Annotated in this window: 42 protein-coding genes and 4 pseudogenes (2 of these 46 running past the window's edge); 20 read left to right on the top strand and 26 right to left on the bottom strand. The window is 68.7% G+C overall.

Features of this window, described 5'->3' with window-relative positions; translation table 11 throughout:
- The 4 genes and pseudogenes from ACLBYD_RS08765 to ACLBYD_RS08780 all read right to left on the bottom strand — a co-directional run.
- A protein-coding gene (locus ACLBYD_RS08765; RefSeq protein WP_447816124.1) for a DUF58 domain-containing protein crosses the window boundary here: on the bottom strand, window positions 1–251 show its beginning. It extends 709 nt beyond the left edge of the window; only the first 251 of its 960 coding nucleotides appear in the window; it begins with the start codon at window positions 249–251; the stop codon falls past the left edge of the window.
- The gene (locus ACLBYD_RS08770) at window positions 248–1,642 is read right to left on the bottom strand and encodes an AAA family ATPase (RefSeq protein ID WP_447816125.1); all 1,395 of its coding nucleotides are present in this window, start codon (window positions 1,640–1,642) and stop codon (window positions 248–250) included. Before ACLBYD_RS08770 ends, ACLBYD_RS08765 begins: the two co-directional genes overlap by 4 nt.
- A gap of 171 nt (window positions 1,643–1,813) precedes the next feature.
- Window positions 1,814–2,227 (bottom strand): annotated as a pseudogene (locus ACLBYD_RS08775) (NlpC/P60 family protein); the annotation flags it as partial.
- A gap of 1,939 nt (window positions 2,228–4,166) precedes the next feature.
- The gene (locus tag ACLBYD_RS08780) at window positions 4,167–4,715 is read right to left on the bottom strand and encodes an Rv1476 family membrane protein (RefSeq protein WP_447816126.1); all 549 of its coding nucleotides are present in this window, start codon (window positions 4,713–4,715) and stop codon (window positions 4,167–4,169) included.
- A gap of 342 nt (window positions 4,716–5,057) precedes the next feature.
- Here ACLBYD_RS08780 and acnA point away from each other — a divergent pair, with 342 nt between their 5' ends.
- Window positions 5,058–7,862 carry an aconitate hydratase AcnA gene (gene acnA / locus ACLBYD_RS08785; protein ID WP_447816127.1) on the top strand — a complete coding sequence of 935 codons (2,805 nt, stop codon included), beginning with the start codon at window positions 5,058–5,060 and terminating at the stop codon, window positions 7,860–7,862.
- 97 nt (window positions 7,863–7,959) lie between these two features.
- Window positions 7,960–8,526, top strand: coding sequence for a TetR/AcrR family transcriptional regulator (locus ACLBYD_RS08790; RefSeq protein WP_006551512.1), 567 nt, complete (start codon window positions 7,960–7,962; stop codon window positions 8,524–8,526).
- A gap of 17 nt (window positions 8,527–8,543) precedes the next feature.
- Here ACLBYD_RS08790 and ACLBYD_RS08795 read toward each other — a convergent pair whose 3' ends face one another.
- The gene (locus ACLBYD_RS08795; protein ID WP_026061044.1) at window positions 8,544–8,795 is read right to left on the bottom strand and encodes a helix-turn-helix domain-containing protein; all 252 of its coding nucleotides are present in this window, start codon (window positions 8,793–8,795) and stop codon (window positions 8,544–8,546) included.
- Window positions 8,796–8,914: 119 nt separating this feature from the next.
- Window positions 8,915–10,546: an ABC-F family ATP-binding cassette domain-containing protein gene (locus tag ACLBYD_RS08800; RefSeq protein WP_447816128.1), complete on the bottom strand. Its 1,632-nt coding sequence runs from the start codon at window positions 10,544–10,546 to the stop codon at window positions 8,915–8,917.
- Between the two features lie 167 nt (window positions 10,547–10,713).
- Between ACLBYD_RS08800 and ACLBYD_RS08805 the strand changes: the two genes are divergently transcribed.
- Together ACLBYD_RS08805 and ku are read left to right on the top strand one after the other, a co-directional pair.
- Window positions 10,714–11,829, top strand: a complete 1,116-nt coding sequence (locus ACLBYD_RS08805; protein WP_447816129.1) for a lycopene cyclase family protein — start codon at window positions 10,714–10,716, stop codon at window positions 11,827–11,829.
- 97 nt (window positions 11,830–11,926) lie between these two features.
- On the top strand, window positions 11,927–13,024 hold the full coding sequence (gene ku, locus ACLBYD_RS08810) for a non-homologous end joining protein Ku (RefSeq protein WP_447816130.1): 1,098 nt from the start codon (window positions 11,927–11,929) through the stop codon (window positions 13,022–13,024).
- Here ku and ACLBYD_RS08815 read toward each other — a convergent pair.
- The 7 genes from ACLBYD_RS08815 to ACLBYD_RS08845 form a co-directional block, all read right to left on the bottom strand.
- On the bottom strand, window positions 13,014–13,433 hold the full coding sequence (locus ACLBYD_RS08815) for a metal-sulfur cluster assembly factor (RefSeq protein WP_016691730.1): 420 nt from the start codon (window positions 13,431–13,433) through the stop codon (window positions 13,014–13,016). The two genes, ku and ACLBYD_RS08815, sit on opposite strands and share 11 nt — an antisense overlap.
- Window positions 13,433–13,924: a Fe-S cluster assembly sulfur transfer protein SufU gene (sufU, locus tag ACLBYD_RS08820; RefSeq protein WP_026061042.1), complete on the bottom strand. Its 492-nt coding sequence runs from the start codon at window positions 13,922–13,924 to the stop codon at window positions 13,433–13,435. The genes ACLBYD_RS08815 and sufU overlap by 1 nt, the downstream gene beginning before the upstream one ends.
- 4 nt (window positions 13,925–13,928) lie before the next feature.
- Window positions 13,929–15,182, bottom strand: coding sequence for a cysteine desulfurase (locus ACLBYD_RS08825; protein WP_016691728.1), 1,254 nt, complete (start codon window positions 15,180–15,182; stop codon window positions 13,929–13,931).
- Window positions 15,183–15,186: 4 nt separating this feature from the next.
- Complete coding sequence (gene sufC, locus ACLBYD_RS08830) at window positions 15,187–15,975, bottom strand: Fe-S cluster assembly ATPase SufC (RefSeq protein WP_016691727.1); 789 nt, start codon at window positions 15,973–15,975, stop codon at window positions 15,187–15,189.
- Window positions 15,976–16,025: 50 nt separating this feature from the next.
- A complete protein-coding gene (gene sufD / locus ACLBYD_RS08835) occupies window positions 16,026–17,261 on the bottom strand; it encodes a Fe-S cluster assembly protein SufD (RefSeq protein WP_447816131.1) in 1,236 nt (411 codons plus the stop codon).
- Entirely contained in the window at window positions 17,262–18,707 is a 1,446-nt protein-coding gene (sufB, locus tag ACLBYD_RS08840; RefSeq protein ID WP_006551501.1) for a Fe-S cluster assembly protein SufB, read from the bottom strand.
- A 115-nt stretch (window positions 18,708–18,822) separates the two neighbouring features.
- The gene (locus ACLBYD_RS08845; RefSeq protein ID WP_447816132.1) at window positions 18,823–19,605 is read right to left on the bottom strand and encodes a helix-turn-helix transcriptional regulator; all 783 of its coding nucleotides are present in this window, start codon (window positions 19,603–19,605) and stop codon (window positions 18,823–18,825) included.
- 109 nt (window positions 19,606–19,714) lie between these two features.
- Here ACLBYD_RS08845 and mptB point away from each other — a divergent pair, with 109 nt between their 5' ends.
- The 4 genes from mptB (at window position 19,715) to ACLBYD_RS08865 (ending at window position 24,226) form a co-directional block, all read left to right on the top strand.
- Entirely contained in the window at window positions 19,715–21,442 is a 1,728-nt protein-coding gene (mptB, locus tag ACLBYD_RS08850; RefSeq protein ID WP_447816134.1) for a polyprenol phosphomannose-dependent alpha 1,6 mannosyltransferase MptB, read from the top strand.
- Window positions 21,443–21,453: 11 nt separating this feature from the next.
- Complete coding sequence (locus tag ACLBYD_RS08855) at window positions 21,454–22,398, top strand: ABC transporter ATP-binding protein (RefSeq protein WP_447816135.1); 945 nt, start codon at window positions 21,454–21,456, stop codon at window positions 22,396–22,398.
- Entirely contained in the window at window positions 22,395–23,192 is a 798-nt protein-coding gene (locus tag ACLBYD_RS08860; protein WP_006551497.1) for an ABC transporter permease, read from the top strand. The genes ACLBYD_RS08855 and ACLBYD_RS08860 overlap by 4 nt, the downstream gene beginning before the upstream one ends.
- A gap of 68 nt (window positions 23,193–23,260) precedes the next feature.
- The gene (locus ACLBYD_RS08865; protein ID WP_447816136.1) at window positions 23,261–24,226 is read left to right on the top strand and encodes a COX15/CtaA family protein; all 966 of its coding nucleotides are present in this window, start codon (window positions 23,261–23,263) and stop codon (window positions 24,224–24,226) included.
- Between the two features lie 71 nt (window positions 24,227–24,297).
- Here ACLBYD_RS08865 and ACLBYD_RS08870 read toward each other — a convergent pair whose 3' ends face one another.
- Complete coding sequence (locus ACLBYD_RS08870) at window positions 24,298–24,639, bottom strand: hypothetical protein (RefSeq protein ID WP_006551494.1); 342 nt, start codon at window positions 24,637–24,639, stop codon at window positions 24,298–24,300.
- 23 nt (window positions 24,640–24,662) lie between these two features.
- On the opposite strand from ACLBYD_RS08870, the pseudogene ACLBYD_RS08875 reads away from it, so the two are divergent.
- Window positions 24,663–25,633, top strand: a pseudogene (locus ACLBYD_RS08875) (quinone oxidoreductase family protein).
- A 61-nt stretch (window positions 25,634–25,694) separates the two neighbouring features.
- On the opposite strand, the gene ACLBYD_RS08880 reads toward ACLBYD_RS08875, so the two are convergent.
- The gene (locus tag ACLBYD_RS08880; RefSeq protein WP_060653256.1) at window positions 25,695–26,672 is read right to left on the bottom strand and encodes a heme o synthase; all 978 of its coding nucleotides are present in this window, start codon (window positions 26,670–26,672) and stop codon (window positions 25,695–25,697) included.
- 212 nt (window positions 26,673–26,884) lie between these two features.
- On the opposite strand from ACLBYD_RS08880, the gene tkt reads away from it, so the two are divergent.
- The 6 genes from tkt to ACLBYD_RS08910 are packed head-to-tail and all read left to right on the top strand — an operon-like array spanning window position 26,885 to window position 33,915.
- Complete coding sequence (gene tkt / locus ACLBYD_RS08885; protein WP_447816137.1) at window positions 26,885–28,987, top strand: transketolase; 2,103 nt, start codon at window positions 26,885–26,887, stop codon at window positions 28,985–28,987.
- Between the two features lie 4 nt (window positions 28,988–28,991).
- Complete coding sequence (gene tal / locus ACLBYD_RS08890; RefSeq protein ID WP_447816138.1) at window positions 28,992–30,137, top strand: transaldolase; 1,146 nt, start codon at window positions 28,992–28,994, stop codon at window positions 30,135–30,137.
- A 2-nt stretch (window positions 30,138–30,139) separates the two neighbouring features.
- Window positions 30,140–31,681 (top strand): glucose-6-phosphate dehydrogenase, encoded by a 1,542-nt coding sequence (gene zwf / locus ACLBYD_RS08895; RefSeq protein WP_447816139.1) that lies wholly within the window; start codon window positions 30,140–30,142, stop codon window positions 31,679–31,681.
- Window positions 31,666–32,586, top strand: a complete 921-nt coding sequence (opcA, locus tag ACLBYD_RS08900) for a glucose-6-phosphate dehydrogenase assembly protein OpcA (protein WP_016691715.1) — start codon at window positions 31,666–31,668, stop codon at window positions 32,584–32,586. Before zwf ends, opcA begins: the two co-directional genes overlap by 16 nt.
- Window positions 32,579–33,340: a 6-phosphogluconolactonase gene (pgl, locus tag ACLBYD_RS08905; RefSeq protein WP_447816140.1), complete on the top strand. Its 762-nt coding sequence runs from the start codon at window positions 32,579–32,581 to the stop codon at window positions 33,338–33,340. The genes opcA and pgl overlap by 8 nt, the downstream gene beginning before the upstream one ends.
- Complete coding sequence (locus tag ACLBYD_RS08910) at window positions 33,337–33,915, top strand: hypothetical protein (protein ID WP_447816141.1); 579 nt, start codon at window positions 33,337–33,339, stop codon at window positions 33,913–33,915. Before pgl ends, ACLBYD_RS08910 begins: the two co-directional genes overlap by 4 nt.
- Window positions 33,916–34,262: 347 nt before the next feature.
- Here the strand turns inward: ACLBYD_RS08910 and ACLBYD_RS08915 are convergent, their stop codons facing one another.
- Window positions 34,263–36,032 carry a GMC family oxidoreductase N-terminal domain-containing protein gene (locus ACLBYD_RS08915; protein WP_447816142.1) on the bottom strand — a complete coding sequence of 590 codons (1,770 nt, stop codon included), beginning with the start codon at window positions 36,030–36,032 and terminating at the stop codon, window positions 34,263–34,265.
- Window positions 36,029–36,712, bottom strand: coding sequence for a hypothetical protein (locus tag ACLBYD_RS08920; protein WP_447816143.1), 684 nt, complete (start codon window positions 36,710–36,712; stop codon window positions 36,029–36,031). The genes ACLBYD_RS08915 and ACLBYD_RS08920 overlap by 4 nt, the downstream gene beginning before the upstream one ends.
- Window positions 36,713–36,907: 195 nt before the next feature.
- Here ACLBYD_RS08920 and ACLBYD_RS08925 point away from each other — a divergent pair, with 195 nt between their 5' ends.
- The 5 genes and pseudogenes from ACLBYD_RS08925 to ACLBYD_RS08945 all read left to right on the top strand — a co-directional run.
- Window positions 36,908–38,497: a hypothetical protein gene (locus tag ACLBYD_RS08925; protein WP_447816144.1), complete on the top strand. Its 1,590-nt coding sequence runs from the start codon at window positions 36,908–36,910 to the stop codon at window positions 38,495–38,497.
- Between the two features lie 468 nt (window positions 38,498–38,965).
- Window positions 38,966–39,304 carry a pentapeptide repeat-containing protein gene (locus ACLBYD_RS08930; RefSeq protein WP_447816145.1) on the top strand — a complete coding sequence of 113 codons (339 nt, stop codon included), beginning with the start codon at window positions 38,966–38,968 and terminating at the stop codon, window positions 39,302–39,304.
- 297 nt (window positions 39,305–39,601) lie between these two features.
- The gene (locus ACLBYD_RS08935) at window positions 39,602–41,041 is read left to right on the top strand and encodes an MFS transporter (RefSeq protein ID WP_447816146.1); all 1,440 of its coding nucleotides are present in this window, start codon (window positions 39,602–39,604) and stop codon (window positions 41,039–41,041) included.
- Between the two features lie 69 nt (window positions 41,042–41,110).
- Window positions 41,111–41,599 (top strand): SRPBCC domain-containing protein, encoded by a 489-nt coding sequence (locus ACLBYD_RS08940; protein WP_447816147.1) that lies wholly within the window; start codon window positions 41,111–41,113, stop codon window positions 41,597–41,599.
- 130 nt (window positions 41,600–41,729) lie between these two features.
- Window positions 41,730–42,545 (top strand): annotated as a pseudogene (locus tag ACLBYD_RS08945) (DUF2235 domain-containing protein); the annotation flags it as partial.
- Window positions 42,546–42,907: 362 nt separating this feature from the next.
- Here the strand turns inward: ACLBYD_RS08945 and ACLBYD_RS08950 are convergent.
- The 9 genes and pseudogenes from ACLBYD_RS08950 to ACLBYD_RS08990 form a co-directional block, all read right to left on the bottom strand.
- A complete protein-coding gene (locus ACLBYD_RS08950; RefSeq protein WP_447816148.1) occupies window positions 42,908–44,158 on the bottom strand; it encodes an RNA polymerase sigma factor in 1,251 nt (416 codons plus the stop codon).
- A 3-nt stretch (window positions 44,159–44,161) separates the two neighbouring features.
- A complete protein-coding gene (locus ACLBYD_RS08955; RefSeq protein WP_447816149.1) occupies window positions 44,162–44,500 on the bottom strand; it encodes a YciI family protein in 339 nt (112 codons plus the stop codon).
- 88 nt (window positions 44,501–44,588) lie between these two features.
- Complete coding sequence (gene ppc / locus ACLBYD_RS08960; RefSeq protein ID WP_447816150.1) at window positions 44,589–47,351, bottom strand: phosphoenolpyruvate carboxylase; 2,763 nt, start codon at window positions 47,349–47,351, stop codon at window positions 44,589–44,591.
- Between the two features lie 64 nt (window positions 47,352–47,415).
- Window positions 47,416–47,649: a preprotein translocase subunit SecG gene (gene secG / locus ACLBYD_RS08965; protein WP_006551479.1), complete on the bottom strand. Its 234-nt coding sequence runs from the start codon at window positions 47,647–47,649 to the stop codon at window positions 47,416–47,418.
- A gap of 162 nt (window positions 47,650–47,811) precedes the next feature.
- Window positions 47,812–48,600 carry a triose-phosphate isomerase gene (gene tpiA, locus ACLBYD_RS08970; protein ID WP_447816151.1) on the bottom strand — a complete coding sequence of 263 codons (789 nt, stop codon included), beginning with the start codon at window positions 48,598–48,600 and terminating at the stop codon, window positions 47,812–47,814.
- A 5-nt stretch (window positions 48,601–48,605) separates the two neighbouring features.
- A complete protein-coding gene (locus ACLBYD_RS08975) occupies window positions 48,606–49,817 on the bottom strand; it encodes a phosphoglycerate kinase (protein ID WP_120282440.1) in 1,212 nt (403 codons plus the stop codon).
- Between the two features lie 26 nt (window positions 49,818–49,843).
- Complete coding sequence (gene gap / locus ACLBYD_RS08980; RefSeq protein ID WP_006551476.1) at window positions 49,844–50,860, bottom strand: type I glyceraldehyde-3-phosphate dehydrogenase; 1,017 nt, start codon at window positions 50,858–50,860, stop codon at window positions 49,844–49,846.
- A gap of 134 nt (window positions 50,861–50,994) precedes the next feature.
- A complete protein-coding gene (gene whiA / locus ACLBYD_RS08985; RefSeq protein ID WP_006551475.1) occupies window positions 50,995–51,978 on the bottom strand; it encodes a DNA-binding protein WhiA in 984 nt (327 codons plus the stop codon).
- Window positions 51,969–52,817: pseudogene (locus ACLBYD_RS08990) on the bottom strand (gluconeogenesis factor YvcK family protein) (it continues 227 nt past the right edge of the window). The gene whiA and the pseudogene ACLBYD_RS08990 overlap by 10 nt, the downstream one beginning before the upstream one ends.

Here is a 52,817-nt window from a genome sequence, read left to right on the forward strand (position 1 = left end):
TGCGGGTGCGTCGTGCGCGCAGTGACCGACCAGTCCATCTGCCGCACGTCGTCGCCCGGCTGGTACTCGCGGGCGTCCCCCGGTTCGGAACCTGGGCCCGGGATCAGACCGAGGTGGTCGCCGTGCAGGACGCCGTCGAGACGGCGCCGCACGGTGAGCTCGAGGGTGCGGAGCGCGGCGGTGAGCGCGGGATCGCGCAGTTCACCGGACCGGAACCGCGGTGGCGACCCGTCGTGAGGACGTGTGCTCACCGCGCGCCCGCACCTCCCTGCGGATCGGGTGCACCGACGGGCGCCTGCTGACCGGCAGCGGCCCGCGGATCGGCGGGCGCCGGGCCGGGGGTCGCGGTCGGCACGGGTGCGTTCGCCTGGGGGGCGACCTGCGGAAGACCCACGGTCTGCAGGATTCGGGTGATGATCTGGTCCGGGGAGACGTCGTCCGCGAGCGCGTCGTAGGACAGCACCAGGCGGTGGCGGAGCACATCGGGGATGACGTCGACGATGTCCTGCGGCACCACATAGTCGCGACCGCGCACGAGCGCCAGGGCACGCGCCGAGGAGATGATGCCGAGCGTCGCGCGGGGCGAGGCGCCGTAGGCGATCCAGCCCTGCACGTCGTGTAATCCGAGTTCGGCGGGCCGACGCGTCGCGAAGATGACCCGCACCACGTAGTCGACGAGCGCGTGGTGCACGAACACACGTCCGGCGATCTTCTGCAGGCGCAGGAGCTGCTCGTTGTCGAGCACCTGCTTCGGCTCCGGAGCGGCGACACCCATCCGGTAGACGATCTCGCGTTCCTCCTCCACCGTCGGGTAGTCGACGAGGACCTTGAAGAGGAAGCGGTCGCGCTGTGCTTCCGGCAGCGGGTAGACGCCCTCGTTCTCGATGGGGTTCTGCGTCGCCATCACGAGGAACGGCTCGGGCATCGGGAAGGTCTTGCCACCGATCGTGACGTGGCGTTCGGCCATCACCTCGAGCAGCGCCGACTGCACCTTCGCCGGGGCGCGGTTGATCTCGTCGGCGAGCACGAAGTTCGCAACGACCGGTCCGAGTTCGGTGTCGAACTCCTCGCGTCCCTGCCGGTAGATGCGGGTACCGACGAGGTCGGTCGGCACGAGGTCGGGAGTGAACTGCACGCGGGAGAACGACCCACCGACGACCTTCGCGAAGGTCTCGACGGCCAGCGTCTTCGCGACACCGGGAACGCCTTCGAGCAGCACGTGCCCGCGCGCGAGCACACCGACCAGCATCCGCTCGACCAGCAGGTCCTGGCCGACGATCACGCGCTTGACCTCGTAGATGGCCCGTTCGAGGAGACGGACGTCGTCGGCGGGGTCGTACGCCTTCGCAGGAGCGTCGCCGGGTTTCCGCATGTTCGCGCCGGCTGCCTGCTGGGTGTTCGTACCGGCCGCCTGCTGAGTGTTCGCGCCGGACCCCTGCGGAGCCGGCTGAGCGTTCGTACCGGACCCCTGCGGAGCCGGCTGAGCGTTCGCGCCGGACACCTGCGGAGCCGGACCGTTCGCACCGGCCGCCTTCGGCGCCGGCGCGGCACCCGCCGCAGCCTGGTTGTTCTTGCGTCCGTCGTTACCGCCCTGGTCGCCCGGCGTCGCCGAACCGGACGTCCCACCCTCGCGTGAGGTCACCAACAATCCACCGCTTTCGCCTACGTCGCTCCGCTGGAAACACCTGCTGCACCACTATTGCAGGTGCCGGCTCGGTGTGTCGTCGCCCCTGCACCGACCGGGAGACGGCACCCGGAAACGACCGGATGGCACCCGTCCTCGGTGATACGAGGGCCGCGGCAAACCTCGCCCTCACGACACCATGCGCACCACGTACGGTGTCATGCCGCCCCAGCGTACCGGCGAGATCTTCACGAACGATCCCGACTGCGGCGCCTCGAGCATCTGCCCGTCGCCGAGATACAGCGCGACGTGCTGGCTGGCGTTGGGCCCGTAGAAGATCATGTCGCCCCGTCTCATCTGCGACGACGGAACCTGGGTACCGGCCGTGTACTGGTAGCCGGTGTAGTGCGGGAGCGAGATGCCGATGCCCGCGAACGCGTAGATCATCAGTCCGGAGCAGTCGAAGCCGACCTTGGCGTAGTCGCCGTGGACATCGGCGACGCCGCCGTCGCGGATACCGCGGGTCGGGCCGTTCTCGTTGCCACCACCCCACGCGTACGGGACGCCGATCTGGGACATCGCGCGGTCGATGACGATCTCCACCGCAGCGTGACCGGTGACGGACGGACGCGACGGGGTACTGGGCGTCGAATTCGGTGTGGAGGGGCGGGAACCCGATCCCCCGGTCCCCGATCCGGGGGTCTCCACGACGGGGTCGCCCGGATCCGGGTTCTCCCAGTCGATCCCACCGTCGCTGCCGCTGTCCTCGTCTTCGTCCTCGTCGGGGATCGTGCCGCTGTCGGTGCCATCCGGGACGGATCCATCGTCGGTACCGTCTGGGACGGTTCCACCGTCGGTGTCGTCCGGGACGGTTCCACCGTCGGTATCGTCCGGGACAGTTCCACCGTCGGTATCGTCCGGGACAGTTCCGCTGTCCGTGTCCTCGAGGACGTCGTCCAGGACGCTTCCACGGTCGCCGTAGTCCGGGACCGTGGCGTCGTCGGTGTAGTCCGGTGCAGCCGTGTCGGTGCCACTCGTATCGGTGCCACTCGTAGCGGTGTCACTGCCCTCCGGCGCTCCGGATTCGGTGGTGACCTCACCCGGTGAGGCGACGTCGCTCTCGCCGGTCGACGGAGACTCCTCGATCAGCGTGTGGGGGCGACGGCCGTTGGCCAGTTCCGCCGCACGTTCCCGGGCTGCGGCGTCGGCGGCGACACGCTCGGCTGCCTCGGCTGCCGCNGGCCGCCGCGGCAGCTGCTTCCTCGGCTGCGCGGCGACGCTCCCAGTCCTGGTACTGCGCGCGTTGCCCTTCCAGGCCCGCAACGTTCACGCGGGCCCGGTCGAGTTCGCTCTGCGCGTTCGCACGTTCCTGCTCGATGCGCGACTTCTCCGCGGCCTGCCGACCGAGTTCCGCTCGCGCGACGGCGATCGCGGCCTCGGCCTCGGCCCTGCGCTGCTCGGCGGNCCGCCGCCGCGTCGGCCTCGAGCTTGGCCGCGCGTGCCCGCGAGTGGGAGTTGGCCTCCTGGGCCCGGGCGCGCTGGAGCGCATCGAGCACCGCGGTGCGCCCGGCGGACAGCAACCGCATGACCTGGGCGCGGTCGAGCAGAGCGTCGGGACCGTCGACGTCGAGGAAGGCCGCGAGGGAGACCGAGTTGGCGCCACGGGTGTAGCTGTCGCGGACGAACGCGTCGAAGTTCTTCTGGGCAGCGGCGATCCGGTCGGCGGCGTCGTCGAGTGCGCGGCGGGAATCCACGACCACCCGTTCGGCGAGATCCGCCGCGTCGCGCGCGCTCTGGAGATCGACGAGGGCGCGGTTGACGTCCTCGCGGCGGATGGCGACCTGCGCGTCGAGCTCGGCGAGCTGCTGATCCGCGTCGGCGATCCGAACGATCAGCTGCCCGACCCGGTCGATGTTGGCCGCGACGGCCGCACCTGCGCGGTCGATCTCGGCGTCCGAGGGGTTCGGTGGCGGGGGCGGCGCGGCGGACGCCGTCGTGGTCACGGTGAGGAGCACGGCTGTGACCAACCCCAAACCGGCAAGGAGCGTGCCGGTGCGCGTCCGCGGGGTGCGACCGGGCGTCGGACCGTCGGGTCGACGGCCTGCAGTGAGCGTCGTGGCGGTGCCGTCCGGCCCCGACCGTCGCGGAATCCCTCCGTGGATACCGAACCGTCTCACTTGCATCTCCCTCGGTCGCGCCTGGTGGCCGAGACATCCGGCCGGACGACCCGAGGAAGGCAGGCAGCATCCGCTCGCCGTGGGCGCCCCACGGCTCACACGCTGCAGTCGTACACCGGCTGCGGACAGCGTCCCCACGAGCCGGGTTGTGACACACCTTCCCCAAGAGCGTCATGAGAACCGTACGACACCTCAGGGGTATGTCGCATGACAGTCACGAAGATCGGCCGGAAGAACCCCGAAAGAACACGGTGCGGACACCGAGGAACGCCGTGACGACGCGGAACGATCTTCCCTGCCGGATTCCGTCACGGTCGGGGCGAGGACAACCCGGAGACGATCTCCGCGGTGACGGGAAAGAGACCTCAGACGTTCTCGGACGATGACGATCCGTTACCTCCGGCAACGGTCGCGTCACCGTCCGCGCGGCGGCGTTTGGCGAGCCAGGTCGCGCCGGCCGCAAGGGCGACCACCGCGACGATCAGCAGCGTCATCAACGTCCAGGGCGGTGACGGCTCGAGCACCGAGTCGACGAAGTTGCGTGTGGAGACCACCGGATCGCCGGTGTAGGTGCGATCCTGGGCGGCCTCGAGAGTGACGCGGTCGAGATCCTCGCTGAACGTCCCGACCCATCCCGGGCTGAGGACCAGCACCGTTCCGCCGTCTTCGGCGCCGACCTCCGTCGCGAGGTCGCGCAGCTGCGAATCCATACGGGGGTCCCGGTCGAGCACGACCACGCTGAGGTCGATCCCGTTCTCCTGCGCGCGCTGCACCTCGGCGACGAGGTCGTCGACGTACTGCGAGGGCGCCGCCACCTGGTCGTCGGCGAGATCGGCGAGCACTTTTTCGACCGAGACCCCGGTAGGAAGATCCGTGAGCGCAGGGCCCGGTATACGAAGCAGTGGCGCAGACATCTCTCTCCGGTGGTGCTGGGGCAGAAGCCGGGCGATACGGCGATCCGGCCGCGCGGAGACGACACGAAGCGCCACACCCGTGCGGCAAGGGAGAACACTACGCGATCGCGCGACGGCGGCTCCAAGCACTCGTCGCGAGCAGGGCCGATGCCGGCGGGACGCCTCGTCGACACGACGGACCCGACTTCGGTTCAATACAGGACAAGCGTACTGTTAGAATCGAGGGCGAGACGCCACGACTACTGCATCCGGGCCACGGGCCGCGGACGGACGTCGTGTGCCTCGCTTCAGCCGTCGACACAGCCCCGTCGGCGGCCAGCCGAAACGACGAGTGGAGCTGACGTGAGCACCAGTAGTGATTCGTTCGGCGCCAAGGGTTCGCTGCAGGTCGGAGACAACTCCTACGAGATCTTCCGCCTGTCGGCCGTCCCCGGCACCGAGAAACTTCCATACTCTTTGAAGGTCCTGGCCGAGAACCTGCTGCGCACCGAGGACGGTGCCAACATCACGGCCGATCACATCCGCGCCATCGCCAACTGGGATCCCTCCGCCGACCCGAGCATCGAGATCCAGTTCACGCCCGCGCGCGTGATCATGCAGGACTTCACAGGTGTCCCCTGTGTCGTCGACCTCGCCACCATGCGTGAGGCCGTCACCACCCTGGGCGGCGACCCGAACAAGGTCAACCCCCTCTCCCCCGCCGACATGGTCATCGACCACTCGGTGATCCTCGACTACTTCGGTCGCGCCGACGCCCTCGAGCGCAACGTCGACCTCGAGTACGAGCGCAACGGCGAGCGCTACCAGTTCCTGCGCTGGGGCCAGGGCGCCTTCGACGACTTCCGCGTCGTCCCCCCGGGCATGGGTATCGTCCACCAGGTCAATATCGAGTACCTCGCCCCGACCGTCATGGTCCGCAACGGGCAGGCCTACCCCGACACCTGCGTCGGCACCGACTCGCACACGACGATGGTCAACGGCCTCGGCGTGCTCGGCTGGGGCGTCGGCGGCATCGAGGCCGAGGCCGCGATGCTCGGCCAGCCGGTCTCCATGCTCATCCCGCGCGTGGTCGGCTTCAAGCTCACCGGTGAGATCCAGCCCGGCGTGACCGCGACCGACGTCGTGCTCACCGTCACCGACATGCTGCGCAAGCACGGCGTCGTCGGCAAGTTCGTCGAGTTCTACGGCGCCGGCGTGGCCGAGGTCCCCCTCGCCAACCGCGCGACCCTCGGCAACATGAGCCCCGAGTTCGGTTCGACCGCGGCGATCTTCCCGATCGACGGCGAGACCATCAACTACCTGCGCCTGACCGGCCGCAGCGACGAGCAGCTCGCTCTCGTCGAGGCGTACGCCAAGGAGCAGGGCCTGTGGCACGATCCGAGCCGCGAGCCCGAGTTCTCCGAGTACCTCGAGCTGGACCTGTCGACGGTCGTCCCGTCGATCGCCGGCCCGAAACGTCCGCAGGACCGCATCCTGCTGTCCGAGTCGAAGGTCGCCTTCCGCAAGGACATCCACAACTACGTGGAGGAGAACCTCCCGGCCGAGCACACCAAGCTCGACGAGGCCGTCGAGGAGACCTTCCCGGCGTCCGACCCGGCCGTGCTGTCCTTCGCGGACGACGGTGCCGTCGACGTCCACTCGGCTGCCAACGGCGCCCACGGACGTCCGTCGAAGCCGGTCAAGGTCGTCTCCGAGGAGCGCGGCGAGTTCGTCCTCGACCACGGCGCCGTGGTGGTCGCAGGTATCACCTCCTGCACCAACACCTCCAACCCGTCGGTCATGCTCGGCGCCGCGCTGCTCGCCCGCAACGCGGTCGAGAAGGGTCTGGCCACCAAGCCGTGGGTCAAGACCAACATGGCTCCCGGTTCGCAGGTCGTCAACGACTACTACGAGAAGGCCGGCCTGTGGCCGTACCTCGAGAAGCTCGGCTTCTACCTCGGTGGCTTCGGTTGCACCACCTGCATCGGTAACACCGGCCCGCTGCCCGAGGAGATCTCGAAGGCCGTCAACGACAACGACCTCTCGGTCACCGCGGTGCTCTCCGGCAACCGCAACTTCGAGGGTCGTATCTCCCCCGACGTGAAGATGAACTACCTGGCCTCGCCGCCGCTGGTCATCGCGTACGCGCTCGCGGGCACGATGGACTTCGACTTCGAGACCGACGCGCTGGGCAAGGACAAGGACGGCAACGACGTCTTCCTGAAGGACATCTGGCCTTCCGCCCAGGAGATCGACGACACCATCAAGTCGGCGATCAACCAGGACATGTTCCGCAAGTCCTACGCCGACGTCTTCAAGGGCGACGAGCGCTGGCAGAACCTCGAGACCCCCGAGGGCGACACCTTCGCGTGGGACGAGGATTCGACGTACGTCCGCAAGGCTCCGTACTTCGAGGGCATGACGATGGAGCCGGACGCGGTCAGCGACATCAAGGGCGCTCGCGTCCTCGCGCTGCTCGGCGACTCGGTCACCACCGACCACATCAGCCCGGCCGGTCCGATCAAGCCGGGTACCCCGGCCGCGCAGTACCTCGACGCCCACGGTGTCGAGCGCAAGGACTACAACTCGCTCGGCTCGCGTCGTGGCAACCACGAGGTCATGGTCCGCGGCACCTTCGCGAACATCCGTCTGCAGAACCAGCTGCTCGACGGTGTCTCCGGTGGCTACACCCGCGACTTCACCCAGGACGGTGCTCCGCAGGCGTTCATCTACGACGCCTCGCAGAACTACCAGAAGGCCGGCATCCCGCTGGTCGTCCTCGGTGGCAAGGAGTACGGTTCCGGCTCCTCGCGTGACTGGGCCGCCAAGGGCACCCGCCTGCTCGGCGTCAAGGCCGTCATCACCGAGTCCTTCGAGCGCATCCACCGCTCGAACCTCATCGGCATGGGCGTCATCCCGCTGCAGTTCCCGGCGGGCGAGTCGGCCGCGTCGCTGGGCCTGACCGGCACCGAGGTCTTCGACATCGAGGGCATCGAGAAGCTCAACGAGGGCGTCACGCCGAAGACCGTCCAGGTCACGGCGACCAAGGACAACGGCGAGAAGGTCACCTTCGACGCTGTCGTCCGCATCGACACCCCCGGTGAAGCGGACTACTACCGCAACGGCGGCATCCTGCAGTACGTGCTGCGGAACATGATCCGCGGCTGAGAGCAGTGCTCGTGACCCGATCGGTCACATCTGTGTGAAGCGGCGGGCCCGGGACGAGACNGCCCGCCGTCTCCCTCGAGCCGAAAGGAAGTGGCGCGTGCCCAAGGTCAGTGAGGACCATCTCGCCGCGCGGCGCAGGCAGATCCTCGACGGTGCCCGTCGCTGCTTCGCCGAATATGGTTACGACGGCGCGACCGTGCGACTGCTCGAAGATGCCACGGGTCTGTCCCGTGGCGCGATCTTCCATCATTTCAAGGACAAGGACGGACTGTTCCTCGCCCTCGCCCAGGAGGATGCGAGACGGATGGCCGACGTCGCGGCCAACGAGGGTCTCGTGCAGGTCATGCGCGACATGCTGTCCTCCCCCGATCAGTTCGACTGGCTCGGCACGCGGCTCGAGATCACGCGCCGTCTCCGCACCGACCCCGAGTTCGCGAGGGCGTGGACGCAGCATTCCGCCGAACTCACCGAGGCCACCGTCGGACGCCTCGAACGGCAGCGGGAAGCGGGCCGGTTGCGCGACGACGTGCCGACCGAAGTCGTCCTGGGTTATCTCGACCTCGTGCTCGACGGGCTCGTCGCCCGCCTCGCTTCAGGGCACACCGAACAGGACCTCGTCGCGGTTCTCGATCTCGTCGAGGAATCCGTGCGCCGGCGCGACTGACGCGCCGGATCCGTTCCTCACGCCTTCTCGTCGCTCGCTGCCGCCCGACGACGGTTCGGGCCGCCGCGGCCCCGCAGCCGCACCTGCGACTCCACGAGAACGTTGTGCACGAAACCGTAGGATCGACCGGTTTCCTGCGCGAGCCTCCGAATGCTCGCGCCCTCCTCGTAGCGGCGCTTCAGATCCTCCTGCAAGCGGTCCCGCGATTCCCCTGTAACTCGGGCTCCCTTCGCGTAGGTCGTCTCTCCACCACCGGAATTTCGCGCCATCGGATCCTCCCTGCGCCCTCGCCAAAGGTCCCTTTCCCAGGCTAGAGGACTGTCAGGTTGCGCGGACGCAGATCGGACCAGCGGGAGCGGATCGGGGGACGGATCCGACCGGGGCCCGATCAGGCGAGCTGGATGAGCTCGAGGTATTCCTGGGACCAGTGGTCCTCGGTTCCGTCGGGAAGCAGGATCACACGTTCCGGGTCGAGGGCCTCGGCGGCACCCGGATCGTGGGTGACCAGTACGACGGCACCCTCGTAGCTCCGCAATGCATCGAGCACCTGCTCGCGCGAGACGGGATCGAGGTTGTTGGTCGGCTCGTCGAGGAGCAGCACGTTCGCCGCGGACGAGACGAGCCCCGCCAGGGCGAGTCGCGTCTTCTCACCGCCGGAGAGCGTTCCGGCCGGCTGCTCGAGCTGCGGGCCGGTGAACATGAACGCGCCGAGCAGTCCCCGCAGGTCCTGTTCGCCGGCGTCCGGAGCGGCGTGCCGGATGTTCTCCCACACCGTCGCCGAGTCGTCGATGGTGTCGTGCTCCTGCGCGAAGTAGCCGATCTTCAGACCGTGGCCGGGTACAAGTTCGCCGAGATCCGGCTGCTCCACACCGCCGAGCAGCCGCAGCAGAGTCGTCTTGCCGGCACCGTTGAGGCCGAGGACGACGACGCGGCTGCCCCGGTCGATCGCGAGGTCGACGCCGGTGAAGATCTCCAGGGAGCCGTAGACCTTGGTCAGCTCCTTGGCCATCAGCGGGGTCTTGCCGCACGCGGCCGGCGTGGGGAACCGGATCTTGGCCACCTTGTCGGCGACGCGCACGTCGTCGAGGTCGGCGAGCAACTTCTCGGCTCGCTTGGCCATGTTCTGGGCCGCGGTGGCCTTGGTGGCCTTCGCCCCGAGCTTCGCGGCCTGCTTCTGCAGAGCGGACGCCTTCTTCTCGGCGTTCGCACGCTCGCGCCGGCGCCGCGCCTCGTCGGTGGCGCGTGCGTCGAGGTACTTCTTCCAGCCCATGTTGTAGACGTCGGCCTCGCCGCGCACCGCATCGAGGAACCACACCTTGTTCACCACGTCGGCGAGCAGGTCGACGTCGTGGCTGATGACGATGAGCCCACCGTCGTGGTTCTGCAGGAAGCCGCGCAGCCAGGTGATCGAGTCGGCGTCGAGGTGGTTGGTCGGCTCGTCGAGCAGCAGCGTGGTGTCGGACTTCCCGCCGGAGCCGTCCGAGGCGGCGAACAGGATGCGGGCGAGTTCGACACGGCGGCGCTGACCACCCGACAGCGTGTGCAGGGGCTGGCCGAGGACCCGGTCGGGCAGACCGAGGCTGTGGCAGATGCTCGCTGCCTCGGATTCGGCGACGTATCCGCCGAGGGTCGCGAAACGCTCTTCGAGCGAACCGTACTTGCGCACGGCACGATCGCGGATCTTCTCGTCGACGGCCTCCGCCATGAGCGCCTGCTGCTTCTCCATGCTGCGGAGGATCTCGTCGAGACCTCGCGCCGAGAGCACCCGGTCCTTGGCGAGGACGTCGAGATTGCCCTCCTTGGGATCCTGCGGCAGGTAACCGATGTCTCCGGAACGGATCACGGTGCCGGCGTAGGGTTCGCCTTCACCCGCGAGGATCCGCAGGGTCGTGGTCTTGCCGGCACCGTTACGTCCCACGAGGCCGATCCGGTCCCCGGCCTGCACCCGCAGCCCCGAGCCGGGGGCGGTGAGCAGCGTCCGCACGCCGGCGCGGACTTCGAGGTCGGTAGCGGTGATCACGCACGGGCTCCTAGAACGAAAGACGATGGATGAGTGCCATGGTGGCAAACAGCCGGGCACACGAACCACTCATTTTACCGTGACGGATGCTCTCCCCCACGGTGAGATGCACTACGCCTCCCCCGTGCGCAGCCGGCTTCTCCCACGCGCGACCTAGGCTGGCGCCCGTGACCCGACTTCCCCCCACCGACCTCGTCGTGGCCGGGCTCGGCCCCGCCGGACGTGCATTGGCGTTCCGTGCCGCCGCGGCCGGACTGTCGGTGACGGCCGTCGACGTGCGCCCGCAGCGTCGGTGGACCGCGACCTACGCGGCGTGGGCCGACGAACTGCCCGGCTGGCTGCCCGACGAGGTGGTGGCAGCGCACATCGACAGGCCCGCAGTGTGGACGACCGGGCCCCGCATCGTCGATCGCGCCTACCGGGTGCTGGACACGGCGTGCCTGCAGGACTTCCTCGCCCTCGACGCCGTCACGGTGGTCACGGATCGGGTACGCGACGTCGATGCGGACGGCGTGGTCCTCGGCGACGGACGCCGGGTGACTGCCCGCTACGTCGTCGATGCCCGCGGGGTTCCCACCGAACCGGAACGTGCCCAGCAGACGGCATTCGGGCTGATCGTCGACGATGCGACCGCAGCTCCGGCACTCGACGGCCACGACGCCTGGTTCATGGACTGGCGCCGCGACAACGGCACGGGCCCCGACGACGTGCCGTCCTTCCTGTATGCGGTGCCGGTCGGCGACGGACGCACGATCCTCGAGGAGACCTGCCTCGTCGGCCGCCCGGCACTCGGTCTCGGCGAACTCGAACGGCGCCTGCACATCCGCCTCGCGGCGCGAGGCGTGCACACGACCGGCGACGAGCAGGTCGAACGGGTGCGCTTCGCCGTCGAGAGCGCACCGACGGCACCCGGGGTGATCGGCTTCGGCGCTCGCGGTGGTCTCATGCATCCGGCCACGGGATACGCGGTGGCCACCGCCCTGTCCACCGCGGATGCGGTGATCGACGCGATGCGCCTCGGCGAGGACCCACAGCGCGTCCTGTGGCCGGTCCGTGCCCGCTCGGTGGCGACCCTGCGGCAGATGGGACTGCGGGTCCTGCTGCGACTCGACGCACGCGGAGCGATCGAGTTCTTCGACGCGTTCTTCGCCCTTCCGGTCGAGCAGCAACGCGCCTACCTGTCCGGTCGCGACGATGCGACCGGCATGGCGGCCACGATGTGGCGGCTGTTCCGGGTGCTGCCGATGGGTGCGCGCGCGACGATTCTGCGTTCGCTCCGCTGATCCGCCGGGTGCGGCGTGTGGCGAACGTCTCGGCGAACCGCCCGGTGAGTTTCGCAGCTTTCCAGCGTGGTCCCGAGGTGTCGATCATGATGGACACATGCGGTCGATCTGGAAAGGCTCACTCGCGTTCGGCCTCGTCAACGTGCCGGTGAAGGTGTACTCGGCGACCGAGTCGCACGACATCTCCTTCCACCAGGTGCACGCGAAGGACGGTGGGCGGATCAAGTATCAGCGTGTGTGTACCGAGTGCGGGGAGGTCGTCCCCTACCAGGAGATCGACAAGGCGTACGACTCCGAGGACGGCGAGCGGGTCGTGCTCACCGACGAGGACTTCGAGAAACTCCCGGCCGCCGAGAAGCACGAGATCCCGGTGCTGCAGTTCGTGCCCACCGAGCAGATCGATCCGATCCTGTTCGAGAAGTCCTACTATCTCGAACCCGATTCGTCGTCCCCGAAGGCCTACGGTCTGCTCGCCGCGACTCTCGAACAGAGCGACCGGACGGCGCTGGTGCACTTCACACTTCGTCAGCGCACCCGGCTGGCCGCCTTGCGCACCCGCGACGGACTGCTCATCCTGCAGACCCTGCTGTGGCCCGACGAGGTTCGCGCAGCCGAGTTCGAGTCGCTCGACGACATCGAGAAGCCGAAACAACGCGAACTCGCGATGGCCGAGACCCTGGTCGAGTCGATGTCCGACGATTTCGATCCCACCGAATTCACCGACGAGTACCAGGTGGAACTGCGCACGCTGATCGACGAGGCCCTCGCCCGCGGCGGCGAGAAGGTCTTCCAGGTCGCCGAACACGACACCGGCGAAGAGGACGCCGAGGTGCTGGACCTCGTGGCGGCCCTGCAGCGCAGCGTCGATGCGGCGGGCAAGAAGGTCCCGTCCGGTTCGTCCTCCGACGGGAAGAAGTCCTCGAAGGACGACGAGGACGAAGGCGAGGACGAGGGCACGAAGAAGAAGGCCCCCGCGAAGAAGACCGCGTCCAAGAGCTCGGCGTCGAAGAGCTCGGCGGCCAAGAAGACTCCTGCGAAGAAGAGCACGGCGAAGAAGACCGCGTCCAAGAGCTCGGCAGCCAAGAGGAGTCCCGCGAAGAAGACGGCCGCCAAGAAGACCTCCGGCGAACGCAAAGGCGCCTGNGAAGATCAGGCGCCGAGGCTCGGAGCCGGAGACAGCCGGATCAGACGGTGAAGCCGAGTGCGCGCAGCTGCTCGCGTCCGTCGTCGGTGATCTTGTCGGGACCCCACGGCGGCATCCACACCCAGTTGATGCGCAGCTCGTCGCAGAGGCCGCTGCGCACGAGTGCGCCCTTGGCCTGCTCCTCGATGACATCGGTGAGGGGGCACGCCGCCGAGGTGAGCGTCATATCCACGGTCACGGTCTCGTCGACCTCGGAGATCCCGTAGACGAGACCGAGATCGACGACGTTGATGCCGAGCTCGGGGTCGACGACGTCGCGCAGTGCCTCCTCGAGTTCGTCGAGGCGGCCCGGATCCAGCGGCGGGGCCGTGGCCGCGACCAGCGTCGAAGTCTCGTCCGCGCCGGCGTCGGCCGTCGGATTCTCGTCGGTGTTCACGGTGCCCGGTGCGGGTTCGGTCATCAGTTCTGTCCTCCGCTCGAAAGGGTGTGCGCGCCGCCCGCCAGGTCGGCGGGGGCTGCGTCCACGGTCTGCGCGACCGCGTCCTTGAAGGCCATCCAGCCCAGCAACGCGCACTTCACGCGCGCCGGGTACTTCGCGACGCCGGCGAACGCGATGCCGTCGCCGATCAGGTCCTCATCGCCTTCGACGGTGCCGCGACTGCCGACCATCTCGACGAACCCCTCGACGATCTTCAGTGCATCGCCGAGCGGAACGCCGATCACCTGGTCGGTGAGCACGGACGTCGATGCCTGGCTGATCGAGCAGCCCTGCCCGTCGTAGGAGACGTCGGCGACGGTGTCGCCGTCGATGTGCACGCGCAGGGTCACCTCGTCGCCGCAGGTCGGGTTGACGTGGTGCACTTCGGCGCCGAACGGTTCACGCAGTCCGCGATTGTGCGGGTGCTTGTAGTGGTCCAGGATCACTTCCTGGTACATCTGCTCCATCCGCATCGGATCACGCCTCCCCGAAGAACTTCTGGGCGCGCCGGATCGCCGCGCCGAGTGCCTGCACCTCGTCCGGCGTGTTGTACACGGCGAACGATGCGCGGGCGGTCGCGGCCACCCCGAAGCGGCGGTGCAGCGGCCAGGCGCAGTGGTGTCCGACCCGGATCTCGACGCCCTCGTCGTCGAGGATCTGACCGAGATCGTGGGCATGGATTCCGTCCACGACGAACGACACCGCCCCGCCCCGCTGTTCGGCGGTCGTGGGTCCGATGATGCGCACGCCGTCGATGCCGCCCAGCTCGGCGAGCGCAGCAGCGGTCAGCTCGTGTTCGTGCGCGGCGACGGCGTCCATCCCGATGTCCTGCAGGTAGCGCACGGCGGCACCGAGGCCGACGGCCTGCGAGACCATGGGCGAACCGGCCTCGAATCGCTGCGGCGGTGCGGCGAAGGTCGTGGCCTCCATCGTCACCGTCTCGATCATCGAGCCACCGGTGATGAACGGCGGCACGTCGGCGAGCAGGTCGCGGCGACCGTAGAGAACGCCGACGCCGGACGGACCGAACATCTTGTGTCCGGAGAACGCCGCGAAATCCACACCGAGGGCGCGGAAGTCGACGGCCATGTGCGGCACCGACTGGCACGCGTCGAGCACGACGATCGCGCCGACCTCCTTCGCGCGCCGCACGATCTCCTCGACGGGAGCGACCGCACCGGTCACGTTCGACTGGTGCGTGAACGCCACGACCTTCACGGCGTCGGTCAGCGTCAGCGAATCGAGATCGATGCGACCGTCGTCGGTGACCCCGTACCAGCGCAGGGTGGCACCCGTGCGCCGCGCGAGTTCCTGCCACGGAACGAGATTCGCGTGGTGCTCGAGCTCGGTGACGACGATCTCGTCACCGGGGCCGAGCCGGTGCGGGAACCGGTCGTCGGCGAAGGCGTACGCGACGAGGTTGAGCGACTCGGTGGCGTTCTTGGTGAACACCACCTCGTCGACGTCGACCCCGACGAAGGACGCGATGACGGCGCGGGCGTCCTCGTACGAGTCGGTCGCCTCCTCCGACAACGCATGCGCACCGCGGTGCACGGCCGCGTTCCGCGTCGCGAGGAACTCACGCTCGGCGTCGAGCACCTGTACCGGGCGCTGGGAGGTGGCCCCCGAGTCGAGGTAGACCAGGGGTTTGCCGTCGCGCACCGTGCGCGCGAGGATCGGGAAATCGGCCCTGATCCGGGCGATGTCCAAGGTCCGCACCGGCACCGTCATCCGATCACGCTCCTTGCGTTGCTGCCTGGGTGAAACGAACGTAGCCGTTGGTCTCGAGCTCGTCGGCGAGCTCCGGGCCACCGGACTCGACGACGCGGCCACCCACGAAGACGTGCACGAACTGCGGCTTGATGTAGCGCAGGATGCGGGTGTAGTGGGTGATGAGCAGGACGCCGCCGTTCTCGTTCTCCTGGTAGCGGTTCACGCCCTCGGAGACGACGCGCAGCGCGTCCACGTCGAGGCCGGAGTCGGTCTCGTCGAGGATGGCGATCTTCGGCTTGAGCAGACCCAGCTGCAGGATCTCGTGGCGTTTCTTCTCACCGCCGGAGAAGCCCTCGTTGACGCTGCGCTCGCCGAAGGCCGGATCGATGTCCAGCTCGGACATCGCCTGCTTGACCTCCTTGACCCAGTGGCGCAGCTTGGGGGCCTCGCCGCGCACGGCGGTCGCGGCGGTGCGGAGGAAGTTCGACATCGACACGCCGGGCACCTCGACCGGGTACTGCATGGCGAGGAACAGGCCGGCGCGGGCACGCTCGTCGACGCTCATCTCGAGCACGTCCTCACCGTTGAGGGTGATGCTGCCCGAGGTGATCTCGTACTTGGGGTGGCCGGCGATCGCGTACGACAGGGTGGACTTGCCGGAGCCGTTGGGGCCCATGATGGCGTGCGTCTCACCCGAGCGGACCGTGAGGTTCACGCCCTTGAGGATGTCGATCGGCTCGGCGTTCTCGTCGGTCTGTGCGACGCGGACGTGCAGGTCCTTGATCTCGAGGACGTTCGAAGGTGTGGACATCGAAATGCGTTTCCTTAGTGAAGTATCGGGAGTACGGGAGGCAGGGCCGGTCAGGCGCCGACGGCGGCGAGTTCCGCCTCGATGGCGGCCTCGAGCCGGTCGCGGACCTCGGTGACCGTGATGCGCTCGAGCAGCTCGTGGAAGAAACCGCGGACGACGAGGCGACGCGCTTCCTCCTCGGGGATGCCACGAGCACGCAGGTAGAACAGCTGCTCGTCGTCGAAGCGGCCGGTCGCCGACGCGTGTCCGGCACCGACGATCTCACCGGTCTCGATCTCGAGGTTCGGCACGGAGTCGGCGCGCGCACCGTCGGTGAGCACCAGGTTGCGGTTGAGCTCGAAGGTGTCGGTGCCCTCGGCCTCGGCGCGGATGAGCACGTCGCCGATCCACACGGTGTGCGCGTCGGGCTTGCCGGAGGCCGGATCGCCCTGCAGCGCACCCTTGTACACGACGTTCGACTTGCAGTTCGGCTGCGAGTGGTCGACGAGCAGGCGCTGCTCGAAGTGCTGACCGGCGTCGGCGAAGTACAGGCCGAGCAGTTCGGCGTCGCCGCCGGGGCCGTCGTACTTGGTGGTCGCCGAGACGCGCACGAGATCGCCGCCGAGCGCCACGGTGAAGTGGCGCAGCACGGCGTCACGGCCGAGACGGGCGTGGTGCGCGGCGACGTGCACGGCGTCGTCGGCCCAGTCCTGCACCGCGACGACCTTCAGCTGTGCGCTGTCGCCGAGCACGAACTCGATGTTCTCGGCGTAGGTGCCGCTGCCGCGCTGGTCGATGACGAGCGTGAGGTTGGCGAACGCCTCGAGCCGGATCTGCACGTGCCCGTAGGCGACGGCGCCCTCGCCCGGTCCCGTGATCGTCACGGTGACGGGTTCGGCGACCTCGACCTCGCGGCCGACGGTGAGGACGGTCGCGGTCTCGAACGACGAGTACGCCTGTGCTGCGATCCGGTCGAACGGCACACCGGCCTGTCCGAGTCGCGCGTCGTCGCGCGCCACGGTCTCGACCTGCACGCCGTCGACCGGGGTGACCTCGACGGTCGCGGTGCCGGTCGCGGGAGCGGTGCCGTCGTGCAGACCGCGCAGGCGGCGCAGCGGGGTGAACCGCCACACCTCGTCGCGACCCGACGGAATCTCGAAGGCGTTCACATCGAAGGACGTGAAGACCTCACCCTTGTTGATTGCCGGCTTGCCGGCGGTGTTGACCGCCGGGGCACGATTCTCGGCGCGCACGGCATCCTGCACGCCCGTCGCGGTAGCCGGCGTGTTCTTCGCTTCCGCAGTCATTTAGCCGACTGCCCCTTCCATCTGCAGTTCGATCAGGCGGTTGAGTTCGAGGGCGTACTCCATCGGCAGTTCCTTGGCGATGGGCTCGACGAACCCGCGCACCACCATCGCCATGGCCTCGTCCTCGTCGAGTCCGCGGCTCATGAGGTAGAACAGCTGGTCGTCGCTCACCTTCGAGACGGTCGCCTCGTGACCCATCGTGACGTCGTCCTCACGGATGTCGACGTACGGGTAGGTGTCGGAACGGCTGATCTGGTCGACGAGCAGCGCGTCGCACTTGACCGTCGACTTCGAGCCGTGGGCGCCCTTGTTGACCTGCACGAGGCCGCGGTAGGAGGCACGTCCACCGCCGCGCGCCACCGACTTCGACACGATGGTCGAGGAGGTGTGCGGAGCCAGGTGCAGCATCTTCGCGCCGGTGTCCTGGTGCTGGCCCTCGCCGGCGAAGGCGACGGAGAGCACCTCACCGCGAGCGTGCTCGCCCATCATCCACACGGCCGGGTACTTCATCGTCACCTTGGAACCGATATTGCCGTCGATCCATTCCATCGAGCCGCCGGCCTCGACCTTGGTGCGCTTGGTCACCAGGTTGTAGACGTTGTTCGACCAGTTCTGGATGGTCGTGTAGCGGCAGTGGCCGCCCTTCTTGACGATGATCTCGACGACCGCGGAGTGCAGCGAGTCGGACTTGTAGATCGGCGCGGTGCAGCCCTCGACGTAGTGCACCGAGGCGCCCTCGTCGACGATGATCAGGGTCCGCTCGAACTGGCCCATGTTCTCCGTGTTGATGCGGAAGTAGGCCTGCAGCGGGATGTCGACGTGCACACCCGGCGGGACGTAGATGAACGAGCCACCCGACCACACCGCGGTGTTCAGGGCGGAGAACTTGTTGTCGCCGGCGGGGATGACCGTGCCGAAGTACTCCTTGAAGAGTTCGGGGTGCTCACGCAGACCCGAGTCGGTGTCGAGGAAGATCACGCCCTGGCTCTCGAGGTCCTCGCGGATCTGGTGGTAGACCACCTCGGACTCGTACTGGGCGGCGACACCGGCGATGAGGCGCTGCTTCTCCGCCTCCGGGATGCCCAGCTTGTCGTAGGTGTTCTTGATGTCCTCGGGGAGCTCGTCCCAGCTCGCGGCCTGCTTCTCCGTCGAGCGCACGAAGTACTTGATGTTGTCGAAGTCGATCCCGTCGAGGTTCGAGCCCCACACCGGCATCGGCTTCTTGTCGAAGGTGCGCAGCGCCTTGAGGCGGATGTCGAGCATCCACTCGGGCTCGTTCTTCTTGGCGGAGATGTCCCGCACGACCTCTTCGGACAGGCCGCGCTGCGCCGTGGCGCCGGCGGTGTCGGGGTCCGCCCAGCCGTATTCGTAGTGGCCGAGAGAATCGATCGTCTCTTCCTGCGTCAGCGGCGCGGTGCCGGACGTCTGATCCGATGCGACGGTCATGCGAGCTCCTTCCGGAGTCTGGTGGGCGTCGGCGCGGGCTGTGCGTCGACGGTCGACGGGTGGGTGGATGTCTTCCTGGTGTGCCCTGGTTCGCGGAGCACTCGCGGTGGGATCGTCACGTGGGCGGCTCCGGACGGGGCACATCCGCTCTGGGGAGAACGGGCACGTGTGTCGTGCAGAAGGCGTCGCCGTTCGCGATCGTCGCGAGGCGTTGCACGTGGGTTCCGAGGATCCGCACGAAGGCCTCCTGCTCCGCCTCGCACAGTTCGGGGAACTGCTCTGCGACGTGCGAGACCGGGCAGTGGTGCTGGCAGATCTGCACGCCGGTGCCGACGCGGCGGGTCGACGCGGCGAAACCGGAGGCGGTGAACGCCCCGGCGATCTCCTCGGCGACGCTCTCGACGTCGTCGACGTTCTCGTCGGCGGGCGCGATGGTGCCGAGGATCGAGTCCACGCGGCGGCGTGCGAAGTCCTCCACGGCAGCGTCGCCGCCGAGTTCGCGGAGGTGCCGCATGGCGGCGGTGGCGAGATCGTCGTAGGAGTGCCCGAGGCGAGCGCGTCCGACGGCGGTGAGCTGGAAGCGGCGGGCGGGACGGCCACGACCGCGTCCTTGGCGGCGCGGCGGCGCGGCGGCCTGCGCCTCGCCGGACTCGATGAGGGCGTCGAGATGGCGTCGCACGCCCGCGGCGCTGAGCCCCAGACGCTCGCCGATCTCCGGCGCGGTGATGGGACCTTCTTCGAGCAGCAGCTGCACGACGGCGGCGCGGGTCTGACCCTCCGGGATCTCGCGGCCCGTCGAAGCAGGATTCTTGCGGGTGTCCTCGACGCGCGACGCCGACGAGGCAGGTGCGTGACCTGCGCGTTCTGCGGTGTCGGTGGCGTCGGACGGGTATTTCACAACACCAGTGTGACGGAATTCGGAAGCACGGTCCACCAAGGGTGCCCTTTGTTACACCTCATGACGGAGCCGTCGGAGAGCACCCTCGCCGTCCCGTTACGCTTCTGACGTGCCGTCGACTCCTCCCCTGTCCGCCCCGCACACGACGTCTCCGTCGCCGGGCCGATCCGGGGTCCGCGAACGGCTGCACGTGTGGATCCGACGCGCCCTGGGCCTCGACGCCCCGGGACCACACGCCGATGTCTCGGTCGTCCTGCACGGCGACGAGACCGAAGGTCGCGGACTCGACGCGATCGAGAACGTCTACCTCCACCGCATCCGGCTGCTCGGCGCCACCGGTGCCGTCCTCATGGCGGTCGGGGCACTCGGCGCCGGCGCCCAGCCGGTCCTGCAGAACCCCGTGCAGGGCGTCCGCGCCCTCGGACTGGCGGCACGCATGCCGAGCGCCGCCCTCACGACGACCATGATCGGCACGGCGCTGGTGATCCTCGCCTGGTTGCTGCTCGGCCGGTTCGCGATCGGCCGGGGCGCACCGGACGGTCCCGTGCGCCGACTGTCCCGGTCGCAGCTCGACCGCACCTTGCTGCTGTGGATCCTTCCGCTGGTCGTCGCGCCGCCGATGTTCAGCAAGGACGTCTACTCGTATCTCGCGCAGAGCGAGATCGCGGCGCGCGGGCTCGATCCCTACGCGATCGGTCCGGCCGGCGCGCTGGGGGTCGACCACGTCCTGACCCGGACGGTGCCGAACATCTGGCGCGACACCTCGGCCCCCTACGGCCCGGCCTTCCTGTGGATCGGCGAGAAGATCACGTACCTCACGGGCGAGAACATCGTGGCCGGCATCTTCGTCCACCGGCTGCTCGCGCTCGTGGGTGTGGCCCTGATCGTGTGGGCGCTGCCGCGGCTCGCCCGCCGGTGCGGCGTCGCGTCGGTGAGCGCGTTGTGGCTCGGTGCTGCGAACCCGCTGTTGCTCTTCCACCTGGTCGCGGGCATCCACAACGAGGCCCTGATGCTCGGGCTCATGCTCGCCGGTGTCGAGCTCGCGCTGCGGGCCGTCCACCCGGACGACGAGGCGGCCTCGCGCCTACGTCTCACGGGGTGGCTCGCGGCCGGCACCGCGCTGATCGCCCTGTCGTCGATGATCAAGGTGCCCTCGCTGCTCGCGCTCGGATTCGTCGGCATGGCCCTTGCCCGCAAGTGGGGTGGCGGCTTCCGCGCCGTGCTCGCCGCCGCCGCGATCCTCGGGATCGGGACCTGCGTCGTCATCGGCGCTGTGAGCTGGGGCAGCGGCCTGGGCTTCGGCTGGACGAAGACCCTGGGCACCGCCACGGAGGTCCGCAGCTGGATGTCCATCCCGACCCTGCTCGGCATGGGTACCGGCCTCGGCGGCGTGCTGCTCGGTCTCGGCGACCACACGACGGCCGTGCTGTCCATCACTCGCCCCATCGCCGCGCTGGTGGCCGCTTTCGTCACGGTGCGCATGCTGCTCGCGGTGCTCATGGGACGGATCCATCCGGTCGGTGCGCTGGGGGTCTCGCTGGGCGCGATCGTGCTGCTCTTCCCGGTCGTGCAACCGTGGTACCTGCTGTGGGCGGTGATCCCGCTCGCGGCCTGGGCGACCCGCCCGGTCTTCCGGATCCCCACCATCGCGTTCTCGTCGGTGGTCGGCATGATCCTCATGCCCAACGGCAGCGAATACCAACCGTTCATCATCGTCCAGGCGTCGATCGCGACCATCGTCGTGGTCGGGCTGATCATCGTCGCCACACGCTCCCGGCTGCCGTGGCGGCTGCAGGAGCGCACACCACCGCGTCCGGCGGAAACCGCGGACGCCTAGGCTGGAACCCTGTGACCCCGAGTTCTCCCGCCGGTGCGGTACCGGCCGTGCGCCTGGACGGCGTCGTCAAGACCTACGGGGGCGTCACCGCCGTGAACGGTCTCGATCTGACCGTCGAACGCGCCCAGGTGCTCGCCCTCCTCGGCCCGAACGGCGCCGGTAAGACCACCACCGTGGAAATGTGCGAGGGGTTCGTCACTCCCGACGCGGGCACGGTCCGCGTCCTGGGGCTCGATCCCGTCGCCGATTCCGACGCCCTCCGCCCCCGGATCGGCGTGATGCTGCAGGGTGGCGGCGCCTATCCCGGTTCGCGGGCCGGCGAGATGCTCGACCTGGTGGCGGCGTACTCGGCGGATCCTCTCGACCCCGACTGGCTGCTCCAGCGCCTCGGGCTCACCGACGCCCGCCGCACCCCCTACCGCCGGTTGTCGGGCGGACAACAGCAACGCCTCGCGCTCGCGTGCGCGCTGGTGGGGCGCCCCGAACTGGTGTTCCTCGACGAACCGACGGCGGGTCTCGACGCGCAGGCCCGGCTGCTCGTCTGGGAACTGATCGACGCGCTGCGCCGCGACGGCGTGAGCGTGCTGCTCACCACCCACCTCATGGACGAGGCGGAAGAGCTCGCCGACGAGATCGTCATCATCGATCACGGGCGGGTGGTCGCCGCAGGGACACCCGACGAGGTCACCCGCGACGGCGCCGAGGGCCAGCTGTGGCTGACCGCGCCTCCGGGCCTCGACCTGAGTGCCCTGCAGTCCGCCCTGGCCGGCACCCACCGGATCCGGGAGGACAATCCCGGGCGGTATCTCGTCGAGGGCACGATCGAACCGTCCGTCGTCGCGGCCGCGGCGACCTGGTGCGCGAACCTGGGCGCACTGGCAACCGAGATCCGGGTGGATCAGCGCAGCCTCGAGGACGTCTTCCTCGAGTTGACCGGTCGGGAGTTGAGAGGGTGAGCGTGACCCACGATCGTCTGGCGAACAACCGGTTCGCGGAAGGGACCTTCACCCCGCGACCGCAGCCGAACTCGCCGTCGAAGATGCTCGCGGCGCAGACCGCCATGGAACTCAAGTTGCTGCTGCGCAACGGCGAGCAGCTCCTGCTGACCATGTTCATTCCGATCACGCTGCTGATCGGCCTGTCGCTGCTGCCGATCGGCGATCTCGGTGACTCGCGGGTCGACAGCGTGCTGCCCGCGGTGATGATGGTGGCCGTGATGTCGACGGCGTTCACCGGTCAGGCGATCGCCGTGGGCTTCGACCGCCGCTACGGCGCCCTCAAGCGGATCGGCGCGACCGCGCTGCCCAAGTGGGGAATCATCGCGGGCAAGAGCGCGGCGGTGGGCATCGTCGTCGTGCTGCAGGCCGTGTTGCTCGGTGCCATCGGGCTGGCCCTGGGCTGGCGCCCCTCCCCCGTCGACCTGCTCATCGGGGCGGTCGTCATCGCCTTGGGCACGGTGATGTTCGCGACACTGGGGCTGCTGCTCGGCGGAACCCTGCGCGCCGAGATCGTGCTCGCCCTCGCGAACATCGTGTGGTTCGTGCTGTTGGGCATCGGCAGCGTCGTGGTGCTCGGCGACGTGATCCCCGAAGCGGTGGTCCACCTGCTGCGGATCGTGCCGTCGGGGGCGTTGACGCTCGCGCTCGAGAACGCCACCTCGGGTGTGTTCGACTGGTTGTCGATCGTCTCGCTGCTCGTGTGGACGGTGATCGGCGGCACGGCCGCGGCGCGCTGGTTCCGCTTCACCTGAGTCGTGGGCAGCCCGATCGGGCACGACCCAACTACAGCGTGTAGTGGTTCACGCCGTACCATCGAACCGTGTTGTATCGCGGCTACCTGAGCCTTGTCGACCGTCTCCCCCTGCCGTCGCTGCGGACGCAGAAGATCATCGCGTTCCTCACGATTCTCACCCAGGGCGGCATCGCCGTGACCGGCTCGGTCGTCCGCGTCACCGCCTCCGGACTGGGTTGCCCGACCTGGCCGCAGTGCTTCCCCGGGTCGCTGGTCCCGGTGGGTGTGTCGAGCGGGGTGAACACCCTGCACCAGGTGGTCGAGTTCGGCAACCGGCTACTGACCTTCGTGGTCGTGGCCGTCGCAGCCGCGATCGTGCTGGCCGTCACCCGCGCACGGCGCCGCAAGGAGGTCATCGCCTGGGCATGGGTGATGCCCGCGGGCACCGTGCTGCAGGCCGTCATCGGCGGCATCACCGTCCTGGCCGGTCTCGCCTGGTGGACGGTCGCGATCCACCTGCTCGCGTCGATGCTCATGGTGTGGCTGGCGACAGTGCTCTACGCGAAGGTGAGCGAACCGGACGACGGCACGGTGGTGCAGGTATTGCCCCAGCCGCTGCGCCGACTCACCGCCCTGTCGGGTGTCGCGCTCGCCGTGGTCCTCGTGCTCGGCACGATGGTCACCGGCGCCGGACCGCACGCCGGAGACAAGAGCGTCGACAGACCCGTCCCGCGCCTCGCGCTCGACATCACCAATCTCGTCCACCTGCACGCCGAAGCGCTCGTCGGCTATCTCGCGCTGCTGATCGGCCTCACCTTCGCCGTCTACGCGGTCCATGCACCCCGAGCCGTCACCCTACGTCTGAAGGTCGTCCTCGCACTGGTGGTCGCGCAGGCCGGCATCGGCCTCGTCCAGTTCTGGACGGACGTGCCTGCCGTGCTGGTCGTCTTCCACGTCGCCGGCGCCGGACTGTGCACGGCGGCGACCGCCGCGGTCTGGGCGGCCGGACGGACGCGCACGACCGCACCGGATCGCGAGCCCGTTCCGGCCTGACCGTTCGACGACGCGGCCCCTCCCCGGATTTCCGGGAAGGGGCCGCGTGTCGTCGTACGGGGAACGGGCGGTCAGCGCTCGTTGCGGGCCTTCGGGAACTTCGTCTGACGTGCCACCCAGCCGGCCATCTTCGCCCAGTGACCCTTCTGCGGGTTGGCGATGCTGGTGACCTCGCGGTCCCACTCGGAGACGGTGACGTCGGGGATCTCCTCGACGATGGCGCGCGCCGTCGGGAGGTCCTTCGCGACGCGGTCGCCGAGGGTGCCGTCGGCGGCGACCACGGTGATCCGGACGCCGGACAGACCGATCGGCTGCAGCACGGCCTTCCCGGAACCTCCGTGCTCGGCGACGAAGCTGCGGATGGACGAGACGATGTCGGCCGGTGCGGCCACGACCTGTGTTTCGACGCTCATGTCTGCAGAATACTGTGAGCGCTATGCACGCAATCGAAGTGGCACAGCACGGAGGCCCCGACGTCCTCGTCCCTGTCGAACGACCCGACCCCTCGCCCGGACCGGGTGAGCTGCTGGTCCGCACCGACGCGATCGGCGTCAACTTCATCGACACCTACTTCCGCACCGGCCTCTACGGCACGGAGCTGCCGTACATCCCGGGCTCGGAGGGCACGGGCACGGTCGTCGCCCTCGGCGAGGGTGTGCGGGACACGGCGGTCGGCGACCGAGTGTCGTGGTGCGAGGCACCCGGCTCGTACGCCGAACTGGTCCGCGTCCGCGAGCAGGTCGCCGTGCCGGTCCCGGACTCGGTGCCGGCCGAGCAGGCCGCCTCGGTCCTCCTGCAGGGCATGACCGCGCACTACCTGCTGAACTCCGTCCACCCGGCACAGCCCGGCGAGACGGTGCTCGTCCACGCCGGTGCCGGTGGTGTGGGGTTGATCCTGACGCAACTCGCCGTCGCGAAGGGCGTGCGGGTGATCACCACGGTGTCCTCCGACGAGAAGGAGGCCCTGTCGCGCGAGGCCGGTGCCACGGAGGTGCTGCGCTACGGAGACGACCTCGCCGAGAAGGTGCGCGAGCTCACCGACGGTGAGGGGGTGGCCGCGGCCTACGACGGTGTCGGTGCCGCGACCTTCGAGGNGAGGCGTCGCTGGCGTCCGTCCGCGTGCGCGGCACGGTCGCGCTGTTCGGTGCCGCGAGCGGACCCGTCCCGCCCTTCGACCTGCAGCGGCTGAACCCGGCGGGTTCGCTGTTCGTCACACGGCCGACCCTCGTGCACTACACCCGCGACCGCGAGGAGCTTCTGTGGCGTGCGGGCGACGTGCTCGCGGCGCTGGCCGACGGGTCGCTGAAGCTCCGCGTCGGAGCGAGCTATCCCCTCGCCGAGGCCGCCCGCGCCCACGCCGATCTCGAAGGACGCCGGACCACCGGATCGATCGTCCTGATCCCGTGATCTCCCCACCCGACACGACGAACGCCCCGGTCGATCGGCCGGGGCGTTCGTCGAGCGTGGGTCAGAAGTACGAGCCGATCGTGGGTAGTGCGAGCACGGAGTCGATCGCCAGGCCCAGGCACACCACCGCGAGGTAGTTGTTGGACTGCAGGAACAACTTGAGCGGCTTGACCGACGCCCCACCGCGCACGCTGTTGAACAGCTGGTGCGCGACGATCAGGAACCAGGCCCCCGCGAGCAGCGCGACGGCCGCGTAGATCACACCGGCGGCCGGGACGATCACCAGCGTCGCGATCACGGTCGCCCAGGTGTAGAGCACGATCTGCTTCGTGACGTGCTGCTCGGTGGCGATGACCGGCAGCATCGGCACGCCGGCGGCCTTGTAGTCCTCCTTGTAGCGCATCGCGAGCGCCCAGGTGTGCGGCGGCGTCCAGAAGAAGATGACCAGGAACAACACGATGGGTTCCCAGCTCAGCGAACCCGTCACAGCGGCCCAGCCGACCATCACGGGCATACATCCGGCGGCCCCGCCCCAGACCACGTTCTGCCAGGTCCGGCGTTTGAGCACCATCGTGTACACGAGCACGTAGAACGCGATCGTCGCCACGACCAGCAGTCCGGCCAACAGGTTGGCCCGCCACCACAACCATGCGAACGACGCGATCCCGAGCACCATGCCGAAGACGAAGGCGTTGCGTGTCGGCACCGTCTGCCGGGCGAGCGGACGCAACGCGGTGCGTTTCATCACCTTGTCGATGTCGGCGTCGACGACGCAGTTGAGCGAGTTGGCGCTCGCCGCACCCATCCAGCCGCCGAACAGGGTGCTCAGGATGAGCACGATGTCGACGTTGCCGCGGTCGGCGAACAGCATCGCGGGAATGGTCGCGACCAGCAGGAGTTCGATCACCCGCGGCTTGGTCAACGCGATGTAGGCGAGGACGGTGCCGGAGATCCGGCCCCACGCGGTGTCGGGGCGCGGGGCGCTCGGCGCTTCGGGGGCGCCGAAGCCGTGTCCTCCCGGCCGTCGCCCTGCCCGCACACTGTCTCCTTGTCCCACGCGGATCCGCACCTTCGTTTCGCCCGTTCACGGTCGCCCGGTTCCGGACGCTCCTCTACTACGAACGATGGTAGACCGGACCGTTGCCCGGACCGAATCGACCCGTTCGGAGCAGCGCACTAGTCTGAAGTAGCGCGCGGGCCGACTTCCACCCGCCGGGACCCCGTACACCCATGTCAGGAGACTTCAAGCTCGTGTCGATCACAGACGAGATCCGCACCCTCACCCAGCCTGCGCATCCTGCCGACTGGACCGACCTGGACACCAAGGCCGTCGACACCGCGCGCGTGCTCGCCGCCGACGCCGTGCAGAAGGTCGGAAACGGGCATCCCGGTACCGCGATGAGCCTCGCTCCCCTCGCGTACACCCTCTTCCAGCGTGTGATGCGCCACGATCCGACCGACCCCGAGTGGGTCGGCCGTGACCGCTTCGTGCTCTCGTGCGGACATTCGAGCCTGACGCTGTACACCCAGCTGTACCTGTCCGGCTACGGACTCGAGCTCGCCGACCTCGAAGCGCTGCGCACGTGGGGTTCGCTCACCCCGGGCCACCCCGAGTACGGCCACACCGCCGGCGTCGAGATGACCACCGGCCCGCTGGGTCAGGGTCTGGCCTCCGCCGTGGGCATGGCGATGGCCGCCCGCCGCGAGCGCGGTCTGTTCGATCCCGAGGCGCCCGCCGGCTCGAGCCCGTTCGACCACTACGTCTACGTGATCGCGTCCGACGGCGACATCGAGGAGGGCGTGACCTCCGAGGCGTCCTCGCTCGCCGGTGTCCAGCAGCTCGGCAACCTGATCGTCTTCTACGACGACAACAAGATCTCCATCGAGCACGACACCACGATCGCTCTCGGTGAGGACGTCTCCAAGCGCTACGAGGCATACGGCTGGCACGTGCAGACCGTCGAGGGCGGCGAGAACGTCACCGCGCTGCTCGAGGCCGTCGAGGCCGCGAAGGCGGTCACCGACCGTCCGTCCTTCGTCTCCGTCCGCACGATCATCGGCTACCCGGCGCCGACGAAGATGAACAGCGGCGACGCGCACGGTGCCGCGCTCGGCGCCGACGAGGTCGCCGAGATCAAGAAGATCCTCGGCTTCGACCCCGAGAAGAACTTCGACGTCGACCCGGCCGTGATCGAGCACGCCCGGCAGGTCGTGACGCGCGGCACCGAGGCACGCGCCGCATGGCAGGCCGACTTCGACGCGTGGGCCGCCCGCGAGCCGCAGCGCAAGGAACTGTTCGACCGCCTGCACGCCGGTGAGTTCCCGGAGGGCTGGGTCGACGCACTGCCGACCTACGAGCCCACCGAGAGCGGTCCCGCGACCCGCTCGGCGTCCGGCAAGGCCCTCGCCGCGCTCGGACCGGTGCTGCCCGAGCTGTGGGGCGGTTCCGCCGACCTCGCCGGCAGCAACAACACGACGATTCCCGGTTCCGACTCCTTCGGTCCCGAGTCGATCTCCACGAAGGACTGGAACGCGCAGCCCTACGGACGCACCCTGCACTTCGGTGTCCGCGAGCACGCGATGGGATCGATCCTCAACGGCATCGCCCTGCACGGCCCGACCCGCCCCTACGGCGGCACCTTCCTCGTCTTCTCCGACTACATGCGGCCCGCGGTGCGTCTCGCGGCCCTCATGCAGACCCCGGCGATCTACGTGTGGACGCACGACTCGATCGGTCTCGGTGAGGACGGCCCGACGCACCAGCCGATCGAGCACCTCGCGGCGCTGCGCGCGATCCCGAATCTCGCCGTGATCCGCCCGGCCGACGCCAACGAGACGTCGTTCGCGTGGAAGGCCGCGCTGGAGAACCGCACCGGCCCGACCGCTCTGGCGCTGACCCGTCAGAACGTGCCGGTGCTCGAGGGCACGCGGGAGAAGGCCGCCGAGGGTGTCGCCCGCGGTGCCTACATCCTGGCCGAGGCCTCGTCGGGCACCCCGGAGGTCGTGATCCTCGCGACCGGTTCCGAGGTCCAGCTCGCCGTCGCCGCCCGCGAGACCCTCGAGGCCGACGGTGTGCCCACCCGCGTCGTCTCGGTGCCGGTGCTCGACCGGTTCCTCGAGCAGGACCAGGCCTACCGCGACGAGGTGCTGCCCCCGTCGGTGCGCGCCCGCGTGTCCGTCGAGGCCGGTCTCGCGATGCCGTGGTACCGCCTCATCGGCGACGCCGGTGAGCCGGTCTCGCTCGAGCACTACGGCGCCTCCGCCGACTACAAGACCCTGTACCGCGAGTTCGGCATCACTGCCGAGGCCGTCGTCGACGCCGCGCGTCGCTCGCTGACCCGAGTGAAGGGATGATCCGATGACCCAGCAGACCTCCACGCAGAACGCTGCGCTGGCCGAACTGTCCGCCCAGGGTGTCTCGGTGTGGCTGGACGACCTGTCCCGCGACCTCATCGACTCCGGCAAGCTCGCCGAGCTCGTCGCGACCCGCAGTGTCGTGGGTGTGACGACCAACCCGTCGATCTTCCAGGCCGCCCTGTCGAAGGGCCACGCCTACGACGCGCAGATCCGCGATCTCGCTGCCGCCGGTGCCGACGCCACCGAGGCGATCCGCACCGTCACCACCGACGACGTGCGCGCGGCCTGCGACGTCCTCGCGCCGGTGTTCGAGGCCACGGACGGCCTCGACGGACGGGTGTCGATCGAGGTCGACCCGCGTCTGGCGCACAAGACGGACGAGACCGTCCAGCAGGCCCTCGAGCTGTGGCGCATCGTCGACCGCCCGAACCTGTTCATCAAGATCCCGGCGACGGTGGCGGGTCTGCCGGCCATCGCCCGGGTGATCGGTGAAGGTGTCAGCGTCAACGTCACGCTGATCTTCTCGGTCGAGCGCTACGAGCGGGTCATCGAGGCCTACCTCGACGGCCTGACCGCGGCGAAGGCCTCCGGTCACGACCTGTCGAAGATCCGCTCGGTCGCGTCGTTCTTCGTCTCGCGTGTCGACACCGAGATCGACCCGCGCCTCGAGGAGATCGGCACCGATCAGGCGCTGGCGCTGCGCGGCAAGGCCGGTCTCGCCAACGCGCGGCTCGCGTACGGCGCCTACCAGCGCGCGTTCGAGGGCGGGACGCGGTTCGAGCAGCTCACCGAGGCGGGTGCCGTTCCCCAGCGTGCGCTGTGGGCGTCGACGGGTGTGAAGAACCCCGACTACCCCGACACCCTCTACGTCACCGAGCTGGTCGCGCCGAACACCGTGAACACGATGCCGGAGAAGACCCTCGAGGCCGTCGCCGACCACGGTGAGGTCACGGGCGACACCGTCACCCGCAGCATCGCCGCCTCCCAGCAGGTCTTCGACGCGCTGGCATCGGTCGGTGTGGATCTCCCCGACGTCTTCCGCAAGCTCGAGGACGAGGGAGTGGAGAAGTTCGTCGTGTCGTGGAAGGACCTGCTCGCGGCGACGGCGGAACAGCTCGCGGCTCACGCGCCGGGCGCGGAGGGCTGAACGTGCCCGAATCCGGTGCGGCGGAGTGGGTGAATCCGCTCCGGGACAACAGAGATCGCAGACTGCCCCGTATCGCCGGCCCGTGCGCGCTGGTGATCTTCGGCGTGACCGGCGATCTGGCCCGGCGCAAGTTGATGCCCGCCGTCTACGATCTCGCCAACCGCGGCCTCCTGCCGCCCGGATTCGCGCTCGTCGGTTTCGCCCGGAGGGACTGGGCCGACGAGGATTTCGGTCAGGTGGTCCACGACGCGGTGCGTGAGCATTCGCGTACTCCCTTCCGCGAGGAGGTCTGGCAGCGCCTCGCGGAGGGGATCCGCTTCGTGCAGGGCACCTTCGACGACGATGCGGCGTTCGCGGAACTCGCGACGACCCTCGAGAAGCTCGACCGCAAGCGCGGTACGGGCGGCAACCACGCGTTCTACCTGTCGGTCCCCCCGGACGCCTTCCCCGTGGTGTGCGGGCAGCTGTCGCGTTCGGGTCTGGCCGCGCAACGCAACGGCTCGTGGAGCCGCGTCGTGATCGAGAAGCCCTTCGGGCACGACCTCGAGAGCGCACGCGAACTCAATTCGGTTGTCGGTGAGGTGTTCTCCGAGGAATCCGTCTTCCGCATCGACCACTATCTCGGCAAGGAGACGGTCCAGAACATCCTCGCGTTGCGTTTCGCGAACCAGATGTTCGAGCCGGTGTGGAACGCGCACTACGTCGACCACGTGCAGATCACGATGGCCGAGGACATCGGCCTCGGTGGTCGCGCCGGCTACTACGACGGCATCGGCGCGGCGCGCGACGTCATCCAGAACCACCTCCTGCAGCTGCTCGCCTTCACCGCGATGGAGGAGCCGGTGAGCTTCGCGGCGTCTGAGCTGCACGCGGAGAAGATCAAGGTGCTGTCGGCGACCCGGCCGGCGGAGCCGCTCGACGAGACCACCGCACGCGGTCAGTACGCAGCCGGGTGGCAGGGCGGCGAGCAGGTCGTCGGTCTGCTCGAGGAGAAGGGCTTCGCTGCGGATTCGATCACCGAGACGTACGCGGCCATCACCCTCGAGGTCGACACCCGCCGCTGGGCCGGTGTGCCCTTCTATCTGCGCACCGGCAAGCGCCTCGGACGCCGCGTCACCGAGATCGCAGTGGTCTTCAAGCGCGCCCCGCACCTGCCGTTCGACAAGACCATGACCGAGGAACTCGGCCAGAACGCGCTGGTGATCCGCGTGCAGCCCGACGAGGGCATCACGATGCGCTTCGGGTCGAAGGTGCCCGGCTCCGAGATGGAGGTCCGGGACGTGAACATGGACTTCAGCTACGGCCAGGCGTTCACGGTCTCCTCCCCCGAGGCCTACGAGCGGCTGATCCTCGACGTTCTCCTCGGTGTCCCGTCGCTGTTCCCGGTGGACGAGGAAGTCGAATTGTCCTGGAAGATCCTCGATCCGGTGCTCGAGCACTGGGCGGCGAACGGGCGACCGGAGCCCTACGAGTCCGGTACCTGGGGTCCGCATTCGGCCGACGAGATGCTGCGGCGTACCGGCCGGGAATGGAGGCGTCCGTGAGGCTCCAGTTGCGCAACACCTCCGCGAATGCCATCAGCCGCAAGCTGGTGGAGCTGCGACGGTCGAGTGGAATGGTCACGCAGGGACGTGTTCTCACGTTCATCGTGTGCGCCGGCGACGCGCGGGGCCTCGACGCCGCGATCACGGCCGCCACCGAGGCGTCGAAGGAACATCCCTGCCGCGTCATCGTCGTCGGTCGCGGACGACAGGACGGTCCGTCGCGGCTCGACGCGGAGATCCGGGTCGCCGGTGAAGCGGGCGCCTCCGAAGCCTTGATCCTCGCCCTGCACGGCGAACTCGGTGAACATCAGGAATCGGTCGTGGTGCCGTTCCTCCTTCCGGACACCCCCGTCGTCGCGTGGTGGCCCAACCAGGCCCCCGCGGTCCCGGCCGAGGACCCGGTGGGTCGCCTCGCCGTCCGCCGCATCACCGACGTGACCAACTCCGACGACCCGCGTGCCGATCTCGCGACCCGCCTGTCCGGTTACCGGCCGGGCGACACGGATCTGGCCTGGGCCCGCATCACCTACTGGCGGGCGCTGCTGGTCTCGGCACTCGATCAGCCGCCCTACGAGCCGGTGCTCTCGGCGCGCGTGTCGGGTCTGCGGACCGAGCCGGCCGTGGATCTGATCGCGGGCTGGCTCGCGAGCCGTCTCGACTGCCCCGTCGAGCGAGCTATCGGCGAGCTGAGGGTGGAACTGCGCACGGCGTCGCAGACGATCGCTCTGGAACGCCCGCAGGAAGGTCGCGTGGCGACCCTCGAACGCACCCACAAGCCCGATTCGCTGATCAGCCTGGCGCGCCGGAACTCGGCCGAATGTCTCGCCGAGGAACTGCGTCGCCTCGATCCCGACGAAGTCTACGAAGCCGCGTTGTCGGCCCTGCCGAAGGTGGATTATGTCTGACACGGTCCGCACTCCGTCCGAGATCCGGCGTTTCGCCGACGCCGACGAGGTCGCCCGCGCCGCGGCGTCCGCCTTCGTCGATGCCGTCGTCGCCGCGCAGCGCGAGCGGGTGCAGGCCCACGTCGTGCTCACCGGCGGCGGTACCGGTATCGCGATGCTCGAGAACGTGCGGCGCGACCAGGGCGCCATCGACTGGTCGGCGGTGAACATCTACTTCGGCGACGAGCGTTTCCTGCCGCCCGGCGATCCGGATCGCAACGAGGTGCAGGCCCGTGAGGCTCTGCTCGACCACGTGCCGATCGACCCGGCCCGCATCCATACCATGCCGGCGCTCGGCGAGGACGGGTGCAGCACACCGCAGGACTCGGCCCAGCGTTACGCCGAACTCCTCGCGGCGCACTCCCCCGACGGCACCGCACCGGTCTTCGACGTGCACCTGCTCGGCATGGGCGGTGAGGGACACATCAATTCGCTGTTCCCCCACACCGGCGCGGTGCGCGAGTCCGAGCGTTTCGTGGTGGGTGTCGACGACTCCCCGAAGCCGCCGCCGGCCCGGGTGACGCTGACGCTGCCCGCCGTGCAGCGGGCGCGGCAGGTCTGGTTGCTGGTCACCGGTGATGCCAAGGCAGAGGCCGTCGCGGCGGCAGTGGGTGGCGCCGCCCCGGAGGACTTCCCCTCCGCCGGCGCCCGCGGCACCGAACGCACCGTGTGGTTCGTCGATCCGGCTGCCGCAGCGCAACTCCCGGCCTCATGACCGAGCAGAGCCGCGGGACCCGCCCGACCAACACCGGTGCCGTCGAACGCGCCACCGGCCGCAGTTGGGACAGCTGGGTCGCGCGGCTCACCGAACTCGGCGCCGCCGAACTGCGCCACGCCGAGATCGTTCCCCACATCCAGCGCGATCTCGAGGACCTCGGCGTCGAGAACGCGGGCTGGTGGGCCCAGTCGATCACCGTCGGTTACGAACAGCACATCGGCCGCCGCGTGCCGGGCCAGCAGGCCGACGGCACGTTCTCGGCGGGTGTGGGCCGCACCGTCACCGGCACTCTCGACGAGGCGCTCGCCGGCTGGCAGGCCGCCGTGCGCGACCGCGGTGACTTCGCCGGTCGCGTCGTGACCGGCGAACCGTCGGTCTCGTCGACACCCAAATGGCGATACTGGCGGTGCGCCCTCGACGACGGCACCCGCGTCGAGGTCACCATCGGCGAGTCGGGTCCCGGGAAGTGCCGTATCGCCGTGGCGAACAACCGTCTCGTCGATCCCGACGACGTCGCCACCCTCAAGGAGTTCTGGCGTACGGTCCTCGCCGACGTGACGGTGGCATCCTGACGCCGTGATCGGCGATCCGGCCGTCACGCGCCGGCGCCGTCGAAGTCGGGATCGTCGGCCTCGTCCGTCTCCGCCCGTGGATTCCCGGAGGATTCGTCGACGCCATGGTCGTCGAGACCGGTTCGCACGCACCGCATCCGATTCATCGAACGCGGACCTGCCGTCGAGCGCAGCGCGCGCAGTGGTGATCGACCCGGGACACATCGCACCGTTCGTGGGTCCATGCCGGTGAGCTCCTCCCGTCGTGGACCGTTGTCGTCACGGCCCTCTGTCTCGTTCGACGCGCCGGGACGCCCGACGGTTCCACTCGGGACGAAATCGGCCGTTCCGATCCGGGGAGCGAACGGTCAGATATCCCGTTCGATCACCGCCGCGGTGACGCGGTCGTCGATCGAGGACACCGGGTTCTCCCGTGCCACCCAGGGATCGCCACCGAAGTACTTCGCGAAGATCTTCTCCGCCGTGCGGGTGGCGATCGCCTGTGTCGTCAACGTCGGGTTCGGGCCACCGAGGCTGTTGGCGAGCGCCGAGTTGTCGGCGACGAACAGCCTTTTCACCCACCGGGCCTCCGCGTCGGCGTCGAGCACCGAATCCCGGTCGCTCACCCCCATCCTCATGCTCGACTGCGAGTGCAGGATCAGCGGCGGCCAGTCGCAGCGATGCACCCTCTTCGCGCCCGCCGCCCTCATCAACTCGACGGCCTTGCGGGTCGCGTAGTCACGATTGCGGCGGGTACGAGCCGATCGCCGACGATGCTGCACGGTCACGCGCGGCGCCAGACCTGCTTCGTCCGGATACAGGATCGGCGAGAGCGTCACGCGGTTGTCCGGTTCGACGTCGTCGTCCGAGATGACGAGCGCCGCGAGGACGCGGTCGGTGTCGGCCATCGTGTCGAGCAGGTCGCGTCCGACGAGCCGACCCACACTGTCGGCCCCTGCGGAATCGACGACGCCTCCGGCACGTCCGTACCCGTGGATGCCGGAGTCGCTGAAGTTCAGCGCATACGCGATCAACGCCGGGGGCAGGCCGACCTGCTCGATCCCGCCGTAGCCGGGCAGATCGACGCGCGCGTTGGATCCCGGTCCGCGCGTCTGCCCGGTGTACTCGTCGAAGACGCCGAAGACCGCGTCCATGTGGTGGTCGGTGAGGCCACGGCCGACCCATCCGTTCGGATTGGGCAGCGTCGAGTTCAGCCACAATCTCGGGCTCTCGATGCACCCGCCCGCCAGCACCACCACCGGGGCGGTCGCCTCGTGCTCCTCCCCCGCTGTCGTGAACCGCACGCCGCGTGCCACGGTCTCCCCGTTCACCTCTTCGACGAGGATCTCGGAGACCACCGCATCGGCGATCAGGGTGACGGCACGCCCCTGGGATGACCACGCGTCGGCGGTGAGCATCATCGGGACATACGAGTTGTCGGTGGACCGTTTGGCCTTGAGATTGCGCGGCGCCCCCAGCGGCAGATAACAGCCCTGATAGCAGTGCCCGCACATCGTGCAGCCCCGCGCTTCGGGATGGTGCAGACGCGCGCGGTCTCGGGTGCGGCCGGCGGTGCCACCGGGTTGGAGGATCGCGTTCTGCTGGGCGCGGTGGGCGGGCCCGGTGGTGTCGAGCGAGGTCTGGTGCGGCAGCCCCATCGCCGCTGCACCTCGCAGGAACACCTGCTCCTTGGCGCCCATCGGTGCGGTCTGTACGGGCAGCGTGGCCTCCACCCACTCGTAGTAGGGACGCAGCTCGTCGTATCCGAAGGGGAACAGGTGCGCCGTGTCGTACATGTCGCGGTCGGCGCCGTCGTATCCGGAGAACGCGCCGGGTGCCGCCCGCGGCGAGTTGCCGAAGAAGTGGAGCGTGGTGCCACCGACGCCGGACACCTGCCACACGAACGAGTTCTGGGGCAGATCACGGAGCCAGGGCGTGCCCGAGCGGTCTCCGGGGCCGTGGCGGAACAGCCCGGTGATCGGATTGTTGATGTCGTCCTCGAAGTGGGTCCACTCGTTCTCCGGGTCGGCGAAACGGGGTCCCGCCTCGAGAACGAGCACGTCCAGGCCGCGCGCTGCGAGTTCCTTTGCCACGACGGGCCCGCCGCCTCCGGCCCCGATGACGATGACGTCGGTCATTTATCCCCTACCTCGTCGATTCCGCCGTAGTAACCCAGGAACTCGTCCCACCCGTCGCTCGGCCCGGCATAGCGGCTCAGCTCCCAGCCGACCGGGCGTCCCGTGACCTCGCGCCGGGCGCGGTCGTACGCGGAGACCTCCGAGAACGCCGCGAAGGCTGCCAGGGTGGGAATCGCGTTGACCACGAATTTCAGTACCAGACCCTCGAAACGCGGGTCGGTGTCGAGCCATTCGAAGACCTGCGCCTTCGCGGCATGGCTCAGGTTCGCGAAGGGCGCCGCGAACGGCCCACTCACCGAACGCGGGTCGGCGGTGACACCGAAGGTGTTGAGCAGCACCGCGATCGCCGCAGCACCGGGCAGGTTGCCCGCCTCGGGTCCGAGCAGCGGCATCGGCGATGCCTGGTCCAGGGTTCGCTCGAGGGATTCCGCCGTGCCGACGGTGACGCCGCCGGGCCGGTCGGTCCACACGCCCTGCTGGTGCGAGTACGGGTCGTTGCCGGGTACGACGAACGCGAGCACCCCGTTGATCGTGTCGCGCACGGGAGGCGTCTCGCTCAGCGGACTCGCGTTCACCTCCCGCGCGAACACTTCGGCGATGCCGACCAACGCTGCCATCGTCGCGGCCATCCCGGCGAGAAAACGCCGTCTGTTCCAGTACCCATGCTGCGGGTCGTCCACGTCGCCCCCTCGTCGTTTCCGTGGTGCAGCGTACGAGATGTCACGGAACGGTTGCGGTATTTCGTCCGAATCGCCCCTCGGTCGCACGGACCGGCGGAGCGAGAAGGGAAATCGGGTAGCCCGCTACCCGTGCCGTCCACACCCGAGGCGCGCAGGATTCGAACACGGGCCGATCGATGCAACGGAGTGAGAACCATGTTGCAGAAGAGGGAAGACAGCCGGTTCGCGAAGATCTGGAAGCGGCGCCGCAACCAGGGAGACAGCCCAGCCGCGCCTCCCGGGTTCACGCTGCGCAACGCGACGCCTACACGACTGCACATCACCCACATGGACGGCCGAACACTCGTGTTCGCGCCACTCGAACGTCGTGTGCCGACCGAACCCGAAGAACAGTGGCCATGGGAGGGTCTGATACATCGCGGACTCGTGGTCCCTGTTCGGCCCCCGGTCGAGAAACGTCTCGACGGCGCGAAACCGCGTTCCCGCCGTCAACTGCACACGGTCACGCTGTGGTGCATGCTCGCGATCAGCGTCGTAGTCCCCGTCCTGGCGTTCCGGACCGGGCTGGTGCGAATCGCCGAGGCGCCGATCGTCGCCATCGTGTTCGTCGCAGTGGCGACGATGTTGCCGGGCCTGCTGTTCTTCCTGTTCGATCGCCAGCGCTCGAGCACGCTCCGTGACCGCTTCGAATGGCAGATCTTCCGGCTGGACCCGAATGTCCACACCCTGGCCGACGTGCAGGCGAAGTACGGCAGTCAGATGGACGAGGTCTTCTACGCCGCGGACGAACGAACCACGACGGTGAACGCCACCCAACGGCTGTGGCCCATCCTCGTTTCCACCGTCACCATCGCGTTGGGCTGGACCATGGCCTTGCATTCCCCCACGGCACCCGACACGAGCTTCTTCACTGCGCTCGCCGACCCACTTGCGTTCGCATTCCTGGGCGCATACTTCTTCTCCCTGAACACCTGTCTGCGCCGCTATTCCCGAAACGACCTGCGGCCCAAGGCATACAGCGCGATCACCGTGCGAGTGATCACCGTTGCCATCCTGGCCTGCCTGCTACAGGCCGTCGTCGGATCACCGGAGTCGCCGGTCTACGACGCCACCGTGCTTCCGTTGGCGTTCCTGATCGGCGTACTTCCCGAAACGGCGATGGTCCTGTTCCGCGAGACCCTGCGACACCGGCTTCTCCCCAAGGATCGTCGTGCCCTCGAAGAGCAGCTACCGCTGACCGACATCGAGGGGCTCGACCTCTACGACCAGGCCCGCCTGATCGACGAGGGCGTACCCAACGTCGAGGCCCTCGCGCACCACGATCTCGTGGACCTGTTGCTCGAAACGCGAATTCCGGTCGGGCGTCTCGTCGACTGGGTAGACCAGGCGATCCTGCGCCTCCACATCCTCGAACCGACGAAGACGGACGGTCCCGGCGACCTCGAGGGCACGGAAGTGTTGTCCGACCTGCGCACCCTGGGAATTCGCAGCGCGACCGACCTACTGGCAGCCAAACGACGATGCGCTCACCGCAAGGCTCTGGCCGACGCGATCGCCCGCCGTGGCGATTCTCCGGACACCGCCGAGAGCCGTCTGGAACTACTGACCGGCACGTTGTGCGACGACGAGTGGATCAGCTACATACAAGCCTGGCGTGATCGAACCTTGACGCCTGATCGGCACATAGAACTCGATGACCAGGGCGAGCCGGTGTCGGATGAGACGACGGCTCCCCACGACGACCTCAGCGGTTGCGGCGGTGACGACCACGCCTGCGGGCGGTGAATGATCGACATCGATGTGGGACTGACCCGACGCGACCCGATACAGGAAGACGCATGGATCCTGCACGCATGACGCCACGTCGTCCCCCCGAACCGCGCCGCCGGAGACACGCGGAGCGGTTGCGACCCACGACACAGCATCCGTCACCTTCGTCGACACCACAGTCGCTGCGGTCGGCGCCCTCTGGTTCTCCGGCCAGTCGTTACGCGCCAACGAGAACCAGTACGAACTCTCCGAGCAGGGACTCCTCACCGAGCGTTTCAGCAGAGCCATCGAACAGCTCGGTTCGTCGGCGCTCGACGTCCGTTTGGGCGCGGTCTATTCCCTCGAACGCCTGTCCCGCGACTCCGTTCCCGATCATCCGACGATCTTCGAGGTCTTGGGTGCTTTCGTCCGAACCCATTCCCCGTCACGCCGGGGTGCGCCGAATCGCCGGATCCCCTCACCGAGCCCCGCCCCTCGGTCGATGTGCAAGCGGCTCTCACGGCCATCGGACGACGGAACGCCGATCACGACGGGCCCGACGCGATCGATCTCTCGACGTCCTGCCTTGCCGGCGCCTCTCTGACCGATACAGACCTCTACGGTGCCGATCTGACCGAGACCGTGCTGACCTACGCCGATCTCCGGGGAACCGACCTCACGGCTGCTCTCCTGACCGACGTCGACCTCTACGGTGCCGACCTCACAGGCGCAACGTTGATCGGCACCGAGCTTCACGAGGCCGACCTGACCGGCATCGTGTACGACGCCAGCACCACGTGGAGCGATGGAACTGCACCGCCCGCGCCTGCGGTCCCCCGTTGAGTCGGGTATTACGTCTGTACGTACTCGGTCCGATCCGGTCCGGAGAAGATCGAGTAGCGCACTACTCGTGCTGATGCCTGCCGATGGCGCACACTGGGAATATCGATTCGGTGGACATGGAAGCGTCCACCCGTCCGAGGAGAAGTAATGCGAATGCAGAACATGGAGCGACGAGTATCGCATCGGTGATCCCGCCTTCCGGCGGTCCGATCCCGGCGTGCCCTCGCTTCGTGTTGCATTCCGTTCCGGCCCTGCCCTCGACTCCGTCGAGCGCCGACTTCTTCCAAGGACCCCGTCATGTCCTCGCACCATGCTGCAGTTCCGCAGCTCTCGTCACCGACGTCCGTCGATCCACCACCCACGCATCACGACATTCTCGCGGTGCTGCTTCCCCTGCTCGCCGCGCTGTTCGCGGCCTTGCTCTCGGGCACCGTCGCGATCCCGGCACTGCCCGCCGTCACGGCAGAACTCGGTGGCGGGTCCGTAGGCATGACCTGGATCATCACGGTCGCTCTCCTGGCCAACGCGACCACCACCCCGGTCTGGGGATCGATATCCGACCGCTACGACACACGCCTTCTCGTCCAGGCTGCTCTGCTGACGCTGACGGCAGGGTCGGTGGTCTCGGCCTGCGCTCCGGCCCTGTCCGTTCTCCTCGCCGGCCGCGTGGTGCAAGGGATCGGCCTCGGCGGCGTCGTGGCCGTCACCGTCGCGGTGCTCGGCGCTCTCATCCCGCCGCGGGAACAGGGCCGCTATGCCGGATACGGCGCCGTGGTCATGGCGGTGTCGATGGCCGGCGGTCCGCTCCTCGGCGGAGCCCTCGTCGATACGCCCCTCGGCTGGCGGGCCTGCTTCCTCGTTCCCGCGGCACCGGCCGCCGTGGCACTGGTCGCACTGCGACGCAGGTTGAAGCCGCGACCGCGCAGCTCGTCGGACGCGCCGATCGACTGGGTCGGCGGGGTACTGCTCACGGCCGGGGTGACGCTGGTGCTCGTGTGGGTCAGCGCCGGAGATGGGAGCCGGTCGTCGTGGCCGCAGGTCGGATACCTCGTCGTCGGCAGTGTCCTGCTCGTCGCTGGGCTCGCCGTCGAACGCCGCACTCCCGCACCTGTGGTGCCGGTGGATCTGCTCGGGCAGCGCACCGTGGCGTGCGCTCTGATCACGTCCGTGTCGTCCGGGTTCGCGTTCTATGCAGCGCTGTCCTTCCTCAGCGAGTACTTCCAGGCGGTGCGCCACCACACGGCCACTGCCACAGGGATCCTGCTGACCCCCTTGGTGTTCGGACTCGCATCGTCCTCCTTCGCCTCGGGTCGTCTCATCACCCGCTCCGGCAGGTGGAAGGCACTGCTCGTGGCCGGGTCCGTGCTCCAGGTCGCCGGATGCGCGATGCTCGCGTTCGCCGACGGCAACACCGCTCTGTGGTGGATCGAGCTTGCAGTCCTGCTGCTCGGTCTGGGAATCGGGGTCCTGTTGCAGAACCTCGTGACGCTGGTCCAGAACGCCGTCGCCCCGGAGCGTTTCGGAGCGGCCGGTGCGGCGGTCTTCTTCTTCCGCCTCATCGGAGCAGCCGTGGGTCTACCCCTCCTCGCCGCGACGGTCCCGCCTCACGGCGAGGGCACCGGCCGAGTCTTCCACCTGCTGTCGGCGCTGTCCGTCGTCGGACTCGTCGCGGTCGCGCTGCTGCCCAACCAACGGCTGCGCACCTCCTTCGCCACAGCGGAGGAACCATCGCGGTGAAACGGACCGCGCAGGCAGCCGGATGCAGGACAATTCCGGTAAGGCGAGCGCCCATCGAGAGGAGCCGTGATGAGCACGCCGAGGACGATCACAGGCGAAGTGAGCCCGGAGCGTGATTGCCCGAGCGACTCGTCGCTGGTGCGGTTGATCTACCACCGCAACTTCCTGCTCCCGATCGGTGAGGTCTGGGCGGCACTCACCGATTCGGAGAAGCTAGGTCGTTGGTACGGCACGTACACCGGCGACCCCGCCACAGGCCGTGTGCTCCTGGCCATGACGGACGACCACGACTCGGCCACCACCTATGTCGACATCCTCCGGTGTTCTCCCCCGGAGGGATTCGCCGTCGACGTGGACGGGTGGCAGCTCGAGGTGGTGCTGCGCCAGGTCGGGAAGGTCACCACCCTCGAGTTCACACACCGGCACGTCCCGCGCTCGGAGGCCGGAGAGATCGGGCCGGGGTGGCAGTACTACCTCGACCGCCTCGACGCAGCACTGGCCGGCACCCGCCCGCCGTTGTGGGACGACTACCTCGACCTGGTCGACGAATACCGCTGACCGGCGCCTTTCGCTGCAGTGATCCGCCCGACGAGCACCACCGGATTCGAGTAGCGCACTACCCGTGAGGCCTCCCGAGCCGCCTCCTAGCGTCGAATCCACCAGCCGGTCGCATTCAGGGAGTACTACGATGCCGCAGCCCGGAACGAACACACCACCGACAGAGATCGCGCAGAAGGTCGTCAGAAGGAAGGGGTCGAAGAACATCGTCCTGTGCTTCGACGGCACGGGAAACGAAATTCGGGCGAAGGGGAACACCAACGTCGTCCGCCTGTTCCGTGCGCTCGAGAACACGACAGGCGAACAGGTCACCTACTACGACCCCGGCGTCGGTACCTTCTCCTCCGCCGGCGCCTCGACGCGTGTGGGACAGAGGATCTCCCGCACGCTCGGCCTCGCGTTCGGCGTCGGTATCAAGACGAACCTCGCAGAGGCCTACACGTTCCTGATGAAGCAGTGGGAACCCGGCGATCGGATCTATCTCTTCGGGTTCAGCCGGGGTGCCCACACAGCACGTGCCTTCGCGGCGATGTTGCATCTCGTCGGACTTCCACGAGCGTCGTCCGAGAATCTCGTGCAGTACGCGATCGCCGCGTACGCCCGTCGCAGGTCCTGGGGCTCCGACGACTTCGCGTGCGCCGAACAGTTCGCGACGACCGTGTGCCGCGCGTCGAACGGGACGTTCTCCGTCCCCGTGCACTACCTCGGGATCTGGGACAGCGTCAGCGCACCCGGGATCTTCGAGAAGGACCACCACTTCGAGAAGACGGCGGAGTTGCCGAACGTGGAAGCCGGCCGGCACGCGATCTCCATCGACGAGTACCGCAGGCCGTACAAGGTGGACGAGGTCGCCAACGACCGGATCGAGGAGGTCTGGTTCACGGGCGTCCACTCCGACGTCGGCGGTGGATTCGAGGACTGCCGGCTCGCGGACATCTCGCTCCGCTGGGTCCTCGAGGGCGCCCTCGACCACGGCGTGCTCCTGCGCCGGACGGTGAGCCTGCGGCAGCTTCCGAAACCGGAGCAGACGAGCGCGACGGCGACGCCGACCCGGATGAGCCGCATCTGGTGGCTCATCGGGCGAGGAACTCGTGAGATCCTCGGCGGCGCACGATCGCCCGAAGGACTGAAGATCCACGAGAGCGTCAAGCTCCGGGAGGACGGTCTGGCGACCCGGCTACGGAATCCGCACTGGGTCGATCCGGAGTGGTACACGCCGAAGCGCTACGACCTCGAGGTATCCGGCTGTACGAACCGCCGGACCGCGCCGCTCCGCCCCGATCGGAGGTCTCGGCGCACCGGGGTCGGTCACAACTCCCGTGAACGCGACAGCTCCGCCGACCTCGCCCTGAGGTGGCGCCGCTCGGGTTCGGTACCGGCGAGCTCGAGCGCCCGCCGATACGCTTCGGCCGCTTCGCCTTTCCGGCCGACCCGAGCCAGCAACTCGGCTCGTGCCACCACGTACGGTCCGTAGTCGCGCATACTCGGCTCGTCGGCGAGTCCGTCGAGGAGTTCGAGTCCGGCCGCGGGCCCGTCGCGCATCGCGACCGCCACGGCGCGGTTCAGTGTGACGATCGGTGACGGGCTCAGGGCGGTCAGTACGTCGTAGAGGGCGACGATCTGCGGCCAGTCGGTGCTGTCGACGTCGCTCGCCTCGTCGTGCAACGCGGCTATCGCGGCCTGCACCCCGTACGGGCCGGGTGGTCGTCCGGTGAGTGCGGCGACCACCAGTGCGCTGCCCTCCTCGATCATCGCGCGGTCCCATCGGGTGCGGTCCTGCACGTCGAGCAGCATGACGGCGCCGGTCGGGTCGGTGCGTGCGTCCCGGCGGGCATGGACGAGCAGCATCAGCGCGAGCAACCCGCTCACCTCCCGTTCCGCCGGCATCAGACGGTGCAGGATGCGCGTGAGGCGGACCGCCTCCTCTGCGAGGGCGAGGCGTTGCAGATGTTCACCGCTGCTCGCGGCATAGCCCTCGGTGAAGATCGAGTACAGCGCCGCGAGCACCACCGGCAGGCGCTCCGGCAGTTCGTCCGGTCCGGGCACCCGGAACGGGATGCGGGCACCGCGGATCTTCTTCTTGGCCCGCACGATCCGCTGGGCCATCGTCGGCGACGGGACGAGGAAGGCCCGCGCGACCTCGTTCGTCGTGAGACCACCGAGGCAGCGCAGGATCAGCGCGACGCGGTCGTCCGCCGCGAGGGCGGGGTGGGCGCACGTGAAGAACAGTTCGAGGCGGTCGTCCGGCAGTTCTCCGGCCTCGGGCGGTTCGTACGACGCGCGACGTTCGGTCTCGACGGCCAGTTCCGCCAGTCGCGTCGCATACACGCGGTCGCGGCGCACCCGATCCAGCGCTCGGCGCCTGGCCGTGGTGAGCAGCCAAGCACCCGGACGCTCGGGCACACCGTCGACCGGCCAGTGCACGAGCGCCGCCTCGAGTGCCTCCGATGCGACCTCCTCGGCGAGGTCGAGGTCGCCGAAGCGATGGACGAGCGCGGCGAGGAGCCGGCCGTGTTCCTCGCGGAACACCGACTCGACGGCCGCGGCCGGCTCCCCCATCGCTCAGTCCCCGAAGTCGGCGATCGGCCGCACGACGACCGTGCCGCCGTCCCGCGACCCTGGACAGCGTGCCGCCCAGTCGAGTGCCTCGTCGAGGCTGCCGACGTCGATGACGTCGTATCCGCCGAGCACCTCGCGGCTCTCGCCGAACGGTCCGTCGGTCACCGTGCGTCGTCCGTCCACGTCGACCTGCACGGTCGTCGCGGTGACGAGATCCTGGAGGGCGTGCCCGGACACGAGGACACCCGCGTCGCGCATTGCCTTCTCGTAGTCCTGCCAGTCCTCGACGGTGCAGGTGGGCTCGTCGGTCGTGGATGCGTAGATCAGCAGCATGTACTTCATGGCGGTCGCTCCCGTCTGTGTGGTGTTCGTCCTACACCATCACGACGAACGGACACCTGCCGTATCGACGACCCGACGAGGAATTTTTCTAGCCGCTGTTGCGCAACGCCGTGGCGAGACCGTTCATCGTGATCTGGATACCGCGCCGGACACGGTCGGTGTCCTCACCGGCACGGAACCGGCGCAGCAACTCGACCTGCAGGTGGTTGAGCGGTTCGAGATACGGGAACCGGTTGTGCAGCGACCGCTCGAGCGCCGGATTGTCCGCGACGAGCGAGTCGTAGCCCGTGATCTGCCGGTAGGCGTCGACTGTGCGGGCGTGCTCGTCGACGATGCTGCCGAACACCCGCTCGCGCAGTTCGGTGTCCTCGACGAGTTCGGAGTACCGGGCGGCCAGGCCGAGATCGGACTTGGCGAGCACCTGCGCCATGTTCGACAGCACCGAACGGAAGAACGGCCAGCGACGGTAGAGATCCTGCAGGGTCGCCAACCGGTCCGGATCACCGGCCACCCAGTCCTGCACGGCCGTTCCCGTGCCGTACCAGCCGGGGAGCATCACGCGGCTCTGGGTCCACGAGAGCACCCACGGGATGGCCCGCAGGTCGCTGATCGCCTTCGTCTGCTTGCGGGAGGCGGGACGGCTGCCGATGTTGAGGGCACCGATCTCCGAGACCGGCGTCGCGGTGGTGAAGTACTCGACGAATCCCGGTGTCTCGTGCACGAGTCGGCTGTACGCGGCGCGAGCGAGGTCGGCAAGTTCGTCGAGGATCCGGTAGACCTCCGGTGCGTCCTTCCCGAGGCCTTCGACATCGAGCAGGCTCGACTCGAGGGTCGCCGAGACGAGCGCCTCGAGGTTGCGGCGGGCGAGTACCGGTTCGCGGTACTTCGCGGCGATGACCTCGCCCTGCTCGGTCAGACGCAACGAGCCCTGGACCGCGCCGGGAGGCTGGGCGAGGATGGCGTCGTAGCTCGGTCCGCCACCGCGACCGACGGTGCCGCCGCGACCGTGGAACAGGCGCAGCCGGATCCCGGCGGTGCGCGCCGCCTCGACGAGATCGAGTTCCGCGCGGTAGAGCGCCCAGTTGGCGGTGAGATAACCGCCGTCCTTGTTGGAATCGGAGTAGCCGAGCATGATCTCCTGCAGTCCGTCGTGTCCGTCGACGAGGCTGCGGAACTCGGGCACGGCGAGGGCGGCGGTCAGCGTGGCGGCACCGCCGCGCAGGTCGTCGATCGTCTCGAACAGCGGGATGACCTGCACCGTGCTGCGCGGATAGCCGCGGTCGAGGTCGAGCAGCCCGACCTCCTTGAGCAGGACCTCGACCTCGAGCAGGTCGGACACCGAGGTGCACATGCTGATGATGTAGTGCTCGATGGCGGCCGGTCCGATGCGACGGACCACGTCGGCGGCGGCACGCAGGATGCCGAGTTCCTTGGCCGTCTCGTCCGACAGGTGGGCGTCGGGGGTGGTGAGCGGGCGGCGGATCCGCAACTCCGCGGTGAGCAGCGCGACCTTGTCGTCCTCCGGCAGGTCGCGGTAGCGGTCGGTCACTCCCGCCCAGGAGAGCAGTTCGGCGACGACGTTCTCGTGGACCTCGGAATTCTGACGCAGGTCGAGTGGCGCGAGGTGGAAGCCGAAGACCTCGACGGCGCTGCGCAGGTGCGCGAGTCGATCGTCGGCGATCACGGTCGCTCCGCCGGCGCGCAGCGAGGCGTCGACGATGTTCAGGTCGGTGTGCAGGCGGGCCGGGGTGGCATAGGGCTCGCACGGGATACGCACCGTGTGGGGCAGGTCGACGCCGGGCAGCAGCCTGTCCGCGGTCGCGGTGAGGCGGGCGCGGATGCCGTGTACGGCGCGTCGGTACGGCTCGTCGCTGTGGGCGGGATTGTCGTCGCCCGAGTCGTCGGCGAGCTTCTTCAGTGCACTGCTGATGGTCGCAGTGCGTTCGGACATCGACAGTTCGCGTTCGAGCGCGGCGAGTTCGGTGAGGTGATGTCGCAGCGCAGTCTCACAGGCGCGATTCGCGGCAGTGGTGACGACCTCGCCGTCGACGTTGGGGTTGCCGTCGCGGTCGCCGCCGATCCAGGTTCCGGGCCGGACCAGCGGTTCGGTGAGCACCGCCGCGTCCGGCCAGCGCCGCCGGAGTTCGCGTCGCACTTCGGCATTGAGGGCGGGAACGACGTCGAACAGTGCGAGGTCGTAGTAGCGCAGACCGTTGTCGACCTCGTCGATGATCCTCAGGCGCGCGAGCCGGATGAGCGCGGTGTCCCAGAGGGTCAGGATGTGCCGGTACAGGGCGCGGTCGATCTCCTCGAGCGCGGCGGGTTCGTCGGTCCTCTCCCGGCGCCGCATGAGCTCGGTGACGGCGGTCTGGACGTCGAAGACGGTGCGTCGGCGGGTCTCGGTGGGATGAGCGGTGATGACGGGGGCGACGAGAGCCGATGCGAGCGCGTCGGTCACGGTGTCGGCGTCGAGGCCCGGACCGGCGGCGTCGAGCTTGGCGTAGGTGGCGGCGAGGCTGCTGTCCTGCGGTGGGTCGCCTGCGCGCACGTGCAGGGCTCGACGTCGTTCGCGGTGCAGATCCTCGGCGAGATTGGCGAGCAGACCGAAATGGCTGAACGCCCGGGCGACGGGAATCAGGTCGTCGGTGGCGACGCCGGCGAAGCGTTCGGCGAGTTCGGTGCGGTCGATCTCGGAGCGCCGGATCCGGAAACTCTCCACCCGGGCCGATTCGACCAGGTCGAAGGTCTCGGGTCCCGCCTGCTCACGGATGACGTTGCCGAGGATGCCGCCGAGCAGGCGGATGTCCTCGCGGAGGGGTTCGGTCGCAGAGGCAGGCACAGTGTCCGTCATACGGCCAGTATCTGTGCCCGGCGGCCGGGGCGCGACCGCGGCAGCGGCCGTGCACGTGCGGGGATCAGCTGAACTTGATCTGCAGTCCGATGCCGAGGATCGAGATCACCCAGATGATGCCGGTGAAGACGGTGAGACGGTCGAGGTTCTTCTCCGCCACCGTCGAGCCCGAGAGATTGGACTGGACTCCGCCACCGAACAGGCTGGACAGACCACCGCCCTTACCGCGGTGCAGCAGCACCAGCAGGATGAGCAACAGGCTCGTGACGATCAGGAGGATGTCCAGGAACAGTTCCATGTCGGTGTTCGATGTCCTTCGGATGGTGGGCGACGTCGGCGTCAGCTTACCCGCTCGTCCTGTGGGGATGCTGCGGGTGTACCGGGGACGCCGGGTGGGCGAAATGCGGGTGGGGTGCAGGGTCTCGTCGAGATCCTGCACCCCACCGTGATGCTGTTCGCTCTAGAGGAGCGGACCGCCTGCGGCGATCGCCGACAGCTGAGCGAATTCGTCGGCCTTGAGGGAGGCGCCTCCCACGAGGCCNCCGCCGTCGACGTCGGTCTGAGCGATGAGCTCACCGACGTTCTCGGCGTTGACCGACCCGCCGTACAGGACGCGGACCGACGCCGCGACCTCGGGCGAGGCGAGTTCGGCGAGGGTGCTGCGCACCGCGGCGCACACCTCCTGTGCGTCGGCCGCCGAGGCGACCTTGCCCGTGCCGATGGCCCAGACCGGCTCGTACGCGACGACGATCTTCGCGATCTCGTCGGCGGACAGGCCGGCGAGCGAGTTCTTCAACTGCTCGATGTTGTACTCGACGTGGTTGCCCGCTTCGCGGACGTCGAGTCCTTCGCCGATGCACACGATCGGCGTGAGACCGTGCCGCAGCGCGGCCTTGGCCTTGTCGCGGACGATCTCGTCGGTCTCACCGTGCAGGGTGCGACGCTCCGAGTGCCCGACGACCACGTAGGTGCAGCCGAGCTTCGCGAGCATCGCGCCGGAGATCTCGCCGGTGTAGGCGCCGGAGTCGTGGACCGAGATGTCCTGGGCTCCGTAGGTGATGCCGAGCTTGTCGCCCTCGACGAGGGTCTGCACCGAGCGGATGTCGGTGAACGGGGGGATGACCGTCACGTCGACCTTCTCGAGGTACTTCTCGGGAAGGGTGAACGCGATCTTCTGCACCAGGGCGATGGCCTCGAGGTGATTGAGGTTCATCTTCCAGTTGCCCGCGATGAGCGGTGTCCGTGCCATGACCGTCAGCCCTCCAGAACTGCGATGCCGGGCAGTTCCTTGCCCTCGAGGTACTCGAGGGAGGCGCCACCACCGGTGGAGATGTGGGAGAAGCGGTCCTCACCGAGTCCGAGCGACCGCACGGCCGCAGCGGAGTCGCCGCCACCGACGACGCTGAACGCGCCCTTGCCGGTGGCCTCGATGATCGCTTCCGCGACACCCTTCGTGCCGGCCGCGAAGTTCTCGAACTCGAACACACCCATCGGGCCGTTCCAGAACACCGTCTTCGCCGAGCCGAGGAGCGAGGCGAAGCGCTGCACGGACTCCGGTCCGATGTCGAGGCCCATCCATCCGTCGGGGATGGAGTCGGCCGCGACGGTCTGCGACTGTGCGTCGGCCGCGAACTTGTCGGCCACCACCACGTCCTGCGGGATGTGGATGACGTCGCCGAAGCGTTCGAGCAGCTGCTTGCAGGTGTCGATCATCGACTCCTCGAGCAGCGACGTGCCGACCGAGTAGCCCTGTGCCGCAAGGAACGTGAAGCACATACCGCCACCGATGACGAGCGTGTCGACCTTGGGTGCGAGCGCCTCGATGACCCCGAGCTTGTCGGAGACCTTCGAGCCGCCGAGCACCACGGCGTACGGACGCTCGGTGTCGGTGGTGAGCTTGGCGAGCACGTCGACCTCGGCCGCGACGAGACCACCCGCGTAGTGCGGGAGCAGCGTCGCGACGTCGTAGACCGACGCCTGCTTGCGGTGCACGACACCGAAGCCGTCGGAGACGAATGCGCCGTCGTCACCGACGAGCTCGACGAGTTCACGGGCGAAGGCGAGCCGCTCGGCATCGTCCTTGCTGGTCTCGCGAGCGTCGAAGCGGACGTTCTCGAGCAGGAGGATGTCGCCGTCGGTCAGCCCTTCGGAACGCGCCAGCGCATCCTGGCCGACGACGTCGGAGGCGAGCTGGACGTTGCGGCCGAGCACCTCACCGAGCTTCGCTGCGACGGGCGCGAGCGAGTACTTCGGATCCGGCTCGCCCTTGGGGCGGCCGAGGTGCGCGGTCACGACGACCTTGGCCCCGGCCTCCGCGAGCGTGCGGATGGTGGGCGCGGACGCGAGGATGCGGCCGGCGTCGGTGATCGTGTCGCCGTCGAGCGGGACGTTGAGGTCGGAGCGCACGAGTACGCCCCGACCCTCCACACCTGCGTCGAGCAGATCCTCGAGGGTCTGAACTGCCACTGTTCAAATGTCCTGTTCTACGAGTTTCAGAGAGACTTGCCGACAAGACCGACGAGGTCGGCAAGACGATTCGAGTAGCCCCACTCGTTGTCGTACCACGAGACGACCTTGACCTGCTCGTCGATGACCTTGGTCAGAGGCGCGTCGAAGATCGACGAGTGCGGGTCGGTGACGATGTCCGAGGACACGATCGGATCGGTGTTGTACTTCAGGATGCCCTTCAGCGGACCCTCCGCGGCAGCCTTCAGGGCGGCGTTGACCTCGTCGGCGGTGGCCTTCTTGGTGAGGGTCGCGGTGAGGTCGGTGACCGAGCCGGTCGGGACCGGGACGCGCAGCGCGTAGCCGTCGAGCTTGCCGAGCAGCTCGGGGAGCACGAGGCCGATGGCCTTGGCGGCGCCTGTGCCGGTGGGGACGATGTTCAGGGCGGCGGCGCGGGCGCGACGCAGATCCTTGTGCGGTCCATCCTGCAGGTTCTGGTCCTGGGTGTACGCGTGGATCGTGGTCATCAGGCCCTTCTCGATGCCGAACTCGTCGTTCAGCACCTTGGCGAGGGGGCCGAGGCAGTTCGTGGTGCACGAGGCGTTGGAGATGATGTTCTGCGTGCCGTCGTACTTGTCGTGGTTGACGCCCATGACGATGGTGATGTCCTCGTCGGTGGCGGGCGCCGAGATGATGACCTTCTTGGCGCCGGCGTCGATGTGACCCTTCGCCTTGGCGGCGTTGGTGAAGATGCCGGTGGACTCGACGACGACGTCGACACCGAGGTCGCCCCACGGAAGAGCGGAGGGGCCTTCCTTGATCGAGAGGGCCTTGATCTTCCGGTCGCCGACGACGATGTCGTCGCCCTCGACATGCACGTCCTTGTCGAGGCGCCCCAGGATCGAGTCGTACTTCAGGAGCGTCGCGAGGGTGTCGTTGTCGGTGAGGTCGTTGACGGCAACGATCTCGATGTCGGTGGTGCCGAGTGCCTTCTGCGCCTCGACCGCCCGGAAGAAGTTGCGCCCGATGCGTCCGAATCCGTTCACGCCTACGCGGACAGTCACAATGAAGCTCCTTTGCCCAGTATTCGATGGTCGTGGTGGTGCTCGTGCTCGTGTGACCTCCACCCTAGTGGGGTTCGGTCGTACTGTGGGGAGCCGCCCGGTCGTGGCGCGAACTCCCTTGCAAGCCTGCCCCGCTATGCCTCGTCCAGCAACTCAGCGGTGACGGCCGACTCCGTGTCGGGGATCCCGAGTTCCTTCGCTCGACGATCCGCCATCGACAGCAGGCGGCGGATCCGTCCCGCGACGGCGTCCTTGGTCATCGGCGGATCGGCGAGCTGACCGAGCTCCTCGAGCGACGCCTGACGGTGCTGCACGCGCAACGCGCCGGCGGCGGCGAGGTGGTCGGGCACGTCGGCGCCCAGGATCGCCAACGCCCGCTCGACCCGCGCAGCGGCCGCCACGGCGGCGCGTGCGGACCGGCGCAGATTGGCGTCGTCGAAGTTGGCGAGACGGTTCGCGGTCGCCCGCACCTCCCGGCGCATGCGGCGCTCCTCCCAGACCAGTCGGGTGTCCTGCGCGCCCATGTGGGTGAGCAGCGCACCGATGGCCTCGCCGTCGCGGATCACCACACGGTCGGCGCCGCGCACCTCACGCGCCTTGGCGGTGACGCCGAGCCGGCGGGCGGCACCGACGAGCGCAAGGGCGGCCTCCGGGCCGGGGCAGCTGACCTCGAGGGCCGAGGAACGGCCCGGTTCGGTGAGCGAACCGTGGGCAAGGAACGCCCCGCGCCACGCCGCGGCGGAGTCGGAGACACTGCCGCCGACCACCTGTGCCGGCAGTCCGCGCACGGGCCGTCCGCGACCGTCGAGCAGGCCGGTGCGGCGGGCCAGCGCCTCACCGTCCTTGCCGACGCGGACGATGTACCGGGAGCTCTTGCGCAGACCGCCCGCGCCGAGCACCTGGATCTCGGCGGGATAGCTGTAGAGCTCGAAGATCTCGCGGCGGAGGCGACGTGCGATCGATCCGAGGTCGACCTCGGCCTCGACGACCACTCGTCCGGCGACGATGTGCAATCCCCCGGCGAAGCGCAGGAGGGCGGACACCTCGGCCTTGCGGTTGCTGATCCTGGTGACCGACAACCTGCTCAGCTCGTCCTTGACCTCCGCTGTCATTGCCACGAGACGCTCTCCCTCCCGCCCCCGCGTGTGGCACGGACTCCACCGCGCGAGGACAGACATGTTTCCAGTGCCCCCGCCAACTTGGCGGGGTCGTGTCGATGCGTACCGGTCTCGGCGACGTCGACGAACGAGACGTCCGCTCCGAATCGGGCCGCGGACCGGCTCAGGTGCTCGCGCTCGCGTCCTTCCGGTACCGAGGCAGCATCCACGACGACGTGGTCGACACGGAAATCGGGGGCGTGCTGGGCGAGAACGTGCAGGTGACGTTCCGCGGAGAAGCCTGCGGTCTCCCCCGGTTCCGCCGCGAGGTTGAGCACGAGGACCTTGAGCGCCGTCGTGTGGACCAGCGCCTCGTGCAGGTCCGGGACGAGCACGTGCGGGATGACGCTCGAGAACCAGGATCCCGGACCGAGCACCACGAGATCGGCCTCGCACACCGCGTCGAGCGCGGGCGGGCAGGCCGGCGGATCGGCGGGGATCAGGCGGACGCGGCGCACCTTGCCCGGGGTGGTCGCCACCGCGACCTGTCCCCGGATGCAGCGGCTCACCCGCGGGTCGGATTCGAGTCCCGAGACGTCGGCTTCGATGTCGAGGGGGATCGGCGACATCGGCAGCACACGGCCGCGCACGTCGAGGACGCGGGCGAGCATGTCGAGGGCGGTGACGGTGTCGCCCGCGACCTCGGCGAGCCCGGCGAGGATCAGGTTGCCGACCGAGTGCCCGGCGAGGGCGCCCGTGCCGCCGAAGCGGTGTTGGACGGTCTCGGTCCACACCCGGACCTCGTCGTCGCGGCCGGCGAGCGCTGCGAGCGCCATGCGCAGGTCGCCGGGTGGGACGAC

Source organism: Rhodococcus sp. C26F, from assembly GCF_053345925.1.

Bases quoted from the DNA above. Each gene is read 5' to 3' on its own strand.
- ACLBYD_RS08795 (WP_026061044.1), bottom strand. From the start codon at position 8,795: ATGGCGCGAAATTCCGGTGGTGGAGAGACGACCTACGCGAAGGGAGCC.
- ACLBYD_RS08910 (WP_447816141.1), top strand. From the start codon at position 33,337: ATGACCGAGCAGAGCCGCGGGACCCGCCCGACCAACACCGGTGCCGTC.
- ACLBYD_RS08815 (WP_016691730.1), bottom strand. From the start codon at position 13,433: ATGACCGAACCCGCACCGGGCACCGTGAACACCGACGAGAATCCGACG.
- secG (WP_006551479.1), bottom strand. From the start codon at position 47,649: ATGGAACTGTTCCTGGACATCCTCCTGATCGTCACGAGCCTGTTGCTC.
- sufD (WP_447816131.1), bottom strand. From the start codon at position 17,261: ATGACTGCGGAAGCGAAGAACACGCCGGCTACCGCGACGGGCGTGCAG.
- ACLBYD_RS08935 (WP_447816146.1), top strand. From the start codon at position 39,602: ATGTCCTCGCACCATGCTGCAGTTCCGCAGCTCTCGTCACCGACGTCC.
- ACLBYD_RS08925 (WP_447816144.1), top strand. From the start codon at position 36,908: ATGTTGCAGAAGAGGGAAGACAGCCGGTTCGCGAAGATCTGGAAGCGG.
- sufC (WP_016691727.1), bottom strand. From the start codon at position 15,975: ATGTCCACACCTTCGAACGTCCTCGAGATCAAGGACCTGCACGTCCGC.
- sufU (WP_026061042.1), bottom strand. From the start codon at position 13,924: ATGCGGATGGAGCAGATGTACCAGGAAGTGATCCTGGACCACTACAAG.
- ACLBYD_RS08950 (WP_447816148.1), bottom strand. From the start codon at position 44,158: ATGGGGGAGCCGGCCGCGGCCGTCGAGTCGGTGTTCCGCGAGGAACAC.
- pgl (WP_447816140.1), top strand. From the start codon at position 32,579: ATGTCTGACACGGTCCGCACTCCGTCCGAGATCCGGCGTTTCGCCGAC.
- ACLBYD_RS08940 (WP_447816147.1), top strand. From the start codon at position 41,111: ATGAGCACGCCGAGGACGATCACAGGCGAAGTGAGCCCGGAGCGTGAT.
- ACLBYD_RS08780 (WP_447816126.1), bottom strand. From the start codon at position 4,715: ATGTCTGCGCCACTGCTTCGTATACCGGGCCCTGCGCTCACGGATCTT.
- ppc (WP_447816150.1), bottom strand. From the start codon at position 47,351: ATGACGGACACTGTGCCTGCCTCTGCGACCGAACCCCTCCGCGAGGAC.
- sufB (WP_006551501.1), bottom strand. From the start codon at position 18,707: ATGACCGTCGCATCGGATCAGACGTCCGGCACCGCGCCGCTGACGCAG.
- tal (WP_447816138.1), top strand. From the start codon at position 28,992: ATGACCCAGCAGACCTCCACGCAGAACGCTGCGCTGGCCGAACTGTCC.
- ACLBYD_RS08825 (WP_016691728.1), bottom strand. From the start codon at position 15,182: ATGACGGTGCCGGTGCGGACCTTGGACATCGCCCGGATCAGGGCCGAT.
- opcA (WP_016691715.1), top strand. From the start codon at position 31,666: ATGGAGGCGTCCGTGAGGCTCCAGTTGCGCAACACCTCCGCGAATGCC.
- ACLBYD_RS08870 (WP_006551494.1), bottom strand. From the start codon at position 24,639: ATGAGCGTCGAAACACAGGTCGTGGCCGCACCGGCCGACATCGTCTCG.
- ACLBYD_RS08915 (WP_447816142.1), bottom strand. From the start codon at position 36,032: ATGACCGACGTCATCGTCATCGGGGCCGGAGGCGGCGGGCCCGTCGTG.
- ACLBYD_RS08955 (WP_447816149.1), bottom strand. From the start codon at position 44,500: ATGAAGTACATGCTGCTGATCTACGCATCCACGACCGACGAGCCCACC.